The 57,671-nt window shown below is 52.9% G+C and carries 54 protein-coding genes and 2 pseudogenes (1 of these 56 running past the window's edge); 41 read left to right on the forward strand and 15 right to left on the reverse strand.

All coding sequences use genetic code 11. The features are described 5' to 3' along the window. From P0120_23135 to P0120_23160, 6 genes are all read right to left on the reverse strand, one after another. Nucleotides 1-481: methane monooxygenase/ammonia monooxygenase subunit C (locus P0120_23135; protein ID MDF0677203.1), on the reverse strand; the 481-nt coding region annotated here is incomplete at its 3' end. Nucleotides 482-841: 360 nt separating this feature from the next. Beyond that, nucleotides 842-2,863: a CopD family protein gene (locus P0120_23140; protein MDF0677204.1), complete on the reverse strand. Its 2,022-nt coding sequence runs from the start codon at nucleotides 2,861-2,863 to the stop codon at nucleotides 842-844. Next, on the reverse strand, nucleotides 2,860-3,261 hold the full coding sequence (locus tag P0120_23145) for a copper resistance protein CopC (protein MDF0677205.1): 402 nt from the start codon (nucleotides 3,259-3,261) through the stop codon (nucleotides 2,860-2,862). The genes P0120_23140 and P0120_23145 overlap by 4 nt, the downstream gene beginning before the upstream one ends. 87 nt (nucleotides 3,262-3,348) lie before the next feature. Then, a complete protein-coding gene (locus tag P0120_23150) occupies nucleotides 3,349-3,936 on the reverse strand; it encodes a hypothetical protein (protein MDF0677206.1) in 588 nt (195 codons plus the stop codon). Nucleotides 3,937-3,995: 59 nt separating this feature from the next. Continuing rightward, the gene (locus tag P0120_23155; protein ID MDF0677207.1) at nucleotides 3,996-4,583 is read right to left on the reverse strand and encodes a hypothetical protein; all 588 of its coding nucleotides are present in this window, start codon (nucleotides 4,581-4,583) and stop codon (nucleotides 3,996-3,998) included. Between the two features lie 59 nt (nucleotides 4,584-4,642). Continuing rightward, complete coding sequence (locus tag P0120_23160; GenBank protein ID MDF0677208.1) at nucleotides 4,643-5,092, reverse strand: hypothetical protein; 450 nt, start codon at nucleotides 5,090-5,092, stop codon at nucleotides 4,643-4,645. A gap of 403 nt (nucleotides 5,093-5,495) precedes the next feature. Here P0120_23160 and bfr (P0120_23165) point away from each other — a divergent pair, with 403 nt between their 5' ends. Both bfr (P0120_23165) and bfr (P0120_23170) read left to right on the forward strand, forming a co-directional pair. After that, a complete protein-coding gene (bfr, locus tag P0120_23165; GenBank protein MDF0677209.1) occupies nucleotides 5,496-5,972 on the forward strand; it encodes a bacterioferritin in 477 nt (158 codons plus the stop codon). A gap of 75 nt (nucleotides 5,973-6,047) precedes the next feature. Then, nucleotides 6,048-6,518, forward strand: coding sequence for a bacterioferritin (bfr, locus tag P0120_23170; GenBank protein ID MDF0677210.1), 471 nt, complete (start codon nucleotides 6,048-6,050; stop codon nucleotides 6,516-6,518). A gap of 433 nt (nucleotides 6,519-6,951) precedes the next feature. Here the strand turns inward: bfr (P0120_23170) and P0120_23175 are convergent, their stop codons facing one another. Both P0120_23175 and P0120_23180 read right to left on the reverse strand, forming a co-directional pair. Next, on the reverse strand, nucleotides 6,952-7,164 hold the full coding sequence (locus tag P0120_23175) for a hypothetical protein (protein MDF0677211.1): 213 nt from the start codon (nucleotides 7,162-7,164) through the stop codon (nucleotides 6,952-6,954). 267 nt (nucleotides 7,165-7,431) lie between these two features. Further along, complete coding sequence (locus tag P0120_23180) at nucleotides 7,432-7,779, reverse strand: hypothetical protein (protein MDF0677212.1); 348 nt, start codon at nucleotides 7,777-7,779, stop codon at nucleotides 7,432-7,434. Nucleotides 7,780-8,176: 397 nt separating this feature from the next. Here P0120_23180 and P0120_23185 point away from each other — a divergent pair. The 26 genes and pseudogenes from P0120_23185 to P0120_23310 all read left to right on the forward strand — a co-directional run bounded on the left by P0120_23185 (nucleotide 8,177) and on the right by P0120_23310 (nucleotide 38,864). After that, nucleotides 8,177-8,307: pseudogene (locus P0120_23185) on the forward strand (integrase core domain-containing protein). A gap of 931 nt (nucleotides 8,308-9,238) precedes the next feature. Next, a complete protein-coding gene (rfbF, locus tag P0120_23190; protein MDF0677213.1) occupies nucleotides 9,239-10,012 on the forward strand; it encodes a glucose-1-phosphate cytidylyltransferase in 774 nt (257 codons plus the stop codon). A 116-nt stretch (nucleotides 10,013-10,128) separates the two neighbouring features. Further along, complete coding sequence (locus P0120_23195; GenBank protein ID MDF0677214.1) at nucleotides 10,129-11,187, forward strand: SDR family oxidoreductase; 1,059 nt, start codon at nucleotides 10,129-10,131, stop codon at nucleotides 11,185-11,187. Between the two features lie 71 nt (nucleotides 11,188-11,258). Next, the gene (locus tag P0120_23200) at nucleotides 11,259-12,494 is read left to right on the forward strand and encodes a class I SAM-dependent methyltransferase (GenBank protein MDF0677215.1); all 1,236 of its coding nucleotides are present in this window, start codon (nucleotides 11,259-11,261) and stop codon (nucleotides 12,492-12,494) included. Nucleotides 12,495-12,567: 73 nt separating this feature from the next. After that, entirely contained in the window at nucleotides 12,568-13,038 is a 471-nt protein-coding gene (locus P0120_23205; protein ID MDF0677216.1) for a dTDP-4-dehydrorhamnose 3,5-epimerase family protein, read from the forward strand. Then, nucleotides 12,999-14,363, forward strand: a complete 1,365-nt coding sequence (locus tag P0120_23210) for a DUF4910 domain-containing protein (GenBank protein MDF0677217.1) — start codon at nucleotides 12,999-13,001, stop codon at nucleotides 14,361-14,363. Before P0120_23205 ends, P0120_23210 begins: the two co-directional genes overlap by 40 nt. A 13-nt stretch (nucleotides 14,364-14,376) precedes the next feature. Continuing rightward, nucleotides 14,377-15,297: a phytanoyl-CoA dioxygenase family protein gene (locus tag P0120_23215; protein MDF0677218.1), complete on the forward strand. Its 921-nt coding sequence runs from the start codon at nucleotides 14,377-14,379 to the stop codon at nucleotides 15,295-15,297. Nucleotides 15,298-15,467: 170 nt separating this feature from the next. Continuing rightward, nucleotides 15,468-16,199, forward strand: coding sequence for a hypothetical protein (locus P0120_23220; protein MDF0677219.1), 732 nt, complete (start codon nucleotides 15,468-15,470; stop codon nucleotides 16,197-16,199). A 348-nt stretch (nucleotides 16,200-16,547) separates the two neighbouring features. Next, nucleotides 16,548-17,231, forward strand: coding sequence for a hypothetical protein (locus tag P0120_23225; protein MDF0677220.1), 684 nt, complete (start codon nucleotides 16,548-16,550; stop codon nucleotides 17,229-17,231). A 91-nt stretch (nucleotides 17,232-17,322) separates the two neighbouring features. Continuing rightward, nucleotides 17,323-18,042 (forward strand): polysaccharide biosynthesis/export family protein, encoded by a 720-nt coding sequence (locus P0120_23230; GenBank protein MDF0677221.1) that lies wholly within the window; start codon nucleotides 17,323-17,325, stop codon nucleotides 18,040-18,042. A gap of 48 nt (nucleotides 18,043-18,090) precedes the next feature. Next, on the forward strand, nucleotides 18,091-18,714 hold the full coding sequence (locus tag P0120_23235) for a polysaccharide export protein (protein ID MDF0677222.1): 624 nt from the start codon (nucleotides 18,091-18,093) through the stop codon (nucleotides 18,712-18,714). 236 nt (nucleotides 18,715-18,950) lie between these two features. After that, a complete protein-coding gene (locus P0120_23240) occupies nucleotides 18,951-20,156 on the forward strand; it encodes an outer membrane beta-barrel protein (GenBank protein ID MDF0677223.1) in 1,206 nt (401 codons plus the stop codon). A 169-nt stretch (nucleotides 20,157-20,325) separates the two neighbouring features. After that, the gene (locus tag P0120_23245; protein ID MDF0677224.1) at nucleotides 20,326-21,294 is read left to right on the forward strand and encodes an NAD(P)-dependent oxidoreductase; all 969 of its coding nucleotides are present in this window, start codon (nucleotides 20,326-20,328) and stop codon (nucleotides 21,292-21,294) included. 23 nt (nucleotides 21,295-21,317) lie between these two features. Further along, on the forward strand, nucleotides 21,318-22,148 hold the full coding sequence (locus tag P0120_23250; GenBank protein MDF0677225.1) for an ABC transporter permease: 831 nt from the start codon (nucleotides 21,318-21,320) through the stop codon (nucleotides 22,146-22,148). A gap of 95 nt (nucleotides 22,149-22,243) precedes the next feature. After that, nucleotides 22,244-23,536 (forward strand): ABC transporter ATP-binding protein, encoded by a 1,293-nt coding sequence (locus tag P0120_23255; GenBank protein ID MDF0677226.1) that lies wholly within the window; start codon nucleotides 22,244-22,246, stop codon nucleotides 23,534-23,536. Nucleotides 23,537-23,668: 132 nt separating this feature from the next. After that, complete coding sequence (locus P0120_23260) at nucleotides 23,669-25,618, forward strand: PIG-L family deacetylase (GenBank protein ID MDF0677227.1); 1,950 nt, start codon at nucleotides 23,669-23,671, stop codon at nucleotides 25,616-25,618. Between the two features lie 236 nt (nucleotides 25,619-25,854). After that, nucleotides 25,855-26,841 (forward strand): glycosyltransferase family 2 protein, encoded by a 987-nt coding sequence (locus tag P0120_23265; protein ID MDF0677228.1) that lies wholly within the window; start codon nucleotides 25,855-25,857, stop codon nucleotides 26,839-26,841. Nucleotides 26,842-27,168: 327 nt separating this feature from the next. Further along, nucleotides 27,169-27,681: a class I SAM-dependent methyltransferase gene (locus P0120_23270; GenBank protein ID MDF0677229.1), complete on the forward strand. Its 513-nt coding sequence runs from the start codon at nucleotides 27,169-27,171 to the stop codon at nucleotides 27,679-27,681. A gap of 115 nt (nucleotides 27,682-27,796) precedes the next feature. After that, nucleotides 27,797-29,050 (forward strand): glycosyltransferase, encoded by a 1,254-nt coding sequence (locus tag P0120_23275; protein MDF0677230.1) that lies wholly within the window; start codon nucleotides 27,797-27,799, stop codon nucleotides 29,048-29,050. 255 nt (nucleotides 29,051-29,305) lie between these two features. Then, nucleotides 29,306-30,670 (forward strand): glycosyltransferase, encoded by a 1,365-nt coding sequence (locus P0120_23280; protein ID MDF0677231.1) that lies wholly within the window; start codon nucleotides 29,306-29,308, stop codon nucleotides 30,668-30,670. Between the two features lie 737 nt (nucleotides 30,671-31,407). Further along, nucleotides 31,408-32,361 carry an IS110 family transposase gene (locus P0120_23285; protein ID MDF0677232.1) on the forward strand — a complete coding sequence of 318 codons (954 nt, stop codon included), beginning with the start codon at nucleotides 31,408-31,410 and terminating at the stop codon, nucleotides 32,359-32,361. Between the two features lie 298 nt (nucleotides 32,362-32,659). Continuing rightward, nucleotides 32,660-33,889, forward strand: coding sequence for an O-antigen ligase family protein (locus P0120_23290; GenBank protein MDF0677233.1), 1,230 nt, complete (start codon nucleotides 32,660-32,662; stop codon nucleotides 33,887-33,889). Nucleotides 33,890-33,963: 74 nt separating this feature from the next. After that, nucleotides 33,964-35,157: a glycosyltransferase family 4 protein gene (locus P0120_23295; protein MDF0677234.1), complete on the forward strand. Its 1,194-nt coding sequence runs from the start codon at nucleotides 33,964-33,966 to the stop codon at nucleotides 35,155-35,157. Between the two features lie 183 nt (nucleotides 35,158-35,340). Next, nucleotides 35,341-36,414: a glycosyltransferase gene (locus P0120_23300; GenBank protein ID MDF0677235.1), complete on the forward strand. Its 1,074-nt coding sequence runs from the start codon at nucleotides 35,341-35,343 to the stop codon at nucleotides 36,412-36,414. 616 nt (nucleotides 36,415-37,030) lie between these two features. Continuing rightward, complete coding sequence (locus P0120_23305) at nucleotides 37,031-38,068, forward strand: hypothetical protein (GenBank protein MDF0677236.1); 1,038 nt, start codon at nucleotides 37,031-37,033, stop codon at nucleotides 38,066-38,068. 106 nt (nucleotides 38,069-38,174) lie between these two features. Next, on the forward strand, nucleotides 38,175-38,864 hold the full coding sequence (locus P0120_23310; GenBank protein ID MDF0677237.1) for a transposase: 690 nt from the start codon (nucleotides 38,175-38,177) through the stop codon (nucleotides 38,862-38,864). Here the strand turns inward: P0120_23310 and P0120_23315 are convergent. The 5 genes and pseudogenes from P0120_23315 to P0120_23335 all read right to left on the reverse strand — a co-directional run bounded on the left by P0120_23315 (nucleotide 38,818) and on the right by P0120_23335 (nucleotide 40,741). Further along, nucleotides 38,818-39,077, reverse strand: a pseudogene (locus P0120_23315) (ATP-binding protein). The gene P0120_23310 and the pseudogene P0120_23315 sit on opposite strands and share 47 nt — an antisense overlap. Nucleotides 39,078-39,294: 217 nt before the next feature. Next, nucleotides 39,295-39,816 carry a hypothetical protein gene (locus tag P0120_23320; protein ID MDF0677238.1) on the reverse strand — a complete coding sequence of 174 codons (522 nt, stop codon included), beginning with the start codon at nucleotides 39,814-39,816 and terminating at the stop codon, nucleotides 39,295-39,297. 100 nt (nucleotides 39,817-39,916) lie between these two features. Next, a complete protein-coding gene (locus P0120_23325; protein ID MDF0677239.1) occupies nucleotides 39,917-40,162 on the reverse strand; it encodes a hypothetical protein in 246 nt (81 codons plus the stop codon). Nucleotides 40,163-40,211: 49 nt separating this feature from the next. Continuing rightward, the gene (locus P0120_23330; GenBank protein MDF0677240.1) at nucleotides 40,212-40,373 is read right to left on the reverse strand and encodes a hypothetical protein; all 162 of its coding nucleotides are present in this window, start codon (nucleotides 40,371-40,373) and stop codon (nucleotides 40,212-40,214) included. Continuing rightward, on the reverse strand, nucleotides 40,373-40,741 hold the full coding sequence (locus P0120_23335) for a hypothetical protein (protein ID MDF0677241.1): 369 nt from the start codon (nucleotides 40,739-40,741) through the stop codon (nucleotides 40,373-40,375). Before P0120_23335 ends, P0120_23330 begins: the two co-directional genes overlap by 1 nt. A 28-nt stretch (nucleotides 40,742-40,769) precedes the next feature. Here P0120_23335 and P0120_23340 point away from each other — a divergent pair, with 28 nt between their 5' ends. From P0120_23340 to P0120_23350, 3 genes are all read left to right on the forward strand, one after another. Next, on the forward strand, nucleotides 40,770-41,024 hold the full coding sequence (locus P0120_23340) for a hypothetical protein (GenBank protein ID MDF0677242.1): 255 nt from the start codon (nucleotides 40,770-40,772) through the stop codon (nucleotides 41,022-41,024). A gap of 50 nt (nucleotides 41,025-41,074) precedes the next feature. Next, a protein-coding gene (locus P0120_23345; GenBank protein MDF0677243.1) for an IS3 family transposase occupies nucleotides 41,075-42,198 on the forward strand; the annotation gives its coding sequence in 2 pieces (ribosomal slippage) (nucleotides 41,075-41,321 and nucleotides 41,321-42,198; 1,125 coding nt in all). A 71-nt stretch (nucleotides 42,199-42,269) separates the two neighbouring features. Further along, a complete protein-coding gene (locus P0120_23350) occupies nucleotides 42,270-42,989 on the forward strand; it encodes a transposase (protein MDF0677244.1) in 720 nt (239 codons plus the stop codon). A gap of 225 nt (nucleotides 42,990-43,214) precedes the next feature. Here P0120_23350 and P0120_23355 read toward each other — a convergent pair whose 3' ends face one another. Together P0120_23355 and P0120_23360 are read right to left on the reverse strand one after the other, a co-directional pair. Next, nucleotides 43,215-43,361: a hypothetical protein gene (locus P0120_23355; protein MDF0677245.1), complete on the reverse strand. Its 147-nt coding sequence runs from the start codon at nucleotides 43,359-43,361 to the stop codon at nucleotides 43,215-43,217. A 103-nt stretch (nucleotides 43,362-43,464) separates the two neighbouring features. Continuing rightward, on the reverse strand, nucleotides 43,465-44,709 hold the full coding sequence (locus P0120_23360) for a right-handed parallel beta-helix repeat-containing protein (protein MDF0677246.1): 1,245 nt from the start codon (nucleotides 44,707-44,709) through the stop codon (nucleotides 43,465-43,467). A gap of 585 nt (nucleotides 44,710-45,294) precedes the next feature. Here P0120_23360 and P0120_23365 point away from each other — a divergent pair. From P0120_23365 to P0120_23410, 10 genes are all read left to right on the forward strand, one after another. After that, a complete protein-coding gene (locus tag P0120_23365) occupies nucleotides 45,295-46,419 on the forward strand; it encodes an SGNH/GDSL hydrolase family protein (protein ID MDF0677247.1) in 1,125 nt (374 codons plus the stop codon). 372 nt (nucleotides 46,420-46,791) lie between these two features. Further along, nucleotides 46,792-46,944: a DUF5989 family protein gene (locus P0120_23370; protein MDF0677248.1), complete on the forward strand. Its 153-nt coding sequence runs from the start codon at nucleotides 46,792-46,794 to the stop codon at nucleotides 46,942-46,944. Nucleotides 46,945-47,315: 371 nt separating this feature from the next. Continuing rightward, nucleotides 47,316-48,029, forward strand: coding sequence for a class I SAM-dependent methyltransferase (locus P0120_23375; protein ID MDF0677249.1), 714 nt, complete (start codon nucleotides 47,316-47,318; stop codon nucleotides 48,027-48,029). A 10-nt stretch (nucleotides 48,030-48,039) separates the two neighbouring features. Beyond that, on the forward strand, nucleotides 48,040-49,884 hold the full coding sequence (locus P0120_23380) for a carbamoyltransferase (GenBank protein ID MDF0677250.1): 1,845 nt from the start codon (nucleotides 48,040-48,042) through the stop codon (nucleotides 49,882-49,884). 11 nt (nucleotides 49,885-49,895) lie between these two features. Further along, nucleotides 49,896-50,300: an SxtJ family membrane protein gene (locus tag P0120_23385; protein ID MDF0677251.1), complete on the forward strand. Its 405-nt coding sequence runs from the start codon at nucleotides 49,896-49,898 to the stop codon at nucleotides 50,298-50,300. Nucleotides 50,301-50,635: 335 nt separating this feature from the next. After that, nucleotides 50,636-51,652 (forward strand): glycosyltransferase family 2 protein, encoded by a 1,017-nt coding sequence (locus P0120_23390; GenBank protein ID MDF0677252.1) that lies wholly within the window; start codon nucleotides 50,636-50,638, stop codon nucleotides 51,650-51,652. A gap of 95 nt (nucleotides 51,653-51,747) precedes the next feature. Continuing rightward, nucleotides 51,748-53,343, forward strand: coding sequence for a Gfo/Idh/MocA family oxidoreductase (locus tag P0120_23395; protein ID MDF0677253.1), 1,596 nt, complete (start codon nucleotides 51,748-51,750; stop codon nucleotides 53,341-53,343). Nucleotides 53,344-53,357: 14 nt separating this feature from the next. Beyond that, a complete protein-coding gene (locus P0120_23400) occupies nucleotides 53,358-54,494 on the forward strand; it encodes a DegT/DnrJ/EryC1/StrS family aminotransferase (GenBank protein MDF0677254.1) in 1,137 nt (378 codons plus the stop codon). 194 nt (nucleotides 54,495-54,688) lie between these two features. Further along, on the forward strand, nucleotides 54,689-56,362 hold the full coding sequence (locus P0120_23405) for a hypothetical protein (GenBank protein MDF0677255.1): 1,674 nt from the start codon (nucleotides 54,689-54,691) through the stop codon (nucleotides 56,360-56,362). Between the two features lie 319 nt (nucleotides 56,363-56,681). Then, nucleotides 56,682-57,671 carry the 5' portion of a glycosyltransferase family 2 protein gene (locus P0120_23410; GenBank protein ID MDF0677256.1) on the forward strand. 165 nt of this gene lie beyond the right edge of the window, so 990 of the gene's 1,155 nt are visible here — the first part of the coding sequence; the start codon lies at nucleotides 56,682-56,684; the stop codon falls past the right edge of the window.

Raw genomic sequence — 57,671 nt, forward strand, 5'->3', positions numbered from 1 at the left:
TGGATACGCCGCACGTGATGTACAACGGGAACGTCCCGTAGAACGCCACAATGTGGCTCGCCGTGAAGCTCGTGTCCCGGATGATCACTTGGTGCCACGCCGCATCCTGCTCCAACGTGTAGCTGCCCGCGTAGTACACGCCCCAGATGTAACAGGCCAGCCAGCCCATCCAATAGAAGTACCGCTTCAACTCCAGTTTGGGGTCGAGATTGGCCAGGTTGCGGTCTCGGGTGGTCCAGATCCATCCTACCGACACCGCAAAGAACAAGGCGTTCGCCACGATGTTAAACCGCCACAGCCCCATCCACACGGAGTCGAATTCCGGGGTCATCGAATCCAACCCGTGCGAGTACCCAAACGCCCGTTGATACAGGACCCAGAAGATGCCCATCATCAGCATCGCCGCCCACCCGATCTTCCACGGCTTCGAATCGTACCACTGCGAAATGTCATACCCTCGCCCCGAACTGTCAGCTGCCATGTCCCCTACCTCCTTGTGTTAAATGAAAGTGTCTACTACCGAATGCCACGTTTCAAGAAAGGACCCTGCCACGATCGATAGGCTTCCTCTGGTGGAAGGACCCGCAAAAGGTGAGCAAGTATCCGACAAAGTTTCGAGACGAGTCAAGCAAAATATCATGAGACAGGCCCCTAACCCCTTGCCTACAGCGCAAATGGGAGGTCCAGCTTAGGAGGGGGCAGGTATACTCCTGCGGGGGTTGTAAGTCAAGATCATGGGGGGATGTCTCGCGGTGTCAGGTCGGCTTGCAGGAGGATGTGAAAGGCCTGTCTGATGCTAAGGAGGGGGCAATCAGGGCGACTACGTAATAACAGAGGCTCTTCAATGAACGTGATCACCTGGTGGAGGCAGGATTTCTCGCTCTTGATTGAGCTGTGCGATCTGCTGCGTCAGCAAGCTCATATCCGTCCACCCCGATCCGTCTCCATTAGGAATCCATCGTGCCCGCAGATAGCCGAAGCGGTCGATGAGAAATTCCATGTGCTTCGGGCTCGTCCCTTCGCCGATCAGGTCCGGAATAGAGAGGGTTCTTCGGAACAGAGCATAGCTCCTGGAGATCTCGTGCGCACCCTGTGTGACGACAGGGAAGGGCGTATCCCGTACGATTGCGGCCAGCTCATCCGGAGGCACGTCCGTCATGGGGACTGCCAAGATGGCCGTATTCTTTGAGGTGATCGAGACGGCAGCCGCACGGAGTTGATCGAGCCGAACACGCGATTCCGGCCAGGAAAAGAGGACTAGCAGCACCCCTTGCTTCCCACGGAAATCTTTCAATGTACCGCTTGAGCCGTCGTGCGCGGCATACGAGAAGTTTGGAGTAGCCATGAACGGTTGTTCAGGCAGAATACGAGGGGCGATGATCCTCGATTGATACCCTCGGGAATTGGCGTGAAGAAAATTCAACAAGTCCCAGCGTTCTTCTTCGGAAAATTTCTCGCCGAAGGCCGGCATGATACCGTTGAATCGTCCGTAGGTCAGCCAATGGAAGAAGTCACCGGCCGTGTGCATGGCGGTATGTGGTTCCGTCAATAGATCGACCGGTTGTTTCGGCAAGGTTTTGGCCAGTACGCCATTTCCCTTTGCTTGCGGCCCATGACAGGGAATGCAATTCGCGCTAAACAGCTCGGCGCCGTTGGCAATGGAGATGGCGTCGAACGGCACCGGAGTCTTCCTGTACGTTTCCGGGTACGATTGCACGGAAATGGGATAGAGCGTCGCGCCAAGTCCAAGGATCCCCAGTACTGTCGGAGCCGTGATTCGCCACGAGGCACCCCACTGTTTCTTGTTCTTGCGACCAAGAACGATCATCGTTCCGGCTATGATCAGAAGCATCAGGCCGGTGAGCACGATAGCTTGTACGAGCCAGTCGCCCCACGTGGCGTCGATAGAGAAGCGGAACGGGTAGGGCCAGTTATCGATCACGTCATGCTTGGCAGGTACGGCGTTGGCCAACAAGGTGGCGACGATCACCAGGAAGACGGCGAGGACGAACTCGATCCTCACCCACGTCCTGAGCTTCCGACTGCCCGCTGCGGCTGTAACCGGAATCTCCTTAAGCGACGGCACCCAAACAGCCTTCGCGCGCGAGGCGATCAAGAGAATGATGGCCAGCAATGTGAGTTTTAGGATGAGGAGCCAGCCATAGGTTGTGGCAACGAGTCCGGCATAATTAGTGTCGATCATGCGATTGGCGACGATGACACCTGATACGACGATGACGACCATCGTAGGCAGGGCCAATGCTGAAAAGCGGCTCAGCAATTCCCCCGCGCGGGATCGTTGGGCAGTGGATTCCGTTGTGGTGGTGGAGGCAACAAGGATCACGCCCGGGAGGCCACCGAACCAGACACTGGCTGCGATGAGGTGCAGCGCATAGGACACGGTGGCCAAGATCGCTTGCTCTTCGGCAGCCGAATGGCTGGCGAGAGAACCGATGGCCAGGGGCAGCGTTGCAGCTGACGCGCAGACGACGTAGCGCCATCGCGCTGGAGAAGAAATTCGAACGTACAGAACGATCACAAGGACAACGAACGCACTGGCAGCGCGCAGGATCCAAATAAGCCCGACGCGGGTCCTTTGTAAGAAGTCTAACCAGGCTTGCGGATTCCAGACATTTTCAGGAACTCCGGTCGCTTGCGCCGTCGTTGTAGCTAGGAGGCCGAATAATCCAAGCAAGAGCGTGACGGCCAGCCATGGAAAGGTCTGTTTCAGGCGAGTCGGCCACGTATGTCCTGAAGCGGAGCCCTTCTGCTCGGCGATTGCCAAAAAAACGCAACCACCGATCAGCAGCATAGCGGAGGCCAGCTGCAGACAGCGGAACAGCGCGCCGGCAGCCTCGATCATTTCTTTTGTGCTACGCCCTTCACGGTGAAGTCGAAGTAAGACTCGACCACATGACCGTCGACTGAGAGGACACGGAATTTGACGGAATACTTGCCGGGGGCCAGCTCCGGCAGCGGCAGGACGATCGATTTCTGATCATCAGGAGCCAAGGTGGGCTTCACATCGGTGATCGACTGCTGCTTGGCATCGAGGACTACGAGGGAAGCGTAGTCCTCCTCGATTTTCTCGTTGAACCACAAGCGCACCTGAGTCGGCGACTTGGTGAGGACGGCCCGCCGCGGTGGTTCCGCCTTCACCAACATGGAATGCGCGAAGGCCGAGGTGGCGGGGACTCCCAGGGCGAACGCCGCGACCAAGATGACTCGCGCGAACGTGTATCTGCTAGGTGAGCCGATCATTGGTCCCCCATGTGTCCAATTTGGTATCCAAAGAAAACATAGTGCATCTGGCTGCCTCACCCGGTGGTCCAGCGTGTATCCTGCCGCTTACGATGACACGGGGATTCCCGAAGGTTTGCGACGATCTCGAAAGGCGAAGAACACAGCTACAGAGATGCCTACCAGGACGGGAACAATCACCATGATGTAGTGCGTCAAGTGGGACATCACTCCTGTTTCGCCGATCGAAATAGGGAATCGCGAGAGATGTTCATGCTTTTCACCGATCGAAACCAAACCGATGTACTTGCCGGGCTTATCAAAGTTATATTTTATGTCGATGGATCCCGTGGCGTAGACCTTGGCTGGGAAATGGGTGACAGTCACTGCTTCGAGATTCTCCTCCGAGCCGGTGTCTCGAATGACACGCACTTCTACGGGTATTGAGCGAAGTTCTTGCTCAACGAAATCTAGCACCAAGACGGAGTTCCCCGCTCCTGGTAGTTCTTGGCAAAATTTCCGATCGTAGTATGTGTCAGGTTGGTAACTGGCGAAATACATCTTATAGGGTCCGACGTGGAGCACGCACGTATCAGCTGCCAATTCATGCCCATGCTGGGCCAGCGCCGAGAACGGGGCTAGAACCAGTAGGAACAGGCAACAGGCCCAAGCACGAATCAAGAAGGGACAAGACATGTTCGACCTCTACTTTCTGTGCTTCTCATGATCCATATGGGTCCGGCCGTCGTCCTCCACTAGGAAGCCGCGATTTGGGACGGCTTGCCGCGGTCGCGCATGAAAAAGACAATCGCGCCGACGATGACTAGCGCAGCGACTGGAATCATGTAGATATTTAGGAATTTGGAAAAGACCTTCGGTTCGCCTACTGAGAAGGGAAACCGGGATACATGTTGTTGTTTGTCACCCACAGTGACCAGACCGACAAACTTCCCGGGCTTGTCAAAGGTGTAGGCAAAGTCGATCGAACCGTTCGGATACACCTTGGCCGGAAGGTGAAACACTGTGTTGGCCTCAAGATTGTCCTCAGCGCCTGTGTCTTTGATGATGCGGACTTCAGCGGGGAGCGCACGAAGTTCTTGCTCGATGTAATCCAGTACGACGATCGTTTGGCCGATAGCCGGGATGTCTTCACAGAACTGCTTTTGTTGCGTGTTCTCAGGTTGGTAGCCGCTGAAGTGCATCATATAGGGGCCGACCGTGAGTTTGCACATGTCCTCAGACATAGCCAAACCACCATGAGCATAGGCCTGAGTCGATACAAATACAGCTATGGCGAGTACGGCACAACCGAACGTGAGTTTTAGACATAGAAAACACTTCATGGAAGATCCCTCTCTTGAGTGATGGAGTGAATGCTCGCGTGCGACATGCAAACCTGTGCTCACGAACGACGACGAGAAGTAAACCAACCCCGCACTCGGCTCGATTTCGAGAGCTCATATCCGACGATCCCGAGTACCAACAGCAAGGCCAACGGTCCTAGCGCCGCGCGCCCGAGTTTTGAATAGTCGATCTGCTGCACCCGCAGTAAATAGGAGGAAGGGCTGAGCCCTTCTGCCGTTATGATCAACTTATAGAGACCCTTATCCAACTTCGCTTCTCCCCTCACGACGCCATCAGGGTGAGAAGCCGGCTTCCAGTACGCTACAGTCTTGGCTTCGTCTTGCTCATTTTCATTGATGCCCTGAATGATCTTGACTCCCACCGGCAGGTTGCGCAGGCTCGGGTCGACCAGGTCCACCACGAGAAAGGTGTCGCCCACATCCGGAATATCCGTGCAGTATTGAGCCTTCGGCTCAATTTGTGGTTGGTATGCGCTGAAATGTACCATATTCCCACCGATCCTTCGGACGCAGATATCCTCTTCCATTGATACATTCCCATGCGCAGCGGCTATACAGGGGCTGAATGCGGCGGAAAAAACCACTAGGAGAAGGAGGGAGCCTATTCGCCTTGCTTGCTCGATCATGTTTGTCAGCAGCATGAATTGACTGGCTAGATCCCAGGGGAATTTATCACCCTGTGGACCGCTCTTTCAAGTGCTCGAACCACGCCCATCGGTCCAGATCGAAAGAATGTCGGTTAGGTGCCGGCATAGCCGCATAATACTGAGAATTCAATTCATCGAAATTGAGAGGCGTTATCGAAATGCGTGTATTTAACAGTTGACGACCCGCGCAAGACATGATGATAATGAGACAACTGATAGAAACTTATTCGGAAGGAGGCCAAAGATGAAAGCGAAAGAAGGGGTCATCAACATCCTCAATAAAATTCTGACGGCGGACTTGACTGCCATCAACCAGTATTTTGTCCATGCCAAGATGTGCAGCAATTGGGGCTATGATCGGCTCCATCATAAAGTGAGGGAACGGAGCATCGATGAAATGAAGGATGCCGACGAGCTCATCGGCCATATTCTCTACCTGGAGGGCGTGCCCAATATGCAGCGAATGAACGCGGTCCAGGTGGGTGAGACGGTGCCCGAGCAGCTTAAATTGGACTTGAAGGCCGAGCAGGAGATGCTGGCGTTGTTGAATGAAGGGATCGTGCACTGTACGAAGGTCACCGATTTTACGACCCGTCACATGCTCGAAGATATGGCGAAGGACGTCGACGAGCACATTGATTGGCTCGAAACCCAGTTGGAAACTATCAAGCAAGTCGGCGTGGAGAACTATCTGGCGGAACAGATCAAGAAAGAAGAATGAGGGGAGCTCGAAAAATGGGAGCGCCTCCGAGCGCCTCGCCAAGCCCCCCACGTATCTTAAGCGAGGAGACATGCCATGAAAGCGAAAGAGGGCGTACTTGAGTATTTGCAAAAAGTGGTGACGCTGGAGCTGACGGCAGTCCATCACTATCTCTTGCATGCTGGGATGTGCGACAACTGGGGCTACGAGCGGTTGAAGCACGAATTGCATGAGCGCACGACCGACGAGATCGCGCATGTGTCGAAAGTGATCGATCATATGCTTTATCTCGAGGGGGCTCCGGACGTCCAGAAACTCGACGCAGTCCATTCCGGGGAGAGCGTTCAGGACCTGTTCACTGCGGATCTGAAACTTGAGCAAGAAGACGTCAAGTTGCTGCGGGAAGCGATCGCTCACTGTGCTGCAGTTGGTGATTTCACGACGCGGCACCTGTTGGAGGACATGGTCGTGGATTCGGAAGAACACGTCGACTGGTTCGAGACGAAACTGCGGACGATCAAACAGGTGGGGCTGGAGAACTACCTGAGTGAGCAGATCAGGAAGTAAGAGTCGTCGACCTGGGTTCGGCCATCTGCTTCTTCATGCCCGCGCGCCGACCGGCAGAGTCGGAAGTATACTGGTGGCTACATGAGCCAATCGAGAAGGACCTTGTCGTTTCCACGCGAGACGATGAGGCTGATGAGCGCGCCGAACTTACTGTCCGGTTTGTAGGATGCTGCTTGATCGTCGCAGTCCTCGGAAGGGGTGCTGTTTTGAAGCTTCTGCTGTCTTCCGGCTCGCAGTCAGCCTGCCTGTGCCTGTCCATCTCAGGCATCGGTTTGGTCGAGGAACAACGCCGCCTGCGTAACCGCATGGTTACACATCCCGCAAGCCGAGAACACGCCTGCGAACAAGGGAATGCCGCAGACATCGTGGATTAGGGGCGGATGGTCATGCGAGTTCCTTTCTCAACGGCGCACGGCCGATGAGGCGGCATTGATCAATGGCAGATGGTCTCCGTTCCAGGCCACCTGGTCAGGGTGCCAAGATGGCCTTGGATGCCTGGGACTTGAGCGTCCAGTCGGCTTAGGACTTCGGCAAAGGCTTGAAATTCCTCACGCTCGAAATGCCGTGTGATGGGTCCAGAGGTGAGGGGCAGCTTGCCGCAGCCGTTCAGGCCTGCTCGTCCTTGCCGATGAATGACATGATCCATGATCGGTCTTCTTTATTGAGGAATAGCCAAGAGCTCTGAGCCTTCTAGCTTTTCCCAGTCGCTACTCGCTCGGTGCAGCGGTGACAGCCTCGTGATCTATGGCGAGGGGAGGAACCGTTTGTGCCCAACATTCTGCAGGCCGTGTCGGCAAAGGGTTCCTGACCCCTTGCTTGGACTGATGCATGGCCGGCTTCTATTGAAGCGTGGCCAACCCGCGCTCCGTAAAGTCATGGACCAGGTGAGAGCGGAGAGTGTCCGCACGATCGATCACGAACGTCCAGCACCGACCGGTGTCCGTCCGGAAACGACACTGAACGCGTGGTGGAGACGCCTCCAGGAATCGTACAGGAGAGGCGTGCGTGGTTTTGTCGGGCGGTCGATCCGGAGCCGATGCAACGAACGGGCGCCGGAGTTGACGATCAACAGCGTGGTGTCGAGCCGTTCGAAACGGTCGGTCTGATGGTCGAGGAAAGCCGATTCCACGATGCCCACATAGGGAAGGAAATAGAGCGCCGTCCAACGGCCGATCAACTGCATCGAGTCGAAGTACGTCAGCCGACCGCCACTGGAGCGGGTACTCGAAACCGTGGCATGGGGGTCGCTGATGTGCTTCACGGAATCCTCCTTGCCGTGCGCGCTGAGCGATCGCGACAAACACGGCCGAGGTCGCTCATGCTGTTTCTCCTCTGAACGAGATGCGTTGTCAGGCATGCCGCGTCGCTTGCGCGATACGGTCGTCGTGTCCGGATTCTTGATCAGAGAACATCCGCTGGCGCAGCTCCATCGATTGATGTGACCATAAACCTGAAGCCTGGATTCCGCAGTAGTCAGTGCAAGAAAACCAGCGTAAGAAACATCTGGATATTCCATTGCTTGAGTTGTCAACTCTGAACTGCGCCGCATTTGAATCTGGCAAAAACCGCTGTTGTTGTTTGTGCAGGAATTCATTCGGCTGGATCATAAGTATTTCGACGTGCCTTGTACGGCAACCGCGGAATCCAGGACGGGTGGGAGCATGTCACGCCGAGGAAACTGTTGGGACAATGCCTGTGTCGAGAGCTTCTTTGGAACCTTGCAACGGAAACTCATTCATCTCATCGCCAGTACCGAGAGCGGGCGGAGGCAGTGCAGGAGATCTTCGAGAGGCCAGGACGGCTGTTGCGTAACCTGGGGTCCGCGAAACCGAGAATCATGCGCCGGTCGATGGCCTCTCGAACAAGAATTACTGTTGTCCTGTGAAGGCAGCTTTCCCATTGCAAGTTGACTTGACAGGCATAGTTTATTAGAAAGTTAACTATCTCGGTCATGCCGGGACGACGATAGCTTGTTGAGGCTTTAGATCAGGCAGATGGGAAGCATGATCTATGAGCAATTGTTTTTCAGATAGATTGAGGTGCTACGAGAGACGATGATACGGACTTTGTACGAAGTCAAACCACCAAAGGCAAGCAGAATATCTGACGCACCGGAGCGGAGTATTTCTTGCCACTGTGGCAGGAACAGAAGGCTATCCGACGCAGGGTAAGCACCATAATTTGTGAGGATTACCGACATCCTTTCAGTTCGGGGAGCTGCTGATCAGTCAAAAACCGATGCACCCTGGTTCGTTCCTGGTTGAGTTGGTTTTTCCGGGTATCTATTCGCCCGAATCAATCTGTCGGAGGATTATCGAGCGGTGTCCTAGGCCAAAGAGGTTCGGAAAATCGTGGAGTTCGGTGCGCCTCAGGTGGAGGTCGACGCTACGATGATTCTTGCCATCAAGAGTAGAATGGCCAATTCTGAAGCTTGCGCACTGGAGAGGCCAAAGGGGCTAGGTAGTGTCCAACGTCTTCAAATTTAAGACGGGCCATTCGTCGGACTTGAGGCCGTGTTTATGCGAGAGGATGTCAGGACGTCAAAGGGTGATGGTGCTTTTGCGCACACTTGCCCTCCAGCCACGGGTTGTGTTGGAAATCAAACAACTGATTCCACAAGCTGCACCATGGAACTCCGTAGGTTCCGATTATCGATTCGTTCTTAAAATTTTCGCGGGATTCGTTCCAATGTTGGAGCCTGACGTAAGGAGGAACTGAGCATGAAGGCAGTAATTCTCGCAGGAGGATGGGGAACTCGACTGTCCGAAGAGACGACGCTGCGACCGAAGCCTATGGTGGAAATCGGTGGAAAACCGATCCTGTGGCATATCATGAAGATTTATTCGGCATACGGCATAAAGGAATTTGTGATCGGTCTTGGCTACAAGGGAGAGATGATCAAGGACTACTTCCTCAACTTCTATGCTTTCAATAAAGATATTTCGGTCGATCTTGAAAGTGGAAAGACAACGATTCATGATGGAAAGCGGCACGAAGATTGGAAAGTGCATCTCGTCGATACCGGTCTGCACACTCAGACGGGAGGTCGGCTCAAACAGCTGAAGAAATGGATAGGCGAGAACGAAACGTTCTTGTTTACGTATGGAGACGGCGTTTCAGATGTCGACGTTCAAGCCACTATTAAGTTCCACAAGTCTCACGGAAAGTTAGCCACGGTGACGACAGTCCTGCCTCCTGCTAGATTCGGACGGCTTGTGTTTGATCAAGATCACATCGTCGACTTCAAAGAAAAACCTCATGGCGAGGAAGGCTGGATCAATGGCGGTTTCTATGTTCTCGAGCATAAGGCCATAGATTATATTAAAGGTGATGAGACTGTATGGGAGAGAGATCCGATCCAGCAGCTCACGAAAGATAATCAATTGATGGGCTATCGACATGATCGTTTCTGGTCCTGTATGGATACGCTGAAAGAGAAGAATTATTTGGAGGAGCTATGGCAATCGTCGAAGGCTCCCTGGAAGGTATGGTAATCCGTTGATTTCACGATCGGTTCATATGCTTTCGTCCGTCATGTCATAGGACAAGGGATTGCTTGCTCAAACTGTGTTCGCGGCAGCACAGGGCGATTAAAAATCGGGGGTAGGGCATGAAGATTTTAGTTACAGGCAACATGGGCTATGTCGGCCCATTGGTACTGCGTCGTTTGCGAGAATCCCATCCTCAAGCAACGCTCATCGGCTATGACATGGGTTACTTCGCGCATTGTTTAACGGGTGCGTCACGATTCCCTGAAAGTCGGGCCGATCAGCAATATTTCGGAGATATCCGACATGTTCATGAGCAGATCTTGCAAGGAATAGACGCTATCGTACATCTCTGCGCTATTTCGAATGATCCTATGGGCGCCACTTTTGAAAAAGTTACCCTCGATATCAACCATCGAGCAAGTATCGATCTGGCCGGGAAAGCAAAGCAAGCAGGCGTTAAGAAATTTGTCTTCGCATCGAGCTGCAGTGTGTATGGATTTGCCGAAGGTGGTCCCCGCCGAGAAGAGGATGCGTTGAATCCTCTTACGGCATATGCCAAATCGAAAGTTCAAACTGAGCAAGACCTGGCATCGCTTGCATCGGAAGCCTTCACAGCGACCTGTTTGCGGTTTGCAACGGCATGCGGCATGAGCGATCGGCTGCGATTGGATCTTGTGCTGAATGATTTTGTGGCTAGCGCGCTTGCGTCAAAACGCATCAATATCCTGAGTGATGGGACACCATGGCGTCCATTAATTCACGTCAAAGATATGGCGAGAGCAATCGATTGGGCCGTGCAGCGAGACCGTCGAGATGGGGGATCCTTTCTGACAATAAACGTGGGAAGCGATACCTGGAATTATCAGGTGAAGGATTTGGCGGTGGCTGTAGCCAATCTTGTGCCGAACATCGAGGTTTCGATCAATAAAGATGCGCAACCAGATAAACGCTCATATCGTGTAAATTTTGACAAGTTCTCTAAGATGGCACAAGGATTTCTTCCTATGGTTGACCTTCAGAGTGCTGTGAAGGATCTCCGTGATGGACTCTTGGCCATGCAGTTTCGCGACCATGAGTTCCGGACGGGTGAGTTGATACGGCTAGTCACACTAAAACGATTGCGGGAGAGTGGGCAGCTGACAGACGACCTTGTGTGGAAGGAGCGAAGCAATGTTTGAGGGCGTGGTTGGTTATCGCGTCAGGTATTGAGCACGGCGCATCATCCTTCGCCAGGGGGGGAAATATCTGTATGGGGCAATCAGGATGTCGGTCTTGCGGAGCGATGCTTGAGCGTACCTTCGTCGATCTTGGTATGTCTCCATTGGCCAATTCCTACATTAAGCAAGACCAGTTGAATCGTATGGAGCCCTTCTATCCATTGCACGTGTACCTTTGCGAGAAGTGTTTGTTGGTTCAGTTGAAGCAATTCTCAACGCCGCACGACATTTTTTCAGACTATGCGTATTTTTCATCATTTTCAGATTCCTGGCTGGCACACGCAAAAACCTATGTCGACATGATCGTGAGTCGATTCCGGTTGGATCGCAGCTCCAAAGTAGTGGAGATCGCCAGCAATGATGGATATCTTTTGCAGAACTTCGTTCCGCGAGGCATCCCTGTGCTAGGAGTCGAGCCTGCTTCCAATATAGCTGAGGTGGCGAAAAAGAGGGGGATTCATACGAAGGTGGCCTTCTTCGGAGAGAAGACGGCTCTGGATTTAGTTGCTGACGGCTGGGTTGCTGATCTGATTGTCGGGAACAACGTGCTGGCCCATGTCCCGGATCTGAATGATTTCGTGAATGGGCTCAAGGTACTGCTGAAACCGACGGGCCTGATCACCATGGAATTTCCTCATCTGATTCAGCTGATGCAGCAGAACCAGTTCGATACCATCTACCATGAACATTTTTCCTATTTTTCTTTCTTGGCGGTCGAGCAGGTGTTTGCTCGTCATGGAATGAAACTGTTCGATGTAGAGGAACTGTCGACTCATGGTGGGTCCCTGCGAATCTATGCTTGCCACAAGGACGATGCTTCCAAGCCCATAGAGGTGCGGGCGAAGGAACTGAAATTGCGCGAAGAAGCCGCCGGATTTTGTCAGCCGAATCACTACCTGTCGTTTGGCCTGCGAGTTGAGGCGACGAAGAGAAAGTTGCTGTCCTTTCTCATTTCCGCGAAACAGGAGGGTAAGCGCGTTGTGGGTTATGGGGCTCCTGCAAAAGGCAATACGTTACTCAACTATTGCGGGGTTCGGACGGACCTGATTGACTACACGGTAGACCGGAGTCCACATAAGCAAGGTCATTTTCTGCCGGGCGTGCATATCCCGATTTATGAGCCGGAACGAGTGCGTGACACACGTCCTGATTATCTTCTGATTCTCCCCTGGAATATTCGGGAAGAAGTGATGCAGCAGATGAGCTACATTCGGGAGTGGGGAGGGAAGTTTGTCGTTCCGATTCCTGAAGTGCAAGTGCATTCATGATCTTCACAGAAACTGCTCTCAAGGGTGTATTCCTGATCGATACTGAGCCGTACGAGACGACCGGGGAATGTTCATGAGGACTTGGTGCCAACGGGAGTTCGAGGCTCATGGACTTCCGATCGCCTGGGTACAGTCAAGCGTTTCGGTGAACACCCGGAAAGGCACCATGCGAGGGCTTCACTATCAATCCGCTCCACATGAGGAAGTCAAGTTGGTTCGTTGCACGGTGGGCGCCATCTATGATGTCATCGTCGACTTACGGCCTGCATCGCCGACGTACTGTCAGCACGTCGGCATAACGCTCTCGGTAGACAATCGCCGGGCCGTCTACATTCCGAAATGTTGTGCCCATGGGTTTCTCACACTCGAACACGACACCGAAGTGTCGTACTCCATGTCGGAGTTCCAGGTACCGGCTAGTGCTCGAGGATTTCGATGGGATGATCCTGCGTTCAACATTGCCTGGCCTGCACCGATTTTGGTCATGTCGGAGAAGGATCGAATGTGGCCGACACTTCACAAACACAGCGCATTGCCATCATGACATTAGACGGGCCCAGAGAGGCATCGAGAGGTGAAGAGTTAGGCAAAGAGATGCATAACTTCATGGTGGAGCTTTATCCGATATGCCGGAGTATTACCGGTGAGGGTGTCAGAGAAACCATTCGAGCGATCCGAAACCGCATTCCGCTTGAGATGCATGAGGTTCCGAGCGGAACCAAGGTGTTTGATTGGACAGTTCCGTTGGAGTGGAACGTAACCGATGCCTATGTCATGAACCGGGATGGGAAGCGAGTCATCGATTTCAAGGCACATAATTTACATCTGATGAGTTACAGTGCGCCGGTTAGAAAAAAGATGTTTCTGGCAGAACTGAACCCCCATTTATTCACACTACAAGATCATCCAGAGTGGATCCCTTACCGAACTTCCTATTACAAGGAGAACTGGGGCTTTTGTCTTCGCCATGCAGATTTTGAACGATTGTGCGATGACGAATACGAGGTCGTCATCGATTCGAGTCTTCAGGCTGGTTCGCTTACTTATGGCGAGGCCTATTTGCCGGGTGAAATGTCTGATGAGATTCTTGTCTCATGTCATGTGTGCCATCCTTCTATGTGCAACGACAATTTGTCTGGTATCACGGTGGCAGTGAAGTTGGCGGAAACCATGGCTACACGAACCAGACGATATTCATACCGTTTTCTTTTCATTCCAGGAACAATTGGGTCGATTACATGGCTGGCCAAGAACGAACAGATGGTGTCTCGCATTAAACATGGGCTCGTCTTGACAGGGGTAGGCGATGCGGGGAACATTACCTACAAGAAGAGTCGCCAAGGCAATGCCGAGATCGACCGAGCGATGGCGCATGTGCTGAGACATTCTGGAGAGACTTATACCGTCATCGACTTTTTCCCTTATGGGTATGATGAGCGGCAGTATTGTTCTCCTGGGTTTGACCTGCCTGTTGGATGTTTTATGCGTGCCCCGCATGGCCAATATCCGGAGTATCACTCCTCTGCAGATGATCTAGACTTTGTGAAGGCGGACTCTCTTGCCCAGTCGTATACCCGATGCCTGAGGGTGTTTGAGGTCTTGGAAGGGAATAGAACATACATGAATCAAAACCCGAAATGCGAACCGCAATTGGGTCGGCGAGGGCTCTATCGTGCCGTTGCCGGTCAACAAGAAAAGCAATGGACGGAATTGGCTCTCTTCTGGGTCTTGAATGTGTCCGATGGACACCATACACTGCTTGATATTGCGGAACGCGCCGATCTTTCGTTCGGCCACATTCAATCCGCAGCCGAAGCGCTCTTGGAGGTTGGACTATTGAAAGAATGTCGAGCATCTGGAAACTCCTAATGGAGAATGGATTATGAATGCTATCTATTATGACCCTCCATTCTCGGATGAACGCCGCCGGGAAGAGTTATATCAAGGCCAGCTGCTCGTATATTCTCCGAGGAGGAGTACTCTCGCGTTTATCGAATTCGCCAGAAAATTGATCAAGGAAGCTTTTGCTCCTTATGATCCGGAGACGGCTCAACGACATCTTTCCGTTGAGCAGTACGCCGACCTCCTTGGGAAGCTGAAGCCGAATTTTATCCATCATTCCGAATCGAAAGCACTCATGCGGGACATTTTTGACGAGCTGGGCTGTGATCTTGAGAAGACCTATTTTGATGTGCCGAAGATGCGAAGCTCTACCAGCGATAATTATCTGACGACGGGAATTGCTTATGCCTGGCATCCACATCGAGATACGTGGTATTCGGCGCCACCATGCCAAATCAATTGGTGGATCCCGATCTATGATATCCAATCGAACAATGCCATGGCTTTTCATCCACGGTACTGGAACGTTCCGGTAAAGAACAGCTCCAAGGGGTATAATTATTATGCGTGGAACCAGCAAAATCGCGGAGCACATGTCGCCCAGTTCCTAAAAGAAGATCCCAGGCCGCTACCAAAGCCGACCGAATCGCTTGTGCTTGACCCCCAGATTCGCCTCATCGTGCCGGCGGGAGGCATCATTTTATTTTCGGCGGCCCAGATGCACTCGAGTGTGCCCAATACTTCGGGGAAAACTCGCTTCAGCATAGACTTTCGTGTTGTGAATCTTGATGATGTAGCAGGAAGGAAAGGAGCCCCACGGGTGGATGAAGCGTGCACCGGAACCACCATGAGGGATTATTTAAGGGCTAGCGATCTCTCACATATCCCTGCCGACCTTGTGTCACTCTATGATGACGAAACTGCCGATGCCGGTGTGCTGACATATCAACATAAGCTGTAACACCGCCCATGATGACTGTGAAGTTTGATTTTAGATGATCAAATGACCAGATGAGAGGTGGGACCAATCGGCGGAACGAAGTAGTGGCGGTACTTCCTGCAGCTGGCAGATCTCTTCGACTGGCTCCGCTTCCATGCAGCAAAGAAATCCTTCCTGTCGGATTGCAGGCCATGGCTGGTCTCCAAGGGCCACGCTTCAGGGTGGTCAGTCACTATCTGCTTGAATCTTTACAACGAGCGGGTGTTCGGAAGGGTTTTATCGTCATTCGGCAGGGCAAATGGGATATTCCAGCTTACTGGGAAGGCGGGAGCATGTTAGGGATGAACCTGGCCTATGTAGTAATTGAGAGTTCGAGTGGTCCGCCTGATACGATCGATCGGGCATATCCCTTCGTGAAGGACAAAATCATAGCGTTCGGCTTCCCAGATATTATTCTTCGTCCGCAAGATGTATTTGGTAAACTACTGGATCGGTTGGATTGCTCTGGAGGCGACGTGGTGTTGGCGCTGTTCCCTGCACATGACGCCAAGGCCATGGACATGATCGATATTGACGCGGCGTTTCGCGTTCGTGCGATTCATCTAAAGCCAAGAACATCACGGCTACGATATGCTTGGTTGTGCGCCGTGTGGACACCTGTGTTTACGGAGTTTATGCATCAGTTTTTGCGCCGGGTGAAACGAGGGGAAAAGGCTGGGGTGGTTGGTAATCGCAGAATCGATGCTCAGGGTGACATTCCGATGGGAGTCGTACTGAAAGCGGCGGTGAAGGCTCAACTCAAGGTCGAGGGAGTCACATTCCCGACAGGGCGGTATATTGATATCGGCACTCCCCATGCCCTTTCCATGGTTCACCGGTTCGTATCCCATCATGCTCAGCCATTTTATTTGGCGGTAGAGTGAAGGGCGTGGGTGGCCTATATTGGGGTTGCAGGAAGGGCAGGCGGGATGACGTGGATACCTCGATACCTTGCATCGTTTGGATGAGGGGCGAATCTGTAGGAGCGCTGTTATACTTATGGGGGTGATAAAAAAATCATAAAAGTTTGCGTCAGGAGACTTCGTCGTTGGCTCGATGAAGAGGAGCAGGTTACGGGTGGCGAGGTTATATTTGACAACATATACGAATGGCTGAGGTCGAGTTTTTCGAAATTAGCGAGGGATCCAGTCTGTAAGAAACATGAAGCGTATATCTGGTGCGTGCTTCAGGGAGCAGCGCTTGGAAAGGTCTTGGGGTATGGAAGAATTTCGGTGATCGAGTTTGGCGTAGCGGGGGGGCGGGGTTTGCTTGCTATGGAGAGAGCAGCGGAGCTGGTTGAACCAATGGTGAGTATTGGGATTGATGTCTATGGGTTTGACGCGGAAAGAGGGCTTCCTAAGCCACAAGATTACCGCGACCTACCGAATAGATTCTTCGATGGGCAGTATCCCATGGATAGGCAGGAACTGGAAAAGCGTTTGCGCCGTGCCCGGTTAATGCTGGGGTTGGTCGAACAGACTGTCCCGGACTTTCTGGCTTCAAGACCAGCTCCCATCGCATTTGTCTCAGTTGATCTCGACTTCTACAGCTCGACCAAGAACGCGTTTAAGATATTTGAAATGGACGAGCGCCTGCTGTTGCCTAGGGTTCTCTGTTATTGTGACGACATTCTCGGATACACGTACGGTGACTATAACGGCGAAAGGTTGGCGATGTCCGATTTCAAAGCCAACTTCTCTATGCGTAAGTTCTCTCCCGTATACGGGTTGAAATACTATGTGCCCCCTCAGAACAGGAACAGTGCCTGGAGGGACAAGTTTTATTTTCTGCACGTATTCGATCATGCCCTGTATAACCATCCCGATTCGCTGCGCAAGAGTACGCGCATCGATCTGACCGGGAAGCGGGAGACGGGCGTCGTTGCAGCGACTGGGTACCAAGACGTCGACAAGTAATTCTCGCGTGTCTGAAGCAGTCTCGGAAGACGTGTATAATTTGAGCGTTGGGTTCGGCGCAGGCGCTGTGCCAACAGAAAGCACGATGATCATGAAACACTCCCTCTGGGTTCTCATCATCTCACTGACGCTTGCGGTCAGCTCGGGCTCCGGATTCTGTGATTCGGGTTCGGTCAAGCCACCCAGTGTCGGTAAATCGCCGACAGATACCACGGCATTGCCCGCTGCGACGGCGCAGACCGAGAAAGCGATCAGTCAGGTGATGATGGACAAGCTGTCGAACGCGGTCAGCAGCGAATATGTGATCGGCGCCGAAGATGTCTTGGACATTACCGTATGGAGGAATCCGGACCTGTCAAGACAGGTGCAAGTACGTCCTGATGGACGAATTTCTATGCCGATCATTCGTGACGTAGTGGCCGTAGGGAAAACGCCTACCCAATTGGCGGAGGAAATGACGAACAAACTGAAGGAGTACGTCCAAAATCCCGTCGTCGCCGTGACGTTGAAAGAGGTCAATAGTTCCAATGTTTTCCTGTTGGGCGAAGTTGCTCATCCCGGGAAATATCCGTTAAAAAGTAAAATGACGCTCCTCCAGGGGATTACCATCGCAGGCGGATTCAAAGAAACGGCAGCGCGAAATCAAATAGTTATTTTCCGGTTTATTGAAAGTGCTCCAGGCACGAAGCGATTCACGGCGAGCTACGACGATATCGTGCTACGCAGCGGGATCAGTGATAATTTTGAACTCAAGCCTGGTGATACGCTCGTGGTTCCGAGTGAGTCGATGGTGGTCTTCCCTGGTCGCTAGGGAAGACCAGAAAGGATTACTGTGGGTTACTACGCGAGATGGACAGGGATGCGCACGGCATATTTGTCGATGATGCGGGCTCTATTGATTGGGCTCTTGTCGTGCTCCTTTGCCGTCCAAGCCGGTTGTCTGGGACCGGTGACATCGAGAGAATATAAAGCCTCCGATGTTCCGACCGAATTCCTTCTCGGCTCTGAGGACCTCATAGAAATCACTGTCTGGAAGAATCCGGATCTGTCAAGAGTTACCTTGATACGACCGGATGGATATGTGTCGATGCCGATCATCGGGGACGTTCAGGCGGCGGGCCTCACCGCAGAGGCGCTTGCCGCGCAGATTACCGAGCGTCTCAAGGGCTATATCCAAAATCCTTCGGTATCGGTCAACGTCAAAGAACTCAACAGTTATTCGGTGTTTGTGTTGGGAGAAGTTACCAAGCCGGGCAAGTATCAGCTCAAATCGTACGTTACAGTACTCCAAGCTATTTCCATGGCTGGAGGCTTCACAAACTATGCGAGCAAGAATCGGTTGCAAGTTGTGCGGGTGATTGAAAGTCCCGGTCACAAACGGCAGGAGATTCACATTCCGCTGCGTTATGATGATCTCGTCAGCGGTCGTGGCGAACCGGGTAACATCGTCCTAGCATCCGGCGACACGGTCGTTGTACCGTGACAGAGCCATGCAGAACATCAGAGGCCCCGCTGGCTCTAGCTTCTTCACGTCCTATGCAGACGCTACGGCAATCGGATCGGTGAGCCGCTGACTCTTCAGCTGCGAGCAGTCGTCCCTGAAAAGCAGTGCGGGTGATTCTCGTGGGGTCTTATGGATGATTCTGCTTATTGGTGATTCTATTGTGGTCTTGTAGGTATGTTGAGATCAGCCGGTTGTTCAGATGCATGGTTGCTGCCGTGCTTCTCTGGGAGGCGTTGCCGGCGTTGTCGGTCCATGCAGAGACGCTCATCGTCCCATCGGCGATCGTGCGGTCACGGTATGATTCCAATGTGTATCGTACGCCGGTGCAGTTATTAGCGCCGGGCACGCAGCCCCAGGATTTTGTAACGACCATGGGCGGTGGGATAGATCTGATCCACAAGACGCGTGACATAGAAGCGGATGTGAGGATGGGAGGCACATTCAATGCCTTGGTGGTAAACTCGAATCGGAATTATTTCGCCGCGTTGCTCTCTGCCAACGTTGGATTGGATCGCTGGGTTGATCAGTATGCCAGAGGAGCTAGGTTGAACGTCGCGGAGAACTTGCGATATTCTCCGACCCTACCGTCCTTTCTGGTGGGAGCAAGGGATATTCCGGAAGACGACAGCTTGGTTAGCGGCGTACAAGGATTTCGAGCCCCTACGCTTTACAACACCACGAGGGTCACGGGGGCATACCCTTTGTCCCGAGATATCTCTCTGGAAGGGGGCTACATGTTCGGGCTTCGGAGGGTAGGGCAAGTTCAAGGGACAGAAAGCGGACTCGCCAACCTCACTTACTTCAACACGCTGACTAACACCTGGCAGGGAGGACCTCGATATCGGCTGACGCGAAACGACAGTGTCGCGGCCTTGTATAAGCAGATATTCATTTCGCAAGTGAGGTCCGAAGGCAGCAGGACCTTTAGCACCAATGTGATCTCGTTCGCAGCTGAATATGACAAGGCTTTTCAAGAGTGGGGTTTCTCGATGCAAGGAGGGGCCACGTTTGTCGAACCAGGCGGGCAGGTGTTTCCGACAGGCGCCTTCCAGGTGACAACCAGTCCTGAGCGGGATACCGCTGTCCGTTTCGCCATTTTACGGGAAGCCAGACCATCATTTTTCCTGCAGAGTGGAGCCATGATCAGCAATATTGGAAGACTGGGAGTCAGCCATCGAATCTATGAACGGCTCACCCTCGATGGGACGATCGCCTATGCCTTTAATCAATTTCTACCCATCAGTAGCGACCAAACGTATCAGAATCTCACCGCGACGTCGAGACTCGCCTATAAATTAACCAGGAACTTCACAGGCGAGATCTTTGGTCTCTACCAATATATAGACAGTAATAGATCGGGAGCTCAATTCCAATACCCGCGCTATGAAGTGGGATTTATGCTGACGACGGAGTGGAGGTGAGGCGCTGTAGTGCTTCTGGTCGTTTTGCGGTGACAGGCTTCGGCACTGATGTGCTCTCAGTTCATCTGAGTCCAATGCAGGCCATCGGCGTATTTCCGTCCGGTTCATGTCCCATACTGATATGTTCATGGACTACAACGTGCGCTTCCACACCGAGCGCTGACACGTAATGACCGACCGATTTCTTGTTGAGGAAGAGAGCCGTAGCAATCGACCATTGCTTGGTCGAGGGGATAGAGTGTTAGTGACGGGGGCCAGTGGGTTCCTCGGATCGCATCTCTGTCAGCGGCTGATTCAATGTGGAACGGAAGTTCATGCAGTTTCTCGCACTCTCGAAGGCCTTCCATCCGAGAATCCACGATGGTGGAGAGTGGATCTCGAAGATTATGCCGCCACCAAGAACTTGTTTGAAAGCGTGAAGCCTCACGTGGTGTTCCATTTGTCCGGTCAGGCTACCGGGGGTGCGGACATCCGCCATGTCTTGCCGACGTTGCACAGTCAGCTCCTCTCAACGGTCCACTTGTTGACAGTTTCGTCAGAAATTGGTTGCCGCCGAATTATCCTGACCGGGTCCTTAACCGAACCTCAAGCCGGTCAGGTAGACAGCTCTCCCAGTTCCCCGTATGCGGCATCGAAGTGGGCAAGCAGCGCGTTTGCCCGGATGTTTCACTGCCTCTATCAGGCGCCCGTGGTCATCGTCCGCCCGTTCATGGTGTACGGACCGAATCAGAATCCAGAAAAGGTAATCCCGTACTCGATACGATCGCTTCTGCGAGGGGATCAGCCGAAATTGACGAGTGGGGCCTGGCGCGTCGATTGGATTTATGTGGATGATGTGATAGATGGCTTCATCGCAGCCGGGGAGGTCTCTGGAATTGAAGGCTCGACGGTTGATTTGGGGACCGGGCACTTGGTTTCAGTAGAAGCCATGATCCGACAGATAGTCGAAATTATGGGAGTATCGATTGAGCCGCAGTTTGGGGCGCTAACGAGCCGGCTTCGTGAGGAGGTGCGAGCCGCCGATCTAGAGTATACACGTCGCGTGTTGGGTTGGCAGCCGAAGGTATCCGTCCATGAAGGTCTTAAAAGAACAGTCGAATGGCATCGATCGTCACGTCCGCATCCAACATCACCATAACGAGTAACCGCACGAGCTATCTGATGCAATCAACCATTCAAGTCATTCGGATCGAGCCGTCAAAGGGGTGGGTGGCGCTTCAACTGCAAGAGTTATGGGCGTACCGAGAGCTGCTCTACTTTTTGATCTGGCGTGATGTGATGGTGCGCTACAAACAGACGGCTCTAGGTGCAGCATGGGCGATTATCCAACCCGTGTTCACGATGCTTGTCTTTAGCGTCTTTTTCGGTCGATTGGGAAAGATCCCTTCCGATGGAATTCCGTATCCGATCTTCACGTATGCCGCCCTGGTTCCCTGGACTTTCTTTTCTCAAGGGTTGAGTCAGGCGTCCAATAGTCTTGTCGGCAGTGCGAATCTGATCAAAAAGGTCTATTTCCCACGACTATGCGTCCCGATCGCTGCAGTAACCTCGGGTCTCATCGATTTTGCGATCGCCTTTACGGTGTTGATCGGAATGATGCTCTATTACGGCATTGTTCCAGGAGTCAAGGTGATCTGGCTTCCCGTGATGCTTCTGCTGACGCTGATCACTTCGCTTGGTGTCTCGCTGTGGCTTTCTGCATTGAACGTCCATTTTCGCGATGTGCGTCATATCATCCCGTTTTTGACACAACTCTGGCTCTTTGCAACCCCGATCGCCTATCCCAGCAGTCTATTGTCAGACCCATGGCGAACACTCTATAGCATCAATCCAATGGTGGGGGTGGTCGAGGGATTTCGATGGGCTTTGCTTGGGGCGGATACCGCGCCAGGGCCGATGGTGATAGTTTCCTTTCTGGCTGCCCTGGCGATTTTGGTAAGCGGCATATTCTACTTCCGTCGTCTGGAAAAGACTTTTGCTGATGTGGTTTGACGATGCCATCGTAAGCAGCATCGGAGAAGAAGGAAGCCGAAGTTGAGAGTAGACCGCAGACGACATGTCTCACACTGAGTCCACTGCGAGGAATCATGGGCGATATTGCCATACGAGTAGAGGAGATCGGCAAGCAGTACCGTATCGGTAAAGCGGAAAAATACAAGACGCTGCGGGATACCTTGGCTTCTGCCTTCACCGCACCATTTCGAACGGTAGGGCGGTTATTGCGAAGGGAGGCGGCGGACGATCTTGGACAGGATGACCAGATTTGGGCGTTGAAGGATGTCTCTTTCGAGGTGAGACGGGGTGAAGTCATCGGGGTGATCGGTGGCAACGGCGCCGGCAAGAGCACCCTCTTAAAAATACTCTCGCGCATCACCGAACCGACGACGGGCTTCGCAGAAATCCACGGACGCGTCGGCTCGCTCCTTGAGGTGGGGACCGGTTTTCATGGTGAGTTAACCGGGAGGGAAAACACCTATTTGAACGGCGCGATTCTTGGTATGACTAGAAAGGAAATCGACAGGAAATTTGACGAAATTGTCGCCTTTTCCGAGGTCGAGAAGTTTATCGATACTCCAGTCAAGCACTATTCCAGCGGCATGTATCTTCGATTGGCTTTTGCCGTTGCAGCGCATCTCGAGCCGGAGATTTTGATCGTTGACGAGGTGCTGGCAGTCGGGGATGCGGGATTCCAACAAAAGTGCCTCGGCAAAATGGGAGCGGTGGCCAAAGAGGGCCGGACGGTTTTGTTCGTCAGTCACAACATGGGCGCCATCACGCAGCTTTGTGGACGGGCCGTGCAATTGGAGAAGGGGAGATTAAAACGGAGCGGTTCCGCTGGAGAAGTGGTGGCCGCTTATTTGTCGGCGGTAGCCGGGACAGAACTTAAGTCGAGTTGGTCAAACGAATCCTCCAACTCTAATGGCTCCGATGTCCGATTTAGCTCCGCACGACTTTTGTCAACTGAGGAACAGCCCCTGTCCATTACAAACTTCAACGAGTCGCTTCTGATTCAGATTGCCTACGAAGTAAAGGTCCCCGTAAGGAATCTTTCTGTTACATGTCTGCTCTATGATTCGATGAATCATCTCGTCTTTGAATCGATGGATACCGATATGCCGGAATGGAATGGGTGCGTCAGAGAGCCCGGTAGTTATCGTGCCACCGCCAAGATTCCTCCCCGTCTCCTGAGACCTGGCCGCTATCAGTTATCGTTCGTCGCGTTCGTCGAGGGAGTGAGAGTCATAGAGCAGCTTCAGCGAGTCCTAACGTTCGATATGTCGGGAGTAGGATACACCTTGCAGCCCAAACGGGAAGGTATCGTCTCGCCGGTGCTTGATTGGAAGGTGTGCCGATGCAGCGATAACGGACGGATGGACTAGCGCTCTCGTCTATCGCTCAAACGGGCCCCTACTCGAACGCCGAATATTGAGAAGCTCCCAAAGGTGTTTTCGTCAGTTCTGGGGCGACCAACACAGGCTTTCTGGTCTGGGTGCATGATGCGCTTTCCAATAATGTTAGAGAAGTCCATCATCGTTGCGGCACACCCGGACGACGAGGTGCTATGGTTTAGTTCAATCCTGGAGAAAGTAAATGAGATCGTCGTCTGTTTTGTGAACAGCGAGTCCTACCCTGAGTGGACTGACGGAAGGCGGAAGAGTTTGGCAGCATACCCGATGAAGAATCTGTCCACCCTCAATATCGATCAGTCAGAGGTGTTCAACGGCGGGGATTGGGACAATCCGGTGGTGACCGACTATGGAATGGAGATTACGAATAAAAAGATCGCTGATCGGAATGAACAATACAAATTGAATTACGAGAACCTGAGGCAGCAGCTTGAACAGCACTTGCTAGGGCGCCTCAACGTGTTTACCCATAATCCTTGGGGGGAGTATGGGCATGAAGAGCATATACAGGTCTATCGGGCCGTCAAGATGGTGCAAGGCAAGCTACACTTTAACTTATGGTACTCCAATTATGTCAGCAATAAATCGCTCAAGTTCATGTTAAGTCATCTGAATAGATTTCATTTTGAATACGTATCCTTCGAAACGAATAAGGCTCTGGCGCACGATATTAGGGATATTTATAAGAAGAATAAGTGTTGGACATGGTATGATCACTGGCAATGGTACAACGAAGAGTCATTCATTAAAGAAAGAGATTTTGAGCCAGGGGACAAAAAGGTCGGGAACCTGTTTCCAATAAACCTCATCAAAGTCAGTCTCCCTCCGGTCCGAACAAGAAAATCCCCTTCGTATTACTCGGTGATCGATCGAACGATGAAGCGATTAACCAGAGAAATATTTAGGAAATTCGGAATAGAGGTTAGGCGGTATGTCCCCAACGTGTATGAGAGGACGGTATCACTTGAGCCTGAAAGAAAATCACAAGGCAATGTGCTTCTCTCGTATCACATTAAGCCATTCCTGCTAAAGCCTGGTGAATCTGTTCCGAATTCACATACCAGTCAGTGGCGGTGTTTGCAGATCGCGAGAACCTTTTTAGACTTGGGATATTCTGTGGATGTGATCGATTCACACAATCATGTCTTTCAGCCGAAGAAGCCGTATGCGTTGTTCGTCGGTCACCGGATTAATTTTGATAGGATCGTCGGGTTGCTCAACAGTGATTGTACCAAGATCGCCCACTTGGATACGGCTCATTGGGTTTATAATAACTATGCCACCTATCAGCGTAAATTGGAGCTCCAACAGAGAAGAGGAATAACGATCAAGGGAAGCGATAGAATAGTCGAGCAGACGCTGGCGCTCGAACATGCAGATTGCGTGACTGTCTGCGGCAATGATTTTAATGTCAGTACACTACGGTATTCAAGTAAACCGGTTTACAAGCTTCCTCAGGCGCCACCGATGGTGTACCCCTGGTCGGATGACAAAGAGTTCGACATCTGTCGAACGAATTTTCTGTGGTTCGGAAGCCATGGCTTCGTGCACAAGGGCTTGGATTTGGCGTTAGAAGCGTTTGCGGAAATGCCGGATTATCATCTGTACGTGTGTGGTCCGTTAAAAAAGGAAGAAGACTTCATAGCGGCCTACCATAAAGAGCTCTATCAAACTCCGAATATCCATGCGGTTGGATGGGTCGATGTGGAAAGTCCTGAATTTACGGTGATGGCTAAGAAGTGTCTGGGGGTGGTCTATCCTTCTTGCTCTGAAGCAGGAGGAGGGAATGTAATCGTCTGTATGCATGCAGGGCTGATTCCCCTTGTGAGCTACGAGTCGAGTGTTGACGTAGAGGATTTTGGCGTGATGTTCAAGGACAACTCCGTCAATACCATACAAGAGGCTGTGCGAATGGTGTCCAACCTTCCTCCTGACCAGCTTCAGAGGATGGCCAGGAAAGCTTGGGAATTCGCACGCGCCAATCACACAAGGGAAAAATTTGCAGAAGCGTACAAGAAATTTGTTTTGACTGTTTTGGGAATGACGGGGGAGTGAAGAGTCTTAGCAGGAGACCAATCTCTCGCCAATAGTTGAGTCGGATTTTCGTTCATTCAGACTGCAAACGCTACCGGAGTTTGATCGTTATCGCCTTACCCGGTCAACCATCTTGAGATAGGTGCTAGTCTTCGTGGAGCTCTGTTCCATCCCGAGCACTGCGGTAACGGGAATATAGGGCCAGTTAACAATTTCGGGAGGTTCCGGCGAAAGAGAGTAAGCCGGAGGTCGGAGGTATGAGGCCAGAGTCACAACCTTTAGTGAGCGTGCTTACGCCGGTTTACAACTGCGAGGATTATTTGTCTGAGTGTATTGAGAGCGTATTGGCCCAAACCTATGAAAATTGGGAATATTGCATCGTCAATAACTGCAGCGCTGATCGGACCCTGGAAATCGCCGAAGCCTATGCCAAGAAAGACAACAGGATCCGCATCCATAATAACTCAGACTTTGTCGGGATCGGTCAAAATGGGAATATTGCATTTCAGCAGATGTCGCCGAACAGCAAGTACTGCAAAGTTGTCTACGCTGATGACTGGCTGTTTCCGGAATGCATCATGAAAATGGTGAAATTAGCGGAAGCCCATTCGACCGTCGCCATCGTTGGCGCCTATGGTTTGCTTGGAGAAGCCGTGTCCTGGGATGGTTTGCCCTATACCAGCTCAGTGGTGTCTGGTCGAGAGATCAGCCGATGGACTCTTTTGGGAAAACCGTATGTGTTTGGAAACCCTACATCTCTTCTACTGCGATCAGATCTCGTGAGGGCCTCGGAGCCATTTTACGATGCGTCCAATAGCCATTGTGATTCCGAAGCGTGCCTTCGGATCTTGAGAAGTTGGGACTTTGGCTTTGTGCATCAAGTGCTATCATACAACAGAATACGGGAGGGTTCGGGAAGAAGCTTTAGTCGGCGGTACAATACCTATCTTCCAAATAATATTGATCGGCTCCTGAAGTTCGGCCCGACAGTTTTGAGTCAGGAAGAACTCAGTGCACGACTCAAATACTATTTGGCCATATACTATGACTACCTGGCTGTCTCGGTGTTCATGTTAAGAGAAAAAGAGTTCTGGGCCTTTCACCGGGAGAAAATGGAACGCATGGGGCATCCATTGAGTTTGCCGAGATTGGCCGCCGCCGTTTGCTCAAAGGCCATCGATTACCTGTTTAATCCCAAGCGAACCATTGAAGGCCTATTGAGAAAGATTCGGCATGGAAGTTGAGCGAGGATGATTGAGAACGGATGTTCATCATGAATATGAACCCAGTCATCGAATCCTAGGGCGCATGCAGCACATGAGGAGTGGGAAATGCGGTATTACGGGCTGAGGAATAGCATCAATGTCTTGATCTTCAAGTGTCGCAGTTCTCAAAAAGAGAAGTTTGAATGCCCTATTTGTGGCTATCATGGCCCCTTCTTGGATAAGGTTACTCACAATAGTATCAGGAAACACGCGAAATGCCCGAACTGCAGTGCCTTAGAGCGGCACCGTCTTCAGTTTCTAGTCTTACAGCAAGTCTTAAGAGATAAGAAGACAGACCATTTGAGGATGCTTCACGTTGCCCCCGAAGCATTCTTTCGGGAGTTTTTCTCGCAGCGCTTTGGTCGATATGAAACTGCCGACTTGAAGATGAAAGGCGCTGATCACATCGTGGACCTTCAATGCCTTCCATTCAACGATCATGCGTACGATTTTGTTTTTGCATCGCACGTGTTGGAACATATCCCCGATGATCACAAAGCAATATCGGAAATCCGTAGAATCCTGAAGCCGAGCGGCATGGCCATTTTGCCCGTTCCTATCTACTCGGGAAAAACCGTTGAATTTTCCGAGCCAGATCCGAATGAATTTGGTCACGTGCGGGCACCAGGCTTGGACTATTTCGATAGATATGAACGCCATTTTTCGAAGGTTGAGAGGTTTGATTCCGACTGTCAGCCTGAGAAATATCAGGTATTTGTCTATCAAGAAGATAGCCGACCATCGAAAGCTGAATCTCGCTCTTTGCCTGCGCCGTCATGTCGAAAGCTACACGACGTGGTTCCGGTATGCTATGTCTGACGACCGGCTTGCGGCCCGATATTCGTGGGATTATTCCCAAGATGGATCATCAAACCGAACGTCTCGACCAGATACCGGGATAGCGGAGCGAGTAAACGATGCGTAGGGAACAACGATGACCGATGTCGTTCCAATGCATGTCAGGGATGGTCCTAGCCATAATGCGCCACCTCGCCCATTGTTTCCTGAGATCGGAGTGGTCGCATTTGTTCCGGAGAAGTGGGGCGGCCCCTGGCTGTCGCGGCATCAGGTGCTTACCCGCCTCTCCAGATATTTTTATGTCCTGTGGGCAGAGCCTGCCGGAAGCTGGAGAGAACTCGTGCTCGGCGGTGGGACGCCGGCGAATCGCGCTCATTCTTTGGAGATGTTCCCGGAGGGTTTTGCCCTATATCAGTCGGAGGGTTGGTTGCCTCAGTTTGGCCGGCCCGCTTGGCTAGCCTCCTGGACTGCTGCGGAACGAGGTCGCCGAGCGGCAGCACTGCTTCGCCAACGCGGGTGCAAGACCATCGTCTTTTATCTCTGGCGACCGCACTTCGACTCTGTCTTGGACGGTAGCTCATATGACCTCAGCTGCTACCATATTGTAGATGAATACTCGTTCTCCCCTTCCGAGCAGCCGCTCACAAACCAAGAGATACAATTGATTAAGCGAGTGGACCAAGTATTCATCCACTCGCCGGCCTTACTGGAGCGCAAAGGTCATTTCAATCCTCACACGCGCCTTGTCCCTAATGGCGTAAACTATCGAGCATTTGCGACTCCACAATCGGAGCCGGCTGATTTGGCAAAGATTCCGCGTCCGCGGCTTGGCTATGTTGGGATCATCAAGACGCAGTTGGACTTTCGGCTCTTACTCGAGCTGGTGACTCGCCACGTGAAGTGGTCCTTTGTGTTCGTGGGGCCCAGAGGTAAGTTGGGAGCGGACGCAACGCTCGTGGATCAATTATCCGCGTTGCAGAACATGCACTTTCTCGGACACAAGCCGATAGAAGTCGCGTGCGCTTATCCACAGCATATGGATGTCTGCCTGCTCCCATACAAAGCCAATGATTACACGAAATATATCTATCCGCTTAAACTCCATGAATATCTGGCCGGAGGGAAGCCGATCGTGGGAACGCCAATCCGATCCCTTTTGGATTTTGCACATGTCATTAAGCTGGCAAGTACGTCGGAGGAATGGTCAAGAGCACTGACTGAGTCACTTGCGTCAGAGGCCATGTCGAGCGATCAAATCCAGAAGCGTCGTAGCATCGCGCGACAGGTGGATTGGGGGACCTTGGTTCATACTATTGCCGGATCGCTGTGTGCCCGACTTGGTCCCATCTACAGGGAGCAGTTTGCCGCTATTGAACTTGAGGCTCTCTAGAAAATTGTGCCCGATCGATTCAGTGAAATACACTGGATCTGCGTAATCGAGAGGATGTATGGCGGGCACATACACCAGAGCCCACAACTTGTTATCAAATACTGGCATGGGATCGCGTCTGTCAGAATTGTTTTGATTTCTCACACGTAGGTTCGTGGAGGAATTAGTAGGACGACATACTCCGGAGAGCTCCCTAGCGCATCGAGACCAACTATAATTGCGAGCAGAAAGGTGCGAGAGGGAGGTAGGGAAGAAATGGCAATGAGTGGGGTAGAGATAGGCGACCAAGCTGCTTGGTCTGATAAGCTTACCATCAGTAATATGGCGACGAAGAGACGCCCCAAACTGCTGTTTCTCGCGTATCCATTCCCACCGGCCAAAGCACCCGGCTGTGTCAGGACCTGGAATATCGCTATGTACCTGACCCGACTCGGGTGGGACGTGACAGTAGTAACACCTGATCCCTCTATATTGCGGAATGTTGAAAGCGGCGAGCCGGCCTTGTCTGAGTTAGATGGTAAGTGCATCAAGCGAATCCTGACTAACCACCGATGGCGTTGTCTCGCACCGAACAATCTGAAGTGCTGGAATCAGAGCTTTGGCTGGTTTTTGGGAGGAGTCTGTCGAATAGTTGCAAGAAACCTGAGGATTGACGCGCATATTGGTTGGGTCAAAGCGGTGGAGCAAGCCTGTTCTGCTTTGACAGGGAACGACGTGGACGTCATCCTCGCGACCGGTTCCCCGTTCGAAGCGTTTAGCTTAGCCAAGCGTCTTTCTCGGCGGCTTGGCCGTCCCTATGTCCTGGATTATCGGGATCCCTGGACCGGAAATCCTCATGCCGGTCGTCTCCCTCCACTGGCTGCTATCCAAAGGGAGGCCGGTGTACTTGAGGACTGTGCAGCGATCACGATAGTGTCACCTTCTTGGGGGGTTGCTTTGGATCGACGTTTTGGTGTTGGGGCAAAACTTCATGTTGTGCCGAATGGCTACGATTTCGGCGAGGTGACGGCCGTCAAGCCGTACGATTTCGGACATTGTGCATTTGTTTATACAGGAATCTTCTACCCGCCCAAGCGCATTATCTCGCCATTTTTTGAAGCGCTCAAACTCCTCAAGGAGGCGTTAAACGGACAAGCAGAAGGATGGTACTTCCACTACTATGGTCCGGACGACAGGCATGTTCGTGAACAGGCAGGTAGTTGGGGTTTGACTGATCATATTGTGCTTCACGGAAGAGTACCGAGACGGGAGGCCTTATCGGCTGTCAAGGGAGCGAGTCTTTCAGTTGTGATCACCTCAGTGGCCGAAGAAGAATCCTTAGAAGACAAGGGAATCGTTACCGGCAAGATATTTGAAGCTATCGGGCTTGTAACACCCGTTCTGTTGATTGCCCCTATCGGCAGTGATGCGAGAACGATAACAGCCTCCACTGGGTTAGTGAAAAGTTTTACAGGCACCGAGATTCAGGGTATGGTATCGTTTCTCAAGGACGTGGTTTGTGGATGGACTCCTCAGCCAAAAAATATTGAGATCTGTTCGTGGGCGACCATCTCCAAAAATCTCGATGTCCTCCTGCGAGGAGTAATAGCACGCGATAGGGGTCACGCAGACGTGAGATAATGGAGACGGGGGTCGGAATGATTCGAACGTGTCGACGGAGGCCTATTAGGTCGTGCAAATGGTTTGTAGTCGCACTTGCTGAATGCACGAATCTCCTCAGGCTAAGCGAGTGTAGGCTAGGCCTTCCTTATCACCACGCATAACTAAAGGCAGATGATAGATTTGCTTATGAGAGCCGTCATGCTGATTACGACCAAGCTCTTATGTTGGTTGCTGCGTGGGTATTGATAAGCAAGGTTTGAATTATTCTCTTCACGCGATGTGCTAAGGGTAGCGCAGCACTGAACTGGAGGCGCACCCCGTGCAGCAACAGACATTTGTGGAAGTGTCGTTTGGACAGTATCGCAAGTCCACCCGCCGGGAGCGGATTCTCGACGAGATGAACCGCGTCGTACCGTGGGTGGACCTGACCGCCGCCATTGCCTGGTCTATCCCAAGTCCGAGGGAGCGGGCCGACCGCCTAAGGGGCAACCAGCAGTTTGCAGGTCCAAAAACGCTTGATTCACCCCTTTTGCCATTGGTTTGTAGGTCGAACGGGCATCGATGCCTTGTATCTTAGAGGAGGCTTCATCATGATGCGAGGCAAGACAAAACCGGGCGTGCCAGACCGATCATGCCGTGGTCTTCAGAGACCGAGGGGCAGCGCGGGTCGACACGCCCCCTCATCCCCAGAGCCCGAACCGTTGCGTGGGCCCACGAAGCCCGCATCGCAAGGCCGGGCCACGAAGGCGGGATGGATGACACCGCCACAGGTCTTTGTCGGGATCGAGGTGTCAACGTCGCAGATGGATGTGGCCCTTCGCCCAGAGGGCCGGTTCGTGGTTGCCAATGATGAGACGGGATGTGCGCGGCTTGTCGAGCGGTTGCGTGCAGTATCCCCCACGCTGGTGGTGCTGGAAGCCACTGGGGGGTACGAAATCCCGGTCACGGGGGCGTTGGCGGCGGCCCAGATCACGGTGGTGGTCAACCCGCGACCAGGGCGTGACGTCGCCAAAGCGACGGGGACGCTGGCGAAAACTGACGCCCTGGATGCCCAGCCGTTGGCGCACTTCGCGGAGGTGATCCGACCAGCGCGACGACCGTTACCCGACGAGCTCACACAGGCCTTGGCCGCTCTGGTCACGCGCCGTCGTCAACGGGTGGACATGCTGACAGCAGAGAAGAATCGGCTCCGCCAGGCGTCGACGCTGATTTGCCCCAGGCTGAAGGCCCATCTCACCTGGCTCGAACGGGCGGTGCAGGAGGCGGACACCGACCTGGCCGAGGCCATTCGGCAGAGTCCCCGCTGGCGGGAGAACGATGCGCGGCTACGGAGCGCGCCGGGCGTGGGCCCGGTCCTCACCACCACGTTGCTCGCGACCGTCCCGGAGCGGGGCACCTTGACGCACAAGCAGATTTCAGCCTTGGTGGGGGGGGCGCCCTGCAGTCGCGATCGCGGGCTGCTGCGCGGAAAACGCCCCCTCGGGGGCGGTCGGGCGCAGGCTCGCGCGGTCCTCTCTATGGGGGCGATCGTGGCCACGCGGTTCAATCCCGTCAGTCGGGCGTTCGATCAGCGCTTGGGTGCGGCCGGGAAAGCCAACAAAGTCGCGCTGACGGCGTGCATGCGCAAATTGCTGGTCATCTTGACCGCGATGCTCAAACAGCGGCCACCCTGGCGGCACGGGATGGAACCGGCCTGGGCGGGGGCATAGCAGGGCACGGACTCGACGGAGATCGTCGTTCGTAGACCAATTGTGGGCGAAACTTTTTCACGGGTGAATCACAAAACACCCCGGTTGGCTCTTGACAGCCAAGACAGTTGCTGATGCCTCCGATAAGCGACAAACAGGGCTGCAAATCATTCGGTAGAGGGAAACCAAAGGGGCCTTCTTGATCAATCAACCGGTCAGATTGGACACCAGAATATTGCCTAGCAGGGTCCGCGCCGCTGTATACAGCCTTCCTCATTCCCCGACAACCTGGGTAGAGCGATTCTTGCTTTTGGTGGCAATGATAATTTTGCCGCTGCAAGATCATATTCCGACTGTGGCTGGGATGAGCGTCGTATTTTTGATATTTGCAGCACTTGCTGTATATGTTGCTCTGATGCGTCCTCGCATATTGGGGGAGGTTTGGTCTCATCCCGTTTTCCTTGCAGCTTACGTCTTTGTTGGCGTCAGCGGTCTTCTGGAATTTTCAAGTCCACTCTCCAGGTATGACGAGATCGTACGCTTTACTCAAATGATCGTTGGAGCAATTTGCGTTGCGGTACTATGTAGAGATCGGTCAGCGTTGTCTACCGGCTTGTATGGATATATCGCAGCTGCCTTGTGGGTATCTGTGGTTCTCTTCTTGACCTCGTACGGAACTCTGCAAGGAATGGGGAAGGCAGAGAATTTCCACGAGGCTAGCAAGATTCGCAATGAAGCATTTGCTGATAAGGCCGTTCAGGCCAATATCAATGCATTGGGTTTTGTATGTGTGCAGGGGGCAATTGTCGCATTTGCTTTATCTCTATCGGACAGACTCAAGCATCGACGTATTCCATTGTTGGGAATAGCTACCTTTTGCCTCGTCGCCTCATTCTTACCGATGTCTAGAGCTGCCGCTCTGATCAGCCTCGTGTCCCTTGGCGCCATGCTCTATGTTTACGGAGCCAAACAGGGGAAAGCATTGATCGTTGTTTCTGTGTTAGGCATGGCTATTTATATGGTGGTTCCTGACGCTGTCTGGTCACGGATGGCCTTTTCGACTGAGGTGAAGGAGGGTAAAATGGAAGGCCGTGCATGGCTATTAACCACGGCAATAAACCGTCTGCCAGAATACATCGTGGCCGGTGTTGGTTCGGGAAATTTCTGGAAGAAGTGGGGATTTGAGAAGGGATTTTATAAAGAATCAACCGGCTCTGTTTATGGTGCACACAATGCACTACTACAAGTAGCCATCTACTGGGGCATTCTCGGTCTCTCGACGTTTCTGTTGATCATGTGGTCTGTCTATCGGTCGATTCCATTCCAATGTGGTCGTGATGAACTTTCTCTTGCGTTGTTCGGGATTATTGTTGCACTCGGTCTTTGGTTGTTGGAGTCGCACACGTTTTATGACAAATGGCTTGCCTTTGGTATAGGTATGTTGGTTGGTGCTCGAGAGAGGATCTGGCCTACTGGTATCGTGTCGGCAGTTGAAACAGAAGAGAGAACATCGTTCCGGACCATCTTTCTGGGCCGTCATCGAATCTAGAAGAGCTGGGATTCGAGACGAGAATAACTATGAGAAGCGTCTCCAACGGTTAATGTGTGAACGGAAGCGGTGCGATGATCAACCGGTCTTTAATAGACCTCAATAACCTCAAGTTGAGGATTCCAAGACACCATCGGTTGCTGTATGTCGTAGGGCAACTTGGGCTTGGTGGATTAGAGCGGCAACTTTATTATCTTCTTGCAAATCTGGATCATGCCCGATATCAACCTGCTGTTGTTGTCTGGAACCACAATCCCAACGACAAATACTATCGAGATATTGAAGAGCTCAGTATCCCAATCTACGGATTGTCTGCCGATGGAAATCCTCTGTTGAAATTGAAAACCCTACGAGCCTTCGCACGACAAGTGTCGCCGGAGGTCATTCACTCATATGGGTTTCATACGAACTTTGCTGCATACTATGCGGCATGGGGAAACGGAACGGTGGCGATCGGCTCTCTACGCGGCGACTTTGTCAGTGCCAAGCGAGAGGGTGGAGCATTCAGAGGGGCACTCAATGCGAGATGGCCAGTCTGTCATATCTCAAATAGTATGGCATCGGCTGATGCTGTGAAGCGTGCGGTTGGCCTGTTCACGCCCAGACACGTTTTCGTCGTCCGTAACGCCCTTGACCTCAAACAATTCAGGTGGGCTGGTGATATCTCAAAGAGGAGGGATTATGTGGCAGCAGTCGGGTCGTTGTTACCGGTCAAGCGTTGGGACAGGCTGCTAAGAGTGGCTCAAAGTCTAAAGACTGTCGCGAACAGCGGTATACGCTTCGAGATAGCTGGCGATGGTCCGCTTCGTCTCAGTCTTGAAAATCTCGCAGCGGACCTGGGTATTTCTGACCTCGTTGTGTTTCGCGGTGCAGTGTATGACATACCGACATTCTTGCGTGAGGCGAAATTTCTGGTTCATACTTCTGAAAGTGAAGGATGTCCCAACGTCGTGATGGAAGCGATGGCCTGCGGAATCCCCGTTGTGGCTATGGAAGCGGGCGAGATTCCTTACCTCATAGAAGATGGCAAAATGGGGTATGTTGTTCCTCAAGACGATGAAGTGTCGTTCGTAGAACGCATGTCTCAACTTCTTGATGATAACGAGCTATGCCTCCGTATGGGGTTGGCTGCCTATGAAAAAGCGAAACGAGAGTTCACTCTGGATCGCCTTGTTTCAGACACCCTGACGGTCTACAGATCAGCGGGTTGGGGAGAGAAAAGCATTGATAATCTTACCATGGCATCTGCGTCGGATCGAGGTCATTGAGCAATCACCGAAAGAATCTGATCAAATCAGGTATTTCTTGAGGGTAGCAGAAGCGGCGTTCTAGTATTATGTGGAACGACATGAGAGTTCTCAGTTCTCCCTGGATTAAACGGCTCGTTGTGTAAGATTCGTACAGCAGACCTGCCGCCGCATCGCCCGAATTCTTCGAAAATGGGTTTACGCATGGCAAATAGTGTGTCTCCACTTCGAATTCTCGCTGTAACCAACATGCTGCCTACCCCCAGTACGCCGAATGCCGGACGCTTTGTTGAACAACAGCTAAAAGCGTTAAGGCGAACCAGTCTGGACCTCGACGTGCTTCTCATAAATCGCATGCAGAAGGGAATGCGTGTTTATGCGAGCCTTCCGACAATGTTACGAAAGGCTATCAATCAAAATGATCCACACCTCATACATGTCATGTATGGCGGAATCATGTCGTGGATCACTAGCGTTGTTATTCAAGACAGGCCGGTCGTGGCCACTTTTCATGGCTCCGATCTGCTTGGACAACCCTTCGAGCGTCCTCTCAGGAGAATGTTGTCTGCAAGCGGTGTTTTGGCTTCAAGACAGGCAGCCAGAAAGTGTGATGGTGTCGTTTTAGTTGCTGAACACTTGGCAGAGAGACTGCCTAAGGATATCCCAAGTTCACGAGTGCGAGTTATTCCGTGTGGAATCGACTTGGATATGTTCAAACCACTGGATCGAAAACACTGTCGCGAGAGATTAGGATGGAACCAAGACGATTTTCATGTCCTTTTTCAAGCTACCGGAGATCCGGTCAAACGACCGGAACTGGCCGCTGCAGCAATAGATCGCCTGAGAGAGCTGGGAACTAAGGTTGAACTTCATTATCTTCGCGGCATCGAATATGAGCAAGTGCCGGTCTGGCTCAATGCGAGCGATGCCCTCTTAGTGACGTCACGTCATGAAGGGTCACCGACCATTGTGAAAGAGGCCTTAGCCTGTAATCTGCCCATCGTCTCGGTTCCGGTCGGAGATATTCCGAGAATGATACAGAGAGTGGAAGGGTGCTACTTATCGGTTCCTGATGCAATGGAGTTGGCGTTGAGGCTTCAGAGAATACGGATGCGTCCGGGCCCGATTGAAGGACGTGTGATGATTTGTAATATCACAGCTGATCACTGTGCATATAGACTTATACAATTCTACGAGCAAGTTCTGGCGAGGAGGAGAGGAGAAGATGAATCTGGCCAGTTGTCATTCCCAGCTGGCGGTTGCGGGCAGATTTGCTGATGAAGTAATAGGGCCTTGAGTTCAGGAAGATCTGTGGCTGGCCGGTGAGTTATGAGAATAAGCTGAATCACTTGGGCATCGCACCTATCGAACCGCCTCAGCTGACCTATGCTAACGAGCATCGCCCTCGGCAACTCGAGGAACGGTTCTTCTATCAGTTGCTGGATCGCTGCAGAGCGACCCTCGACCCGCCGTACAAGTTTTGCTTCACGAGATGGTCTGACTGGCATCAATCTATACGACAGGAGGGCCTATTGCATGTACTGGCGGACCCTGTTAAGACCCTCATGGTGCTTAACAAAGAATGACGGTGAGTGGGGACAACAATACGATAGTTCATGCCATGGAAACGACGCTGTTCAGCGTATGTGTTTGGATCTTCAGCGGACATTCTACTCCGAATGGTATACTGAACAAGCAGCTGCAGTATTGCTGATGATCAAAAGACCATGCAAGTCGGTGATGATGGTCTACTCTCGTGTGCCTCCGCCCATGGCCCCCACGTGAGATGCGGTGAATTTTTTGTTCGCTACGGCCGTTTGTTTCATTTACCGGCTGGATGGGATTAAGATTCCGCCCAATTGACCAACAACCTAAGAATTATTGGGAAATCGGCATGGCCGGACAAGTAGCTATACACCATCGAGAAGGCAGTTTTTCTGATCGATGGATAGCATATTGTGAACTACAAGGCATCCAATACAAGGTCGTGAACTGCCTTGATTCAGACATTATGAAGCAGCTGAGTTCCTCAGGTGCCTTGCTGTGGCATTGGCAGCATGGAGATCCACGGGAGCAGTTAATAGCGCGCAGTGTTATCACGGCTGCCGAGACGATGGGGGTCAAAGTCTTCCCAGGCACCTCTACCTGTTGGCATTTCGACGATAAGATCGCCCAGAAATATCTGCTGGAAGCAATCGATGCCCCGTTGGTACCTACCTACGTGTTCTATAATCTCAAGGAAGCATTGAACTGGATTGATCGAGCTTCATTCCCGAAGGTATTCAAATTACGCAAGGGAGCTGGTTCCAGTAATGTCAAGCTGGTTCAAAGTGCCACCGAAGCGCGTGCCATAGCCGAGCGTGCCTTTTCTTCTGGGTTCTCGCCGATCCCTCACTACGGACAAGATGCATCAAAACGCTTTCGTGCGGCACGTCAGAGAGGTGAGTTACTGAATGTAGTTAGGCGCATTCCGCAGGTTCTGGCAAGGATTCGTGATAGCAGGAAGATGATCGGGCGCGAGAAGGGATATGTATACTTTCAAGAGTTTATTCCAGGCAATGCCTTTGATACACGTGTGACGGTCATCGGGAACCGAGCCTTTGGCTTTACCAGAAATGTTCGCCCCGGTGATTTTCGGGCGTCCGGGAGTGGGGATATTGTGTTTGACCCACGTAGGGTGCATGAAACTTGCCTGGAAATCGCTTTCCAGGTTACTCGCAAATTCAGATCGCAAAGTATGGCTTTCGATTTTGTATTAACCGAATACAAGCTGCCCATGATCCTTGAAATCAGCTACGGCTATGATGCCAGAGCGGTCCATTCCTGCCCGGGCTTTTGGGATGACAACTTAATTTGGCACGAAGGTGCCATGTGGCCTGAGGATGCGATTCTCACCGATCTGCTTAAGGACGTTGACCAATCCAAGCACTAACCTGGAAAATTCATGACTCGTACCATAAAAAAAGCGACCGAGGCTCCAGACTGTGCAATAGGAGCGGTGTCAAGACGCTTCTACGCACCACCCTGGAGGACCCTCGATGGCGACAGAGTGTATCCCGCAAGTGACCTTCGACTTCTATGACAACCTGAAGCCGGTGGTGGCACGCTTTGACCAGGCCCAGGCCAGCACCGATGGCGGCCTCGTGTTGCTCAAGGCGCTGGATGATCGCTTCCGGCTGACTGAGCAGTTGGCCGGCTGTCTGGCCGACCGTCGGGATCCGGACAAGATCCGCCATCCGATCCGCGACCTGCTGCGGCAATGGATCTTCGGCTTGGCGTGTGGGTACGAAGACGGCGATGATGCGGCTCGCCTGGCGGACGATCCGTTGCACAAACTAGCGGTGGGCCGCGATCCGGTGACCGGCTCCGCCTTGGCCTCGCAGCCGACCCTGTCCCGCTTTGAGCACGTCGCATCGCCACGGGCGCTGTATCGGATGGGATGCATGCTGGCGGCCACCGGCATTGCATACTATCGGGAGCGCCTGAAGGGCCGTGCGCAGCGCATCACGATCGACCTGGACCCCACCGATGACTCGACGCATGGACAGCAAGAGTTCACCTTCTTCAATGGGCACTATGACACGTGGTGTTATCTGCCGTTGGTCGCCACGCTGACCTTCAACGACTGTCAAGGGTCATCCAAATTTCCCCAGTTATGGTCATCGAAAATTCCCCACCCCGTTAGGTTATCGTTGACGCTTCTTCGACCCGCACAAGTCCCGCTTTGAGCTTCTCCTTCAGCCGATAGGAATGGCCCCGGATATTGATGGTGATGGCATGGTGCAGGACCCGATCCAGGATCACGGTCGCCACACCCGGTCGCCAAAGATCTCGCCCCAGGCCTCAAAACTCTGGTTACTGGTCAAAATCATCGGCCCCTTCTCATAGCGCCGCGAGATGAGTTGGAAAAACAAGTTCGCCCCGGTGCGATCAACCCGGATTTCGCAATTGAGCCCGGATTCCGCAGTAGCGACCGAATCGAAAAAACCAGTTTTAGAAACACGTTGATAATCAATGTCTTGAATTGCCATTTCTGAACTGCGCCGCAGTTGAGCGTGGTGAATGCTGTCTTGGTGGTAGTACAAGAATTCATTTGGATTGACCGCAACTTGTGAACGCACCTTGGATTTCAACTGCGGAATCCGGGCTGAGATGAGATCAAGGTGAGGCTCCGGGCCTCTGGTGCAACGGTCGGATGGTTGATACGGTGGTATCTGGGACGCGAGAGAGGGTGGAATCCGTGTCGGCGTCCTCGCTCAAGTCCCAATCCAACTGCGCCGCAATGGGCAGCCCCGCTGAAAGCGTCCGCAAGCGTTGAAGAAACTCCGCCCGCTCTTCCCTGGGCACCGCAAACCGGACCCGCAGCCGTCGCGCGTCCGCGATCAGATCAGCGCCGACCAAGAAGACCAGATCACGCACCGCCCGCAGCCGTCGTTCAAACCAGCACGCAGGCAGCACGGTCTCCCGAAAGCCCATCAGCAGGTTGTAGAGCACGCAGCCGGTCCGGAACGCGGCATCCGGGGCGTCGAACGACTGGAGACAGAACGTGTCCAGGCTCAGATCGTCCTTGAGTTCTTTGATCCGATTTCGCTGTCGGCCCGGCCCGCGTACATCCGGGTGACCAATTCCGCCGCATAGGGGACACTGGTGACGAAGAGGCGGTAGGTATAGCTGGGACACTCGATGAGCCGCCAGCCTCGGGCCTCGGGATGCTCGGCCAAGGTCTGGCGCAGACTGGCAAATCACCGCGACTGCCCCTGCCAGACCGGCAACGCCGCCCTCAGGTCGGCGACCGCGATGCCGCGGGCGACGGCCGCCACTCGGCCTCGGGAATGCGTTGCACCATCAGCTTGCGCACGCCGCGGGTCAGCCGGGCCACGATGATGTACGGCAGGTCCCCCGCTTCCAAGGCCTTCAGGAACGCCGTCACACAGAAGCCCGCATCGGCCCGCACCAACCCGAGTCGGTGGCCTGGCGGCAACATCGTCAGGGCTTGCGCCAGAAACTCCCGCGCCCCGTTGGCCATGCCGGCATGCCCGGCTCGCAGCGTACCTCACAGAGTCGGCGGCGCTCGCTCAACCAGACCACCAACGGATGATGCGAGGGCCAGCGGGTTTCCCCGGATTGTGCCCCTTCAGGCTGCCGGCTTGGTCGCCATACCGACAGAAGCCCGTCGAGTCCAGATCCAGCGTATGGCCCAGCAGAATCGGTCGCATGGCCGTGAGCGACATTCGCATCAAGCTCTCCGACACCTCGGTGGTCCGTCGATAGGTGAAGCCCGTGAAGACTCGCCGCAGCGTGTCGGGCGAGGGAAACCGGTCAGCCCCAGCAGGCGCGACAACAGCGGATCCCGGCGATTGCGGGTTAGATGCTCAAACCGTTCTGCCCCCAGGGCGAGCCCATACCACCAGGCCAGTAGCACGTCCACAGCCGGAATCTGATTGTTGGAGGTCTTCGTGAACGGCGTCAGCCCCGCGCGCAGCTCGATCAGCTCGAGGTACAGGCGCTGCAAGGTCGCGCCCGCCCAGACCGCGATGGGATGGTCCGTAAACGCGAAACGGATCTTGGGGTACAGCGGTGACGAGGGAGCTGGACGAGCGCGCATACCAAACCTCCTGTGTCTCCAAGAGAATTTGGCGGCTGATTCTACATCAAAACCGATCAACTGCGGAATCCGGGATGAAGCGAATGACAAGCAGCAAGCCCAGCCGATGCTGACGCAGGTGCTGGTGAATACCGAGCAGATCCCCCGGACCGTGACGATGGACGCGGGCTCTTGCAGCGAAGTGAATGTCACGGCCCTCACGGCGCTGGGCTGTCAGCCGCTCATCCCACCGGATCGCCAACAGAGGGGGCTCCGGAAATTCGGACAGTATGCTAAGTGGTAGCCTGGCTTCATCGAAGCTACCGAGAGGCGGCGATACAAAGGAGCGAGGCGATGAAGGGAACGAGACGGAATCATGGGGCGACCTTCAAGGCCCAGGTGGCGTTGGCCGCCGTCAAGGGCGACAAGACGCTGGCGGAATTGGCCGAGCAATTCAGTGTCCATCCCACCCAGATCACCGAATGGAAGCAGCAATTGTTGGGGCGGGCAGCCGACGTCTTTGGCGGGGCGAAGGCGCCGTCGGAGGCGCCGAATCTCAAGACGCTGCACGCCAAGATCGGGCAACTGACCCTGGAGCATGATTTTTTAGAAGAGGCACTCACCAAGGCGGGCTTGCTGAGCGCAACGCAATGATCAACCGCACCCACGCGTTACCAGTGGCGCAACAATGTCAGCTGCTGAAGGTCGCCCGCTCCACCGCGTACTATCAGCCGGCGCCGGTGTCGGCGGCGCTGGCCCTGATGCGCCGGATTGACGAATTGCATCTGCAGTATCCGTTCGCCGGAGCCCGGATGCTCCGGGATGTCCTCTGGCGCGAGGGCCATGGAGTGGGACGGCGTCATGTGGTGACGCTGATGAGGCGGATGGGGATCATGGCGATCTATCGCATGCCTCGCACCAGCCAACGGCATCCCGCTCACCGGATCTACCCGTATCTGCTGCGCCAGCTGACGATCACGCGTCCGCACCACGTGTGGGCGTCCGATATTACGTACATTCCGATGCGCCGAGGCTTCGTGTATTTGTGCGCGATCCTCGACTGGGCCAGTCGCCGGGTGTTCGCGTGGCGGCTGTCCAACACGTTGACCACGGATTTCTGTCTGGAGGCGGTCCGGGAGGCGCTCGCTCACTATGGCACGCCGGAGATTTTCAACACCGATCAAGGGGGCCAGTTCACGAGCCAAGAGTTCACGGGGCTCCTGAAAGACCATGGCATTCAGATCAGCATGGACGGGACTGGGCGTTGGCGGGTCAATGTGTTCGTCGAACGGCTGTGGCGGAGCCCCAAATACGAAGAGGTCTATCTGCACGCTTACGAGACCGTGGGGGCCGCGCGCGAAGGCGTGGCGCGCTATCTGATGTTCTATAACCAGCAGCGACCCCATCGGGCGCTTGACGGCCAGACGCCCGATCAGGTGTACTGCACCAACCTGACGACACGGCTTACCGCCGCATAGTCAGCAACCCGCGAGGCGCGACTTAAGAAAGACCAAATTCTGTCCAACTAGTCGGAGCCACTTCAAACTCCATGGCCAGGCAGTGCCGATGGCTTCCCCGCCTGCGGCGCGCGTTCCCCAAGGCCGCGCTGCGTGTCCGCGTAGACGGCGGGTTCGCCGGGAACGACTGGCTGGACTTCCTGGAAGCGGAGCGGGTTGAGTATGTCGTCGGGCTGGCCAGCAATGCGCGGCTGGAACGGCGGGCGGGCAAGCTGTTGGCCGAAGCCTGGGCCATGTCGAAGGCCAGTGGTCGGACCGAACACCACTATGGGGAGACCCAGTATGCCGCTGCGTCGTGGTCCCAGCCCCGGCGGGTAATCATGAAGGCCGAAGTCGTCCGGCTGCCGGGACGGGCTCCCAAATGCAACCCGCGGTTCGTGGTGACGAATCTGGCGGTGCCCCCGACGAGGGGGGACGCGACCTACTGTCAGCGGGGTGACATGGAGAATCGGCTCAAGGAGTTGCATGACGGTCTGACGCTGGGGCGGACGAGCTGCTCACGGTTTTGGGCGAACCAGTTCCGGGTGCTGCTCACCACGGCGGCGTATGTCCTGCTGCAGGAGTTGCGGCGGCGCGCCGCCGGCACGGGCTTTGCCCAGGCCCAAGTGATGACCCTCCGAGACCGGTTGCTCAAGCTGGCCGTCTGGGTGGAAGGATCGGTTCGTCGGCTCGTCCTGCACCTGCCTCGCACAGCGCCGTGGCGCCGCACCTGGCGACGACTGGCCTTGGCCGTGGGTGCGTCGCCTGGGTAACCGAGCGCCGGGGCTTGGATGAACACGGTCTCCACCTGCTTGCGCAGGAGCGGTGTTTCTGGATCAGGCCGGATACAACTGGTCTGAGGGGGTGCAACCAGACGGAGAGTCTGGGCTGCCCTCACTTCACACGTCATGAGACCTCCACGCACTCGGAATCGGCGCCGATGGCGCTCAGAAGTAGGCGATTGGGTGACTGTGGCCATCAGTCACGAATAAAGGAGGCTAAGGATCGGCAGTCATCCGCTTCATGTCCGAGACCTCCGAGTCTCCCTGTAGCTTTCCAGTTGTAACGGTGATCGCGCTGATACCGGAGTGCCGCCGGATTTCACTGATCCGGCGGCCAGCATCGGCCTCTTTCAGAAGTGACACGATTTGGTTCTCGATCAACGTCGCAGGTGAAAAACGCCTGCAAACCTGCATCCCTCCTGATGTTAGAGAGCAAGTCATGACGATATCCGGACACTGCCGACCTTCAGAATGCTGTGGCTGACATTGGCGCAATAAGCATTTGGGCGGTGGATCCACCCGTATAGTATTCATAGGCGCCTATATCGTAGGCACCTCCTTGGGGCCGAGCAACGGCGTTGTAAGCTACTTTGGCACTAGAGCTCAAGCCCTTGTTAACGACTTTACTTCCAGAGGTCAGAGCAAAGTTGGGAGACGACACCAGTGTGCTGGGAGCATTGACAAACCCCGGATTGGTTGTAGTCACAATGTTGCCCGATTGCGTGTAATTAACCCCTTGAGTGGCGCCAGCGCTGAGAAAGACCGTCGAACCTGCTCCAGTCGCGCAGGCATAATTATTTCGAATCAAAATGCCTTTGCTCTTCATCGATATGAAAGTAACCCCGTTCGTATAGGAAGCTGACCGTCTCACGCCATTCTCGTAGAAAACATTATTCTCAACCTTCAGATTCTGTAGAGTTGAACCCCACGCAACCATGCCGCTCCCGTGGGCTTGGTACGCCATGGTGTTGTTGGCGATGACCCAATTATACGACAGGGCGTACGCCGAGCCCGGATGTTTCGTAGAGTTATAACTGACCGTCCCATTTGCTTGAATGCCATAGCCCAGGTTGTCGTAAATAAGGTTATTCGTGATCGTGATTGCCGTGCCGTTCAGATAGATGCCATGATCCAAGCTGCACACGGATGGTGTCGTGGCACAGGTCGCAAAGCGTCCATTGTGGTTGATCCTGTTCCGATCGATCAGAATCACGGTGCCATTGCCGTAAATCCCTTGCATAAGGCTGTGGTGAATCCAATTCCGCCGTATTGTGATATTATGGCCATTCTCGACTTTAATACCATCATACGCATTCCGGATCTCAAACCCTTCAATCGTGATCCAGCCGATCGCCTTCTGATACCCAGCGTAGTTCTTGAAATTGACCTTTTTCGTCGTCGCGTGGTCGACAAAATCAATGACGGGAAACTGGCCCGAAGCATTGAGGAGCTTGATCGGAGCCGACGAGGTTCCCGATCGTCCGAATTGGATCCCCCCCTCTCTGTATGTTCCACCTCGGACATAGGTGGTATCTCCGGCGACCATCTTGCTGGCCGCATGGGCTATGGTTCGCCACGGTTGTGAGCTGGTGCCCGAGTTGCTGTCGTTTCCGCTCGTGGCGACGTAGTACGTTGCCGCAGAGACCGACAAGGTCGGTGAGAGAATGCTGGCAAGAATACAGCTGCCGATTACTGACTTGATTCGGATCATTCTAGTGTCTCCTTTATCTTGTATCTTGCGAAAATGAATAGGTGGTGCGCCGTTACCGCTTTCCACAATGCCCGCTACGGAATCCAGGAGCTGCTTGAATCCAAATTACCTTGCGGTTTCACAAGCAACGATCGTGCCAAAGCGGATATTCATGAAATGGCAGAAACAAAAGAGAAAATGCATGAAATTTTGATCATGCTGGTATTAAACTATTTGGAGACTGTAGGTGTGTAGGTTGAAAGAAACATCGGCTGGTTTCCGTTGGTGATGGTTGCCAGACTGTTTCTACTTGGCAGAGAAGCCCAACAGGGTGCCGTGCACATCGAAGTGCAGTTGGGGTTGAGGGCACCGAAGCGCGAGCCTATTACCTGATGCGAGTGATTTCCCAGAATTATTCAGAATCCAACTGACGGTCGGAAACCTCATTGAGTCCGTCTCTTTAATCGGAGACTTATCTAGAGTCTTGCAATAGGGAACGGATGCGAATGACAATCGCAAATATCAACTCCGTGAAGATGTGCATCACTGTATTGGCATGCATGGAGCGGGGTCCTGCTCGCGGCCACCCATCGTTCGCATCCTCCAGTGGTATTGGGCTGGTATAGCTGGTATTATACCTATCTGCTTGGCTTGCTGGTTGGTGTCGCCGCGACACTCTCACTGGTCAAATCGTCCTGGTACTTGAAGCTTTGCCAGGCGAAAACAGGGATCCTCGTAAGCGGTGTGTCATTGCTCGTATCGATCGGTGTGGTCGAACTGGCGCTTCGTCTGGTTGATCCGCTCGGGATCTCCTACTACGAGCTGGCAGGGAATTACGTGCGCGACAAGCTGGCCGATGACCAGCTCATCTTCCGCCACAAACCGTCCTGGGAGGCCCGCTACGGCGACGTGCGCGTGACCTATAACGAACGAGGATTACGCGATCGACCGATTTTGCCGAAAGCCGCCGGGGAATATCGGATTCTTGCGCTTGGAGACTCGGTGACCTTTGGATGGGGGGTGGACCAGGACAAGACGTTCACTGCCCGGCTCGAATCATTACTGCAAGGTCGTCTCCACCGGCCGGTGAGGGTGATCAACAGTGGGGTGGGGGGGTACAACACGGTGCAAGAGGTGACCTATTTCAAGCAGGAAGGGATCAATCTGCAGCCGGATTTGGTGATGTTGACCTATGTGCAGAATGACATCGAAGTGAACAAAGGGCCTTTCGATCCATGGACTCAAAGTTCTCTGTGGGGAAAGCCTTTTCCCGACATGTTAGAAACTATGGTGAGGAAGCTGTGGCTCTTTCGATTAGCTCATCATACCTATCGCTATGCCATACCTAAACAGGTAAAAGAGGAGCCTTCTGCTCCCTCGCAAAATGGGATGGGATGGCGTGCGTCCATGTCGGCGTTAGGCGAACTAATTGAGATGTGTGAAGAACGGAGGATCCCACTCATCCTATTCTTCGAACGGTTGGATCCACGCGACAATAACTTATTGCTGGAAGATGTGGTTCGGCATGCCAAAGGAGTTCCGGTCAAGGACATGGCACCATGGTTTGCGGGGCTGCGCATAGCTTCACATGTGAATTCGAAGGTCGATGGCCACCCTAATGGGGAAGGCCATCGTGTGATGGCGGAACACATGGCCGAGGACATTGTGGGCTACCTCGTCCAGTTAACAGATCGTGCAAGTCGGACCGAGAGCAGACGTATGACACGATAAGCCGACATGCACCTTTTCGGAAACATTTGACCTCTCTGATGCTCATAGCTACGCCGTCAGATACCAATCCTCTCAAAAATTGATCATTGGAGGGGAGATCGTCCAATCGCATTGGACGAGGGCATAAGGGATATCCTTGAAGATCGATATTAGAAGATAAAAGGTAAACCCCACCCATCGTGGGATTGAAAAACTGCTCGCGGAATTGTTTCATCAATCAAAGAGTATCTTGGTTTCGGAATCGGGAGATCATCAGACGCCGGATATAGTCCTGATCGCAAGCGGATCGCGATGGCAGAGTCGTTGCCGCACTCAAGTGCTTGCTCTAGATGAAGCTACTTCCAACTATTTTTCAGGCTAAGGAGGAATGTCATGAGTGGGTTTGTTATGGAACTGTGGGCCTTTATGAAAGAGCGCAAGAAATTTTGGCTCTTGCCGATTCTGGTGGTTCTGCTTTTGTTCGGCACATTGATTGTGTTAACACAAGGTTCGGCGGTCGCTCCCTTTATCTACACATTGTTTTGAGACCAGTTTGCTCTTCCAGATGACGCCTATCCTAAGATCGATTCTTGCGGAATGAACAAGGTTACTCTGGAATGATACCATCGGTGTTCAGATCTCAAAGAGGCAATATCCAGCAGAGTATGGTTTTGTGCCTAGGCACATGTATCAGCGTAAAATCAAGATAATGACGAGCAGCAATTACCGGCTGCCATACGGCAGGAGAGGGTCGCTGTCCTTCTTGTGCGTGGCGGATCCACCTTGGCTCCTCTAGTGAACCATTCAGGAGCGGGTGGCTCAAGTTGCAACCTGGATCATGATTTTCCCACGGAAATCACTCGTCTTCTTGAGTGATTCGGTCGTGGAGGTCGCTTTCATGAGGAGTCGAGGCATCTATGTCGTTTGACCTTAAAGATTCTGATGTCGTATGCGAGGAGGCCAGGATCAAATTGGCCTACCAGACGAAGAAGCCGATCGGATACTATTCATTGTTTGATCCCGGAAACCTGTTTCTTGTCCAAGAACGTGAACGGTCTCTCGTGAAGCGGCTGAGGAAGCACGGCTGTGCCTCACTTGCTGACATGCATGTTCTTGACGTGGGATGCGGAAGTGGATATTGGTTGCGGGATTTTATCAAATGGGGTGTCTCTCCATCCAACTTAACGGGAGTGGAATTGTTGGGCGAGCGACTATCCAGTGCTGCTCGCTTGTGTCCCTCCGAGGTAGCATTACACCGCATGAACGGTGCCACACTTGAGTTCCCTGATGAAAGCTTTGATCTCGTACTGCAATCAGTCGTCTTCACATCAGTTCTGGATGGGAAAATACGGCATCGTATGGCAGAGGAGATGCTTCGTGTGGTGAAGAAGACCGGATTCATCATCTGGTATGACTTCTTTGTGGATAATCCATGGAACCAGAATGTTCGTGGAGTAAGGAAAGCCGAGATTGCACGATTGTTTCCGAATTGTTCCGTTGAACTTGAGCGAGTGTCATTGGTGCTTCCGCTTGCTAGGTTCCTCGCGCCTTGGTCCTGGTTGGTATGTCACTTGCTGAGTCGTTTGCGATTGCTTAATACCCATTACCTTGGCTTGATTCAGAAGAAATAGAGGAGGGCGTGTGAGGTATATCCTTGGAATCTCGGCTTTTTATCACGACAGTGCGGCGTGCCTCGTTCGTGATGGAGACATCATAGCGGCTGCTCAGGAAGAACGGTTTACCCGAAGGAAGCATGATCCCGGTTTTCCTTCTCACGCAGTGGCCTACTGCTTGAAGGAGGGAGGAATTAGGCTGGGTGATCTCCGATATATCGTCTTCTATGATAAACCGCTCGTGAAATTTGAGCGGTTGATCGAGACGTACTTGGCATTCGCTCCGAAAGGGCTCCAGTCGTTTGTGGCGGCTATGCCGGTGTGGCTCAAGGAAAAGCTCTTACTCCGTAATCTGCTTGCGAAGGAATTCCTCGCGTTGGCGCCGGAGATGAACCAGTCGACGCTTCCCCAGCTATTGTTCGGTGAACATCATGAATCGCATGCCGCCTCCGCATTTTACCCGTCGCCCTATGACAAGGCAGTGGTTCTTTGTATGGATGGCGTCGGCGAATGGGCCACCACGTCCGCGTGGCTCGGCGATGGGAATGCATTGACGCCGCTCTGGGAAATTCCGTTCCCCCATTCTCTCGGGCTCCTTTATTCAGCCTTCACGTACTACACCGGTTTCAAGGTTAATTCCGGCGAGTATAAAGTGATGGGTTTGGCTCCGTATGGAGAACCGAAGTACGTCAAGGCCATCTATGACCATCTTCTTGATCTCAAGCCGGACGGGACATTCCGCTTGAACATGGACTATTTCAATTACTGCACTGGATTGACCATGACCGGGGACAAGTTCGATGACTTGTTCGGAGGTCCCCCGCGGAAAGCGGAGAGCAAGTTGACGCAACGTGAGATGGATTTGGCCCGTTCAATCCAAGAAGTGACCGAAGAGGTCATGCTCCGTGTCACGAGAACGCTACACCGCGAAACCGGGATTGAGTATCTCTGTATGGCCGGTGGTGTCGCGCTCAATTGTGTGGGGAATGGGCGGATCCTACGAGAAGGTCCGTTCAAGGGGATCTGGATTCAACCGGCAGCTGGAGATGCGGGAGGGGCGGTCGGTGCTGCGTTGAGTGCCTGGTATCGTTATGATGACCAACCGAGGGGCTCGACTGGTATTGACCGGATGAGCGGGAGTTATCTGGGGCCGAGACATACGAATGCCGAAATCGAGCAGTATCTCAAGCAGGTCGAGGCGCCGTATGAATTGCTCGATGACAATCATCTGTTCGACCGGGTAGCCAAAGATCTTGCGGAAGGGAAGGTTGTTGGCTGGTTGCAAGGTCGGATGGAGTTCGGCCCGCGTGCGCTCGGCGGTCGAAGCATCCTTGGTGACGCCAGAAATACGAAGATGCAATCGGTGATGAACCTGAAGATCAAGTATCGAGAGTCGTTTCGTCCCTTTGCGCCCTCGGTTCTACGGGAGCGAGTGTCGGATTTCTTTGAGATGAATACGGACAGTCCCTACATGCTGCTGGTGGCGCCAGTGATGGAGAAACGACGGTTGCCATTGCCTGCCAATCGATTAGAGCTATGGGGAATCGATCTGTTGAATGTTCCACGGTCCGATATTCCCGCCGTCACTCATTTGGACTACTCGGCCAGAATACAAACCGTCCATGAGGAGACCAACCCAAGGTATTACCGATTGCTCAAGTCGTTCGAAGCACAGACGGGCTACCCCGTTTTGGTCAATACATCTTTCAACGTACGAGGGGAGCCGATCGTATCCACACCGGCGGATGCCTACCGATGTTTTATGCGGACCGAAATGGATGTGCTCGTCCTGGAAAACTGTGTTCTGTATAAGACGAAACAAAAGCCGTTGGAGAACGATACGAACTGGCAAAAAGAATTCGAGCTGGATTAGGAGATGGCGCAATGGATCGAACAAGTCAACAGCCTAGCAAGAAAGATTTCCGGCAGTTCGGTTTCCTAGTCGGAGGCGTATTCACGGTAATCGGATTGTGGCCCGTTGTGTTCCGAAGTGAGTCACCCCGCTTATGGGCGATGATTCTCGGGAGTCTGCTAATTGTTCTGGGCGCGGTTGCCCCGCAGAGCTTGAAACAGGTTCACAAAGGATGGATGAAGGTAGGCCACGTTCTCGGCTCGATTAATACGAAAATCATACTTGGGATCATCTATTATCTGCTTATCACCCCAATGGGCCTGGTCATGCGTCTGATGGGTAAGGATCCCATGCATCGAACGTTGGCGCAAGGGATGGACACCTATCGCATCGTGCGGCTTCCACGGCCACGCCATCATATGCGAAACCAATTTTAAGGAAGGTCTGATTACTCATAAGCCGGTAATTTGCAGAACACGATGTCACTGTTAACCTTATTCTATGCGGATTTCATCGGGTAGTTATTGCCTTAGTTCCTGACTACTGAGTAATTCGAAGGTCTGGGCAGGAACCAATCAGATTTCCTGGGTTTTGGGCACTGGCTGATAGAAACCGAGAATTATTCAGACTTTCCTTAGGTTAATCTGAGCGCTAAGGTACAGGTTGCAATCGGACAGCGATTCTCGATCACACGCCCAATATTTCGTTTCGTGGTCACCGCAGGAATTTTCATGGCCTTTTGATGAATCAAGAGACGTTGCCTGTCGGACAAATGATTCCTATACTTTCCGTTATCATTCCCTGTCGAAATGAGCGCCGACACATTGAAGTTTGCGTGCGGTCAATCCTTGCTCAGGTGCGTCCTTCAGGGGGAATGGAAGTCATTGTCGCAGATGGACTTTCAGATGACGGTACCCGAGAGATTTTGCAGCGCCTCGCCAAAGAACATCCTGAACTGCGGGTGGTGGATAATCCCCGCCGTGTCACCCCTTGCGCGATGAATGTAGGTATCCGCGAGGCGCGTGGACAATATATCGCTATCCTGGGGGCGCACTGCGATTATGCCGCCGATTACTTGAGGACGTGTGTTGAACTGCTCAATGAACACCCTGAGGTATCTTGTGCCGGTGGGCCGATTATTAGTGCAGGGAGGAGCTTGTTTGGGCAAGCCGTGGCTGTTGCGATGTCCCATCCTGCAGGGATAGGCAACGCCAGACATAGACACCCCAACTTTGAAGGCTATGCCGAGGGGGCATGCTATCCGGTGTTTCGCAAAGAAGTCTTTGAAAAGATTGGTCTCTATGATGAAATGTTGCTACGTAATCAGGATGATGAGCTGAATTTTCGTCTCACAAAGCATGGCGGGATGGTCTTTCTCTCTCCACGTGCCCGCGCTACGTACTTCGTGAGAGAAACGGTCACATCGCTCTTTCGCCAATATTTTGAATATGGATATTGGCGGGTTGCTGTGATCAGGAAACATCGAATGCCTGCTTCGTTTCGCCACCTCGTACCGCTCATATTTCTGATCGGGTTGATCGCTTCGTTTACGCTCGCCCTGATTGTTCCGGGCGGCTGGCGCCTTCTCATGCTGGCGGGGCCGTGCGTCTATACACTTATCCTCTGTGGCGTCGGCCTTCGCCTGTCATATCGTGCGGGTTGGAAAGTTGGCGCACTGTTTCCCGTAGCTGCGGCTACAATGCACATTGCCTACGCGATCGGCTTCATGTGGGGTCTCATCAAACGGGCCCAGGCCTCCAGTGTGGTGCCTGCCAATGACCCACTTTGATGCCATCCGGTTGAACCCGTTGATGGCGTCTTTGGAGCTATTTGACTGCATTTGAGTGTGTTGAAACAGTTTGTTTGCCATGGGGAGGGAAGGCGATGAGTATTTCATCCGATGATCGAAAATCGGCCAGCGGGAAGGTGGCAGTCATCGGCGCTGGTTATTGGGGTAAAAACCTAGTGCGTAATTTTGCTGACCTTGGCGCTTTATCAGCCGTGTGCGACAGCAATACTGACACACTACGAGCGCTTAGCGAACAATATCCCCTATGCCGGACATTCGTGTCCTATCCTGAAGTGTTGGGCGACGAGACAATCCGGGCTGTGGCCATTGCCACCCCAGCTGAGGGCCATGCGGATGCAGTACGAGAGGCGTTGCTCGCCGGCAAGGATGTGTTTGTGGAAAAGCCGCTCTGCCTTTCTGTCAAGGAAGGAGAAGAGCTTGTCACCCTCGCCAAGAAGCATGACCGCATTCTCATGGTAGGACATCTTCTCTGGTATCACCCGGCGGTACTGAAGCTCAAAGAATTGATTCGCGCGGGCGACTTGGGCCGCATCCAGTACATCTATTCGAACCGCTTGAATCTTGGTAAGATCCGGCGGGAGGAAAACATACTTTGGAGTTTTGCGCCCCACGATATCTCTGTGATTTTGGGGCTGCTCAATGAGAGTCCTGATGGAGTTCGAGCGCAAGGGGGGAATTACCTCCACCAGCGCATCGCCGATGTCACAATTAGTCTCCTGTCGTTCCCGAGCGGCGTGAAAGCGCATATCTTCGTCTCCTGGCTACACCCCTACAAAGAGCAAAAATTGATAGTGGTGGGCGATCGTAAAATGGCCGTATTCGATGATCTGGAGAAGAAAGATAAGCTCCTCCTGTACCCGCATTCCATCGACTGGAAGGACAATCTTCCAATCGCGAGCAAAGCAGACGCCCAGAGGGTTGAGCTGGAGCAAGGAGAGCCGTTGCGAGCCGAATGCGAACACTTCCTGGAGTGTGTAGCAACGAGGACCAGACCGAGAACAGATGGGGAGGAAGGTTTGCGTGTGTTATCTGTCCTGCAGCAGTGCCAAGAGGCGTTGGAGCAGGCCACTCCACGCCTGACGCGTCCAGCCTCAAAACCGGACAAGACCTACTTTGCTCACGAATCGGCTTTCATCGACGAAGGCGTCGAGATCGACGAGGGAACGAGCATCTGGCACACATCGCACATCCTGAAAGGATCGCACATCGGGAAGAATTGCAAGATAGGCCAGAATGTGGTCGTCGGCCCTCATGTCACAGTCGGTAATGGAGTGAAGATCCAGAACAACGTGTCTGTGTACGAAGGTGTGACTCTCGAAGACCACGTCTTCTGTGGGCCATCAATGGTTTTTACAAATGTGTTTAATCCCCGGAGCGAAATCCCTCGTATGAAGGAGCTTAAGCACACGCTTGTGAAGCGAGGAGCGACATTGGGAGCCAATTCGACCATACTGTGTGGGATTACGATCGGGCGATATGCGTTCATCGGTGCCGGAGCGGTCGTGACCAAGGATGTGCCGGATCATGCGCTTGTAGTCGGCAACCCTGGCCGGGTTACGGGCTGGATGTGTCTGTGTGGGGTTAAACTGCACATCAAGGGCGAGAATGCCGCCTGTCCCGCCTGTGGACAGCGATATCGGGCCGAACGTACGGGGATGACGGTAGTTTAGGAAAGGAGATCTTCATGGGTGTTCCATTACTTGATTTGAAAGCACATCACGAGCCGCTTCACCAGGAAGTCATGGCGGCGCTGGAGCAGGCGTTCCGAAGCCAGGCATTTATTCTCGGCCCGGATGTGGGCAAGCTGGAGGAACGTGTGGCTACCTATTGTCAGAGTAAGTACGGTATCGGCGTGACCTCAGGTACCGACGCCCTCTTGGTCGCCCTCATGGCTCTTGGCATTGGTGCTGGTGATGAGGTCATCACGACGCCCTATTCATTTTTTGCCACGGCCGGTGCAGTCGTACGACTGGGAGCGAAGCCGGTACTTGTAGACATCGATCCCGTCACCTATAATATCGATCCCTCCAAAATTAAGTCGGTGCTGACGGCCAAGAGCAAGGCCATTATTCCGGTCCACCTCTATGGTCAATCCGCCGACATGGCTCCAATTATGGATATCGCCAAGCGGCACAATCTGAGCGTCATCGAGGACGCGGCCCAAGCCATTGGCTCGGAATACCACGATGGGCGGCGAGCCTGCAGCATCGGGACCATCGGTTGCCTGTCGTTTTTCCCGAGCAAGAATCTCGGATGTTTAGGCGACGGCGGGATGGCGATCACCAACGATCCAGATCTTGCGGAACGGATGCGAGTCCTACGCGTCCATGGGAGCAAGCCGAAGTACTATCACAAGCGGATTGGAGGGAACTTCCGTCTTGATACGATTCAGGCCGCGGTTCTGAACGTAAAGCTCAATTATCTCGATGGGTGGACAAAAAAACGGCAGGAGAATGCTACTCGATATGAGACTCTGTTCATGCAGAGCGGCCTCACGCAGACTGGGAGAGTGAAATTGCCGGAGCCTGTATATCGCAGCTCCGGCGCCAAGCACTATCACATTTATAACCAGTTTGTACTCAGGGTCGAGCAGCGAGATGCGCTCATGGCCCATTTAAAGCAGAAAGGAATTGGTGCCGAGATCTACTACCCGGTCCCATTCCACCTGCAAGAGTGTTTTCTCTATTTGGGTTACAAGCCAGGTGATTTTCCTGAGTCCGAACGGGCCGCGAATGAGACAATCGCGATTCCAATCTATCCGGAACTGACTCCGGCTCAGCAGTCCGAGGTGGTCGAGGCTATTGCTGCCTTCTATGGATAGCCACGGAGGATAGCCACGGAGAGATGTCCCTCCAGGTTGCCAATTAACTTAACGTTAACGTAGACAATCTACACCAAAAGGGCCGAATGCGCAGTGATGGGTAATCGATAAGACTCACGATCCGGAAACGTCATGTTACCCCTGGAACAGGAGATGAATGCCAAGTGCCTAAACCTCAGTGGTAGAGATAGCGCATGACCGAATCATTCTCCACCACAACGGCATTTGACGCAGAATGGGGTTGTCAGACTTCTCGATACACACATCGTATAACGCTCCTCCTGGCTCTTTTAGTCAGTGGAACCATTCTGGCTCTTCAGTTCCCTATATTCATTTACTCTCCCGATGGATCGTTTCATGCCGCTAAAATACTACGGGTCACGCAAGGAGATTACTTTACCGACCCGTTTACCGGCATGCCGACTATTTATCCTTCACTTTTTCACATGTTCTACGGCCTCATTAATCGTGTCATTGGATTCAATCCCATCCAAATAGTTCAATTAATTGTCTTGGTTGATTTCCTCGCCTTGTTTGCTGGGTTCTATTATTGCGCGGCGGTCTTGCTCAAAAATCCCGAAGAAGTTAGTCTCTGTGTACTCGCTCTCTCGTTGGTCATCTACGCGCCAACGAGTCATTATATTCTGATTGCGCAACCGTCGAGCTTCTCCTTCGTGTTTCTTCTTCTCAGCATTGGAGCTTTCTATCGTTATGTCATTCATTTTAAGGCACGCTATCTCATGCTTGGCGGTGTCCTGGGAAGTCTTGCCGTTAACATATGGTGGTCGAATGTCTTTTCTGTCTTTGCCGTTCTAGCAGTGCTCACATACTATTTGCTTAGATATGGAAAGCCTCCGGTACTCTCCCATGTTGTCATGTTCGTCTTTGTATTCCTGATTCCTTGTATGTATACCGCGTGGCACCTTTATAGCATCCGGGATATTCTTCCTTATTATTTGTCTGGCTCGCCAAAGAAGGGGCTTCCCGATATTCTGACCACCTGGATTGTTACGTTCCTGACCAAAGGGAATCTCCAATTCATGCACCACCTAAATTTTTGGGATCCATCAGCTGCATCTAGTGGAACTGCCGAATCATTGGCAGGTGGATTAAAACGGCTTCATGCGATGGCTAGCGCCGTTCACTACTTCGTTTTGGTCATGCCCTTTCATCTTTTGTTGATGGCATATGCAGTTGTGAATCTGCTTCGGAAGGAATGGCCAGTCCACCCGCGTTTTGACTTGTTTCGAACATTGGCAATTGGGGGGATTGCTGTGCTGCTTTGTTCGAGCGTGATGCTGTTTCGTGTGGATGTGGGACATCTGAGAAGAGTTCACTTTGTCATCTCCATCATGTTCCTGCTATTCGCCTTCACCACGGCTCCGTTTTTTGTTCATTCGGTCAGATTGCGAAAGCTGTCGAGATTCATTGGCATTGCGGCGATATTTGCGCTCGCATACACAGTCGTGTATTCGCCTCATCCGTTCACGAGTAGCTTGCCAAAATCTGACAATGAGGTCATTCAATTTATTGGCTCCATTCCGGATCGCGAGAACCAGCGGATATTTATGTTGGGGAAGGGGTTACGCAGTGTGGCACCGTTCGTCACATTGAAAAGTTTTGTTGAGGCCAACGAAGGCAAATATTATCACCAGGATCCAAATACTGCCTCAAAGCTCTATCATGATTTTAGAATCATAAAAGAGAAAAATGATGAGTGGAAGAGCGTGGCCCGTGAAAAGAACATCAAATGGATTATCTTGAAGCCTTCTGAGATGCCAGAATTGGAAGTGTTGAGTCGATATGAGAATGATGGCACCCTGCGGTATAAAAACGGCGATTGGGCGGTCTTGGAATTGAACCTTTAATGAAATGGTGGTCAAGGCACAGCGGACCTCAGAGGGCAGCACCCACGAGTCTAGCGAATTGTCACGGGTGTGCAACATGAATGAATCGCGGATTGTCATGAAATTGTCTCTCAAGTAATGCCCAACTTACGATCTACCCTTGTTCGGAGTTGCTCTGCTAGTAAATTATATATGTAGGCTCTCCCTAAGTTATGATAGCTTGATTAATTTCGCCGAATCCTTGGGTCTTGCGGCAACATCCGGAAATCCTGCTGGCCGATTCGGCGCTTTCTTATACGCCCCATTACGCTTACGCTAAATAAGTGGACGAGGACTCGCCATGGATATACTAACCAGAGAACTATCACGAATACACCCGGAGTTGGCAGTCGTAGTTCCAACGTACTGCGAGGCTGATAATATTCCGGAGCTTACGAGACGGATACACGAGGCTGTGAATAATGCACGTATTAGTACAGAAATCGTAATAGTCGATGATAATTCTCAAGATGGGACGGATCGGGTCTGTAAGGAGCTAGCAACTTCCTATCCATTGAAGCTCATTACAAGGCTGTCTGAGCGGGGGCTGTCTGGCGCTGTCATCCACGGGATCAGGGAATCTAGGAGCGAGTACGTGATTGTGATGGATGCGGATCTCTCTCATCCACCGGAGGATATCCCCAGGCTACTTCACAATCTGAAACTAGGTGCAGATTTTGTCGTTGGTTCTCGGTATGTTGCTGGAGCAAGCACCGATGCCCAGTGGAGTCTATTTCGGTGGCTGAATTCTAGAGCTGCGACTCTGCTTGCCTGGGGGCTGACTAATCTTAAGGATCCAATGGCTGGGTATTTTGCCTTCCCGCGGCGAATTCTTGATGAAGCCCCAGCGCTCCTGCCAATAGGATACAAGATTGGTCTTGAGATCCTCATTAAGGCGAACTGTAGAAATGTAATAGAAATCCCCATTGCTTTCATGGATCGGACAAGGGGCGAAAGCAAACTGACTATTAAACAGCAGCTTTATTATATACGTCATCTCAGGAGACTCTATCAGTTTAAATTTCCGAGAGCAGCGGAACTTGTGCATTTTGTTGCAGTTGGCGGTTCTGGTGTCGTCGTCGATTTGCTGGTCTACTTAGTATTGGTACATCTTGTCGCAGTCAATCACCAGCTGGCCCGAGCTTTGAGTTTCGTCATGGCTGCGTCTTGGAATTGGTTTTTACACCGATGGCTCACGTTTGTTTCGGGACGTCAAAGACCACCTGGTAAACAATGGGTGCAATTCTTGGTGGCCGCTTCGCTAGGATTCAGTATCAATTGGGGGACCTAT

The organism is Nitrospira sp. (genome assembly GCA_029194675.1).
Lineage (GTDB): Bacteria > Nitrospirota > Nitrospiria > Nitrospirales > Nitrospiraceae > Nitrospira_D.

What these genes read in the sequence shown, in the direction of transcription:
- P0120_23220 (MDF0677219.1), top strand. Translation starts at nt 15,468, where the DNA reads ATGGCTGGTCTCCAAGGGCCACGCTTCAGGGTGGTCAGTCACTATCTG.
- P0120_23330 (MDF0677240.1), bottom strand. Translation starts at nt 40,373, where the DNA reads ATGCGAATGTCGCTCACGGCCATGCGACCGATTCTGCTGGGCCATACG.
- P0120_23255 (MDF0677226.1), top strand. Translation starts at nt 22,244, where the DNA reads ATGGGCGATATTGCCATACGAGTAGAGGAGATCGGCAAGCAGTACCGT.
- P0120_23230 (MDF0677221.1), top strand. Translation starts at nt 17,323, where the DNA reads ATGAAACACTCCCTCTGGGTTCTCATCATCTCACTGACGCTTGCGGTC.
- P0120_23245 (MDF0677224.1), top strand. Translation starts at nt 20,326, where the DNA reads ATGACCGACCGATTTCTTGTTGAGGAAGAGAGCCGTAGCAATCGACCA.
- P0120_23300 (MDF0677235.1), top strand. Translation starts at nt 35,341, where the DNA reads ATGGCAAATAGTGTGTCTCCACTTCGAATTCTCGCTGTAACCAACATG.
- bfr (MDF0677210.1), top strand. Translation starts at nt 6,048, where the DNA reads ATGAAAGCGAAAGAGGGCGTACTTGAGTATTTGCAAAAAGTGGTGACG.
- P0120_23195 (MDF0677214.1), top strand. Translation starts at nt 10,129, where the DNA reads ATGAAGATTTTAGTTACAGGCAACATGGGCTATGTCGGCCCATTGGTA.
- P0120_23280 (MDF0677231.1), top strand. Translation starts at nt 29,306, where the DNA reads ATGGCAATGAGTGGGGTAGAGATAGGCGACCAAGCTGCTTGGTCTGAT.
- P0120_23140 (MDF0677204.1), bottom strand. Translation starts at nt 2,863, where the DNA reads ATGATCGAGGCTGCCGGCGCGCTGTTCCGCTGTCTGCAGCTGGCCTCC.
- P0120_23270 (MDF0677229.1), top strand. Translation starts at nt 27,169, where the DNA reads ATGCTTCACGTTGCCCCCGAAGCATTCTTTCGGGAGTTTTTCTCGCAG.
- P0120_23350 (MDF0677244.1), top strand. Translation starts at nt 42,270, where the DNA reads ATGGCCAGGCAGTGCCGATGGCTTCCCCGCCTGCGGCGCGCGTTCCCC.
- P0120_23145 (MDF0677205.1), bottom strand. Translation starts at nt 3,261, where the DNA reads ATGATCGGCTCACCTAGCAGATACACGTTCGCGCGAGTCATCTTGGTC.
- P0120_23215 (MDF0677218.1), top strand. Translation starts at nt 14,377, where the DNA reads ATGAATGCTATCTATTATGACCCTCCATTCTCGGATGAACGCCGCCGG.
- rfbF (MDF0677213.1), top strand. Translation starts at nt 9,239, where the DNA reads ATGAAGGCAGTAATTCTCGCAGGAGGATGGGGAACTCGACTGTCCGAA.
- P0120_23405 (MDF0677255.1), top strand. Translation starts at nt 54,689, where the DNA reads ATGACCGAATCATTCTCCACCACAACGGCATTTGACGCAGAATGGGGT.
- P0120_23260 (MDF0677227.1), top strand. Translation starts at nt 23,669, where the DNA reads ATGTTAGAGAAGTCCATCATCGTTGCGGCACACCCGGACGACGAGGTG.
- P0120_23390 (MDF0677252.1), top strand. Translation starts at nt 50,636, where the DNA reads ATGATTCCTATACTTTCCGTTATCATTCCCTGTCGAAATGAGCGCCGA.
- P0120_23235 (MDF0677222.1), top strand. Translation starts at nt 18,091, where the DNA reads ATGCGCACGGCATATTTGTCGATGATGCGGGCTCTATTGATTGGGCTC.
- P0120_23160 (MDF0677208.1), bottom strand. Translation starts at nt 5,092, where the DNA reads ATGGTACATTTCAGCGCATACCAACCACAAATTGAGCCGAAGGCTCAA.
- P0120_23290 (MDF0677233.1), top strand. Translation starts at nt 32,660, where the DNA reads ATGATAATTTTGCCGCTGCAAGATCATATTCCGACTGTGGCTGGGATG.
- P0120_23335 (MDF0677241.1), bottom strand. Translation starts at nt 40,741, where the DNA reads ATGCGCGCTCGTCCAGCTCCCTCGTCACCGCTGTACCCCAAGATCCGT.
- P0120_23310 (MDF0677237.1), top strand. Translation starts at nt 38,175, where the DNA reads ATGGCGACAGAGTGTATCCCGCAAGTGACCTTCGACTTCTATGACAAC.
- P0120_23305 (MDF0677236.1), top strand. Translation starts at nt 37,031, where the DNA reads ATGGCCGGACAAGTAGCTATACACCATCGAGAAGGCAGTTTTTCTGAT.
- P0120_23150 (MDF0677206.1), bottom strand. Translation starts at nt 3,936, where the DNA reads ATGTCTTGTCCCTTCTTGATTCGTGCTTGGGCCTGTTGCCTGTTCCTA.
- P0120_23285 (MDF0677232.1), top strand. Translation starts at nt 31,408, where the DNA reads ATGACACCGCCACAGGTCTTTGTCGGGATCGAGGTGTCAACGTCGCAG.
- P0120_23265 (MDF0677228.1), top strand. Translation starts at nt 25,855, where the DNA reads ATGAGGCCAGAGTCACAACCTTTAGTGAGCGTGCTTACGCCGGTTTAC.
- P0120_23385 (MDF0677251.1), top strand. Translation starts at nt 49,896, where the DNA reads ATGGATCGAACAAGTCAACAGCCTAGCAAGAAAGATTTCCGGCAGTTC.
- P0120_23325 (MDF0677239.1), bottom strand. Translation starts at nt 40,162, where the DNA reads ATGGCCAACGGGGCGCGGGAGTTTCTGGCGCAAGCCCTGACGATGTTG.
- P0120_23395 (MDF0677253.1), top strand. Translation starts at nt 51,748, where the DNA reads ATGAGTATTTCATCCGATGATCGAAAATCGGCCAGCGGGAAGGTGGCA.
- P0120_23375 (MDF0677249.1), top strand. Translation starts at nt 47,316, where the DNA reads ATGTCGTTTGACCTTAAAGATTCTGATGTCGTATGCGAGGAGGCCAGG.
- P0120_23200 (MDF0677215.1), top strand. Translation starts at nt 11,259, where the DNA reads ATGGGGCAATCAGGATGTCGGTCTTGCGGAGCGATGCTTGAGCGTACC.
- P0120_23275 (MDF0677230.1), top strand. Translation starts at nt 27,797, where the DNA reads ATGACCGATGTCGTTCCAATGCATGTCAGGGATGGTCCTAGCCATAAT.
- P0120_23175 (MDF0677211.1), bottom strand. Translation starts at nt 7,164, where the DNA reads ATGGATCATGTCATTCATCGGCAAGGACGAGCAGGCCTGAACGGCTGC.
- P0120_23205 (MDF0677216.1), top strand. Translation starts at nt 12,568, where the DNA reads ATGAGGACTTGGTGCCAACGGGAGTTCGAGGCTCATGGACTTCCGATC.
- P0120_23400 (MDF0677254.1), top strand. Translation starts at nt 53,358, where the DNA reads ATGGGTGTTCCATTACTTGATTTGAAAGCACATCACGAGCCGCTTCAC.
- P0120_23295 (MDF0677234.1), top strand. Translation starts at nt 33,964, where the DNA reads ATGATCAACCGGTCTTTAATAGACCTCAATAACCTCAAGTTGAGGATT.
- P0120_23155 (MDF0677207.1), bottom strand. Translation starts at nt 4,583, where the DNA reads ATGAAGTGTTTTCTATGTCTAAAACTCACGTTCGGTTGTGCCGTACTC.
- P0120_23250 (MDF0677225.1), top strand. Translation starts at nt 21,318, where the DNA reads ATGCAATCAACCATTCAAGTCATTCGGATCGAGCCGTCAAAGGGGTGG.
- P0120_23370 (MDF0677248.1), top strand. Translation starts at nt 46,792, where the DNA reads ATGAGTGGGTTTGTTATGGAACTGTGGGCCTTTATGAAAGAGCGCAAG.
- P0120_23360 (MDF0677246.1), bottom strand. Translation starts at nt 44,709, where the DNA reads ATGATCCGAATCAAGTCAGTAATCGGCAGCTGTATTCTTGCCAGCATT.
- bfr (MDF0677209.1), top strand. Translation starts at nt 5,496, where the DNA reads ATGAAAGCGAAAGAAGGGGTCATCAACATCCTCAATAAAATTCTGACG.